The sequence below is a fragment of the Clostridium sp. AM29-11AC genome, from assembly GCF_003480545.1.
In the GTDB taxonomy this organism is placed as follows: domain Bacteria; phylum Bacillota; class Clostridia; order Lachnospirales; family Lachnospiraceae; genus Otoolea; species Otoolea saccharolyticum_A.
The window spans coordinates 1-57,671 of record NZ_QUJI01000012.1; the positions used below are offsets into that span (position 1 = coordinate 1).

General features: G+C 52.5%; 55 protein-coding genes and 2 pseudogenes (1 of these 57 running past the window's edge). 52 read left to right on the forward strand and 5 right to left on the reverse strand.

Going from position 1 to position 57,671, the window contains the following annotated elements; genetic code table 11:
• The 7 genes and pseudogenes from DW757_RS09895 to DW757_RS09925 form a co-directional block, all read left to right on the forward strand.
• On the forward strand, positions 1-708 hold a 708-nt coding region (locus DW757_RS09895; RefSeq protein WP_118751621.1), incomplete at its 5' end, for a recombinase zinc beta ribbon domain-containing protein.
• A 90-nt stretch (positions 709-798) separates the two neighbouring features.
• Positions 799-885: pseudogene (locus DW757_RS09900) on the forward strand (Maff2 family protein); the annotation flags it as partial.
• Between the two features lie 83 nt (positions 886-968).
• The gene (locus DW757_RS09905) at positions 969-1,838 is read left to right on the forward strand and encodes a VirB6/TrbL-like conjugal transfer protein, CD1112 family (RefSeq protein ID WP_002578790.1); all 870 of its coding nucleotides are present in this window, start codon (positions 969-971) and stop codon (positions 1,836-1,838) included.
• A gap of 20 nt (positions 1,839-1,858) precedes the next feature.
• Positions 1,859-2,281, forward strand: coding sequence for a PrgI family protein (locus tag DW757_RS09910; protein ID WP_002578789.1), 423 nt, complete (start codon positions 1,859-1,861; stop codon positions 2,279-2,281).
• A 10-nt stretch (positions 2,282-2,291) separates the two neighbouring features.
• Positions 2,292-4,673 (forward strand): VirB4-like conjugal transfer ATPase, CD1110 family, encoded by a 2,382-nt coding sequence (locus DW757_RS09915; RefSeq protein ID WP_002578788.1) that lies wholly within the window; start codon positions 2,292-2,294, stop codon positions 4,671-4,673.
• A 2-nt stretch (positions 4,674-4,675) separates the two neighbouring features.
• Positions 4,676-5,044 (forward strand): DUF3851 family protein, encoded by a 369-nt coding sequence (locus tag DW757_RS09920; RefSeq protein ID WP_002578787.1) that lies wholly within the window; start codon positions 4,676-4,678, stop codon positions 5,042-5,044.
• Positions 5,037-6,773 (forward strand): CD1108 family mobile element protein, encoded by a 1,737-nt coding sequence (locus DW757_RS09925; protein WP_002588927.1) that lies wholly within the window; start codon positions 5,037-5,039, stop codon positions 6,771-6,773. The genes DW757_RS09920 and DW757_RS09925 overlap by 8 nt, the downstream gene beginning before the upstream one ends.
• 145 nt (positions 6,774-6,918) lie before the next feature.
• On the opposite strand, the gene DW757_RS09930 is transcribed toward DW757_RS09925, so the two are convergent.
• The gene (locus DW757_RS09930; RefSeq protein ID WP_106788788.1) at positions 6,919-8,127 is read right to left on the reverse strand and encodes an IS110 family transposase; all 1,209 of its coding nucleotides are present in this window, start codon (positions 8,125-8,127) and stop codon (positions 6,919-6,921) included.
• A 286-nt stretch (positions 8,128-8,413) separates the two neighbouring features.
• Here DW757_RS09930 and DW757_RS09935 point away from each other — a divergent pair, with 286 nt between their 5' ends.
• Genes DW757_RS09935 through DW757_RS09965 form a run of 7 tightly spaced genes read left to right on the forward strand, consistent with a single transcriptional unit; the run spans position 8,414 to position 15,448 of the window.
• Complete coding sequence (locus DW757_RS09935) at positions 8,414-8,671, forward strand: DUF4315 family protein (protein WP_002588926.1); 258 nt, start codon at positions 8,414-8,416, stop codon at positions 8,669-8,671.
• Positions 8,661-9,434, forward strand: coding sequence for a DUF4366 domain-containing protein (locus tag DW757_RS09940; RefSeq protein ID WP_002588925.1), 774 nt, complete (start codon positions 8,661-8,663; stop codon positions 9,432-9,434). The genes DW757_RS09935 and DW757_RS09940 overlap by 11 nt, the downstream gene beginning before the upstream one ends.
• Positions 9,431-9,649 carry a hypothetical protein gene (locus tag DW757_RS09945; protein WP_038270835.1) on the forward strand — a complete coding sequence of 73 codons (219 nt, stop codon included), beginning with the start codon at positions 9,431-9,433 and terminating at the stop codon, positions 9,647-9,649. The genes DW757_RS09940 and DW757_RS09945 overlap by 4 nt, the downstream gene beginning before the upstream one ends.
• Complete coding sequence (locus DW757_RS09950) at positions 9,630-11,729, forward strand: type IA DNA topoisomerase (RefSeq protein WP_002588924.1); 2,100 nt, start codon at positions 9,630-9,632, stop codon at positions 11,727-11,729. Before DW757_RS09945 ends, DW757_RS09950 begins: the two co-directional genes overlap by 20 nt.
• The gene (locus tag DW757_RS09955; RefSeq protein WP_002588923.1) at positions 11,726-12,007 is read left to right on the forward strand and encodes a hypothetical protein; all 282 of its coding nucleotides are present in this window, start codon (positions 11,726-11,728) and stop codon (positions 12,005-12,007) included. Before DW757_RS09950 ends, DW757_RS09955 begins: the two co-directional genes overlap by 4 nt.
• A gap of 2 nt (positions 12,008-12,009) precedes the next feature.
• Positions 12,010-15,231 carry a YodL domain-containing protein gene (locus tag DW757_RS09960; protein WP_002588922.1) on the forward strand — a complete coding sequence of 1,074 codons (3,222 nt, stop codon included), beginning with the start codon at positions 12,010-12,012 and terminating at the stop codon, positions 15,229-15,231.
• 1 nt (position 15,232) lies between these two features.
• Positions 15,233-15,448, forward strand: coding sequence for a transposon-transfer assisting family protein (locus DW757_RS09965; protein WP_002588921.1), 216 nt, complete (start codon positions 15,233-15,235; stop codon positions 15,446-15,448).
• A 49-nt stretch (positions 15,449-15,497) separates the two neighbouring features.
• Here the strand turns inward: DW757_RS09965 and DW757_RS17675 are convergent, their stop codons facing one another.
• Complete coding sequence (locus tag DW757_RS17675; protein WP_072853160.1) at positions 15,498-16,301, reverse strand: hypothetical protein; 804 nt, start codon at positions 16,299-16,301, stop codon at positions 15,498-15,500.
• Between DW757_RS17675 and DW757_RS17680 the strand changes: the two genes are divergently transcribed.
• The 6 genes from DW757_RS17680 (at position 16,300) to DW757_RS09995 (ending at position 26,613) form a co-directional block, all read left to right on the forward strand.
• Positions 16,300-16,656 carry a TnpV protein gene (locus DW757_RS17680; RefSeq protein WP_072853158.1) on the forward strand — a complete coding sequence of 119 codons (357 nt, stop codon included), beginning with the start codon at positions 16,300-16,302 and terminating at the stop codon, positions 16,654-16,656. The two genes, DW757_RS17675 and DW757_RS17680, sit on opposite strands and share 2 nt — an antisense overlap.
• A gap of 53 nt (positions 16,657-16,709) precedes the next feature.
• Positions 16,710-24,698, forward strand: coding sequence for an SNF2-related protein (locus tag DW757_RS09970; RefSeq protein ID WP_226394856.1), 7,989 nt, complete (start codon positions 16,710-16,712; stop codon positions 24,696-24,698).
• A 1-nt stretch (position 24,699) separates the two neighbouring features.
• Complete coding sequence (locus tag DW757_RS09975; protein WP_002578490.1) at positions 24,700-25,506, forward strand: DUF3848 domain-containing protein; 807 nt, start codon at positions 24,700-24,702, stop codon at positions 25,504-25,506.
• Entirely contained in the window at positions 25,503-25,847 is a 345-nt protein-coding gene (mobC, locus tag DW757_RS09980; RefSeq protein ID WP_002578491.1) for a plasmid mobilization relaxosome protein MobC, read from the forward strand. Before DW757_RS09975 ends, mobC begins: the two co-directional genes overlap by 4 nt.
• Before the next feature lie 152 nt (positions 25,848-25,999).
• Positions 26,000-26,305: a hypothetical protein gene (locus tag DW757_RS09990; protein WP_002578492.1), complete on the forward strand. Its 306-nt coding sequence runs from the start codon at positions 26,000-26,002 to the stop codon at positions 26,303-26,305.
• Complete coding sequence (locus DW757_RS09995) at positions 26,302-26,613, forward strand: CD1845 family protein (protein WP_087416039.1); 312 nt, start codon at positions 26,302-26,304, stop codon at positions 26,611-26,613. The genes DW757_RS09990 and DW757_RS09995 overlap by 4 nt, the downstream gene beginning before the upstream one ends.
• 33 nt (positions 26,614-26,646) lie before the next feature.
• Here DW757_RS09995 and DW757_RS10000 read toward each other — a convergent pair whose 3' ends face one another.
• Positions 26,647-26,886, reverse strand: coding sequence for a helix-turn-helix transcriptional regulator (locus tag DW757_RS10000; RefSeq protein ID WP_002578494.1), 240 nt, complete (start codon positions 26,884-26,886; stop codon positions 26,647-26,649).
• Between the two features lie 120 nt (positions 26,887-27,006).
• Here DW757_RS10000 and DW757_RS10005 point away from each other — a divergent pair, with 120 nt between their 5' ends.
• From DW757_RS10005 to DW757_RS10035, 6 genes are all read left to right on the forward strand, one after another.
• Positions 27,007-27,444, forward strand: a complete 438-nt coding sequence (locus tag DW757_RS10005) for a hypothetical protein (protein ID WP_002578495.1) — start codon at positions 27,007-27,009, stop codon at positions 27,442-27,444.
• Positions 27,445-27,580: 136 nt separating this feature from the next.
• Complete coding sequence (locus DW757_RS10010) at positions 27,581-28,174, forward strand: type IV toxin-antitoxin system AbiEi family antitoxin domain-containing protein (RefSeq protein WP_002578496.1); 594 nt, start codon at positions 27,581-27,583, stop codon at positions 28,172-28,174.
• Positions 28,171-29,025 carry a nucleotidyl transferase AbiEii/AbiGii toxin family protein gene (locus DW757_RS10015; RefSeq protein WP_002578497.1) on the forward strand — a complete coding sequence of 285 codons (855 nt, stop codon included), beginning with the start codon at positions 28,171-28,173 and terminating at the stop codon, positions 29,023-29,025. The genes DW757_RS10010 and DW757_RS10015 overlap by 4 nt, the downstream gene beginning before the upstream one ends.
• Positions 29,022-29,354, forward strand: a complete 333-nt coding sequence (locus tag DW757_RS10020) for a hypothetical protein (RefSeq protein WP_002578498.1) — start codon at positions 29,022-29,024, stop codon at positions 29,352-29,354. Before DW757_RS10015 ends, DW757_RS10020 begins: the two co-directional genes overlap by 4 nt.
• Positions 29,355-29,409: 55 nt before the next feature.
• Positions 29,410-30,825: a relaxase/mobilization nuclease domain-containing protein gene (locus DW757_RS10025; RefSeq protein ID WP_002578499.1), complete on the forward strand. Its 1,416-nt coding sequence runs from the start codon at positions 29,410-29,412 to the stop codon at positions 30,823-30,825.
• A 284-nt stretch (positions 30,826-31,109) separates the two neighbouring features.
• The gene (locus tag DW757_RS10035; protein WP_002576327.1) at positions 31,110-31,406 is read left to right on the forward strand and encodes a hypothetical protein; all 297 of its coding nucleotides are present in this window, start codon (positions 31,110-31,112) and stop codon (positions 31,404-31,406) included.
• An 80-nt stretch (positions 31,407-31,486) separates the two neighbouring features.
• Here the strand turns inward: DW757_RS10035 and DW757_RS10040 are convergent, their stop codons facing one another.
• Entirely contained in the window at positions 31,487-31,840 is a 354-nt protein-coding gene (locus tag DW757_RS10040) for a helix-turn-helix domain-containing protein (RefSeq protein ID WP_002576326.1), read from the reverse strand.
• A gap of 165 nt (positions 31,841-32,005) precedes the next feature.
• On the opposite strand from DW757_RS10040, the gene DW757_RS18015 reads away from it, so the two are divergent.
• From DW757_RS18015 to DW757_RS10135, 18 genes and pseudogenes are all read left to right on the forward strand, one after another.
• Positions 32,006-32,203: a helix-turn-helix domain-containing protein gene (locus DW757_RS18015; protein WP_009246557.1), complete on the forward strand. Its 198-nt coding sequence runs from the start codon at positions 32,006-32,008 to the stop codon at positions 32,201-32,203.
• Positions 32,193-32,807, forward strand: coding sequence for a bacitracin resistance transcriptional activator BcrR (gene bcrR / locus DW757_RS10050; protein WP_072849625.1), 615 nt, complete (start codon positions 32,193-32,195; stop codon positions 32,805-32,807). Before DW757_RS18015 ends, bcrR begins: the two co-directional genes overlap by 11 nt.
• A gap of 180 nt (positions 32,808-32,987) precedes the next feature.
• Positions 32,988-33,905 carry a bacitracin ABC transporter ATP-binding protein BcrA gene (gene bcrA, locus DW757_RS10055; RefSeq protein WP_002576324.1) on the forward strand — a complete coding sequence of 306 codons (918 nt, stop codon included), beginning with the start codon at positions 32,988-32,990 and terminating at the stop codon, positions 33,903-33,905.
• Complete coding sequence (locus DW757_RS10060) at positions 33,898-34,647, forward strand: ABC transporter permease (RefSeq protein ID WP_002576323.1); 750 nt, start codon at positions 33,898-33,900, stop codon at positions 34,645-34,647. The genes bcrA and DW757_RS10060 overlap by 8 nt, the downstream gene beginning before the upstream one ends.
• Complete coding sequence (gene bcrD / locus DW757_RS10065; protein WP_002576322.1) at positions 34,647-35,474, forward strand: bacitracin resistance undecaprenyl-diphosphatase BcrD; 828 nt, start codon at positions 34,647-34,649, stop codon at positions 35,472-35,474. The genes DW757_RS10060 and bcrD overlap by 1 nt, the downstream gene beginning before the upstream one ends.
• Positions 35,475-35,641: 167 nt before the next feature.
• The gene (locus DW757_RS10070; protein WP_002576321.1) at positions 35,642-36,112 is read left to right on the forward strand and encodes an RNA polymerase subunit sigma-73; all 471 of its coding nucleotides are present in this window, start codon (positions 35,642-35,644) and stop codon (positions 36,110-36,112) included.
• A 476-nt stretch (positions 36,113-36,588) separates the two neighbouring features.
• Entirely contained in the window at positions 36,589-36,819 is a 231-nt protein-coding gene (locus tag DW757_RS10085; protein ID WP_002576320.1) for a hypothetical protein, read from the forward strand.
• A gap of 84 nt (positions 36,820-36,903) precedes the next feature.
• Complete coding sequence (locus DW757_RS10090; RefSeq protein WP_002576319.1) at positions 36,904-38,115, forward strand: site-specific integrase; 1,212 nt, start codon at positions 36,904-36,906, stop codon at positions 38,113-38,115.
• A 145-nt stretch (positions 38,116-38,260) separates the two neighbouring features.
• Positions 38,261-39,472 (forward strand): site-specific integrase, encoded by a 1,212-nt coding sequence (locus tag DW757_RS10095; protein ID WP_002576318.1) that lies wholly within the window; start codon positions 38,261-38,263, stop codon positions 39,470-39,472.
• Between the two features lie 420 nt (positions 39,473-39,892).
• Positions 39,893-40,816 carry a trypsin-like peptidase domain-containing protein gene (locus tag DW757_RS10100; RefSeq protein ID WP_118751622.1) on the forward strand — a complete coding sequence of 308 codons (924 nt, stop codon included), beginning with the start codon at positions 39,893-39,895 and terminating at the stop codon, positions 40,814-40,816.
• 23 nt (positions 40,817-40,839) lie between these two features.
• The gene (locus DW757_RS10105) at positions 40,840-41,571 is read left to right on the forward strand and encodes a polyphosphate polymerase domain-containing protein (protein ID WP_118751623.1); all 732 of its coding nucleotides are present in this window, start codon (positions 40,840-40,842) and stop codon (positions 41,569-41,571) included.
• A complete protein-coding gene (locus tag DW757_RS10110; protein ID WP_118751624.1) occupies positions 41,561-42,256 on the forward strand; it encodes a DUF4956 domain-containing protein in 696 nt (231 codons plus the stop codon). The genes DW757_RS10105 and DW757_RS10110 overlap by 11 nt, the downstream gene beginning before the upstream one ends.
• 13 nt (positions 42,257-42,269) lie before the next feature.
• The gene (locus tag DW757_RS10115; protein WP_118751625.1) at positions 42,270-43,880 is read left to right on the forward strand and encodes a carbohydrate-binding domain-containing protein; all 1,611 of its coding nucleotides are present in this window, start codon (positions 42,270-42,272) and stop codon (positions 43,878-43,880) included.
• 320 nt (positions 43,881-44,200) lie between these two features.
• Complete coding sequence (locus DW757_RS10120; RefSeq protein ID WP_118751626.1) at positions 44,201-45,022, forward strand: transporter substrate-binding domain-containing protein; 822 nt, start codon at positions 44,201-44,203, stop codon at positions 45,020-45,022.
• Positions 45,023-45,037: 15 nt separating this feature from the next.
• Positions 45,038-45,703, forward strand: a complete 666-nt coding sequence (locus DW757_RS10125; protein WP_021965501.1) for an amino acid ABC transporter permease — start codon at positions 45,038-45,040, stop codon at positions 45,701-45,703.
• A gap of 10 nt (positions 45,704-45,713) precedes the next feature.
• Positions 45,714-46,445, forward strand: a pseudogene (locus DW757_RS18020) (amino acid ABC transporter ATP-binding protein); the annotation flags it as partial.
• 48 nt (positions 46,446-46,493) lie between these two features.
• Positions 46,494-46,910, forward strand: coding sequence for a GNAT family N-acetyltransferase (locus tag DW757_RS18025; RefSeq protein WP_243033581.1), 417 nt, complete (start codon positions 46,494-46,496; stop codon positions 46,908-46,910).
• Entirely contained in the window at positions 46,888-48,054 is a 1,167-nt protein-coding gene (locus DW757_RS10135) for a MalY/PatB family protein (protein WP_118751628.1), read from the forward strand. The genes DW757_RS18025 and DW757_RS10135 overlap by 23 nt, the downstream gene beginning before the upstream one ends.
• A gap of 160 nt (positions 48,055-48,214) precedes the next feature.
• On the opposite strand, the gene DW757_RS10140 is transcribed toward DW757_RS10135, so the two are convergent.
• On the reverse strand, positions 48,215-49,579 hold the full coding sequence (locus tag DW757_RS10140; RefSeq protein WP_118751629.1) for an MATE family efflux transporter: 1,365 nt from the start codon (positions 49,577-49,579) through the stop codon (positions 48,215-48,217).
• Positions 49,580-49,727: 148 nt separating this feature from the next.
• On the opposite strand from DW757_RS10140, the gene DW757_RS10145 reads away from it, so the two are divergent.
• The 8 genes from DW757_RS10145 to DW757_RS10180 all read left to right on the forward strand — a co-directional run.
• Entirely contained in the window at positions 49,728-50,705 is a 978-nt protein-coding gene (locus DW757_RS10145; RefSeq protein ID WP_118751630.1) for a MurR/RpiR family transcriptional regulator, read from the forward strand.
• A 164-nt stretch (positions 50,706-50,869) separates the two neighbouring features.
• A complete protein-coding gene (locus tag DW757_RS10150) occupies positions 50,870-51,964 on the forward strand; it encodes a M42 family metallopeptidase (RefSeq protein ID WP_015574679.1) in 1,095 nt (364 codons plus the stop codon).
• Positions 51,965-51,970: 6 nt separating this feature from the next.
• Positions 51,971-52,681, forward strand: coding sequence for a nucleotidyltransferase family protein (locus DW757_RS10155; RefSeq protein WP_118751631.1), 711 nt, complete (start codon positions 51,971-51,973; stop codon positions 52,679-52,681).
• Positions 52,675-53,745 carry a GHMP kinase gene (locus DW757_RS10160; RefSeq protein ID WP_008396571.1) on the forward strand — a complete coding sequence of 357 codons (1,071 nt, stop codon included), beginning with the start codon at positions 52,675-52,677 and terminating at the stop codon, positions 53,743-53,745. The genes DW757_RS10155 and DW757_RS10160 overlap by 7 nt, the downstream gene beginning before the upstream one ends.
• 85 nt (positions 53,746-53,830) lie before the next feature.
• Positions 53,831-54,487, forward strand: a complete 657-nt coding sequence (locus DW757_RS10165) for an HAD family hydrolase (protein WP_008396572.1) — start codon at positions 53,831-53,833, stop codon at positions 54,485-54,487.
• A gap of 1 nt (position 54,488) precedes the next feature.
• On the forward strand, positions 54,489-56,846 hold the full coding sequence (locus tag DW757_RS10170; protein ID WP_118751632.1) for a glycosyltransferase family 39 protein: 2,358 nt from the start codon (positions 54,489-54,491) through the stop codon (positions 56,844-56,846).
• Between the two features lie 57 nt (positions 56,847-56,903).
• A complete protein-coding gene (locus DW757_RS10175; RefSeq protein ID WP_015574681.1) occupies positions 56,904-57,551 on the forward strand; it encodes an SIS domain-containing protein in 648 nt (215 codons plus the stop codon).
• 57 nt (positions 57,552-57,608) lie between these two features.
• Positions 57,609-57,671, forward strand: partial view of a hypothetical protein gene (locus DW757_RS10180; protein ID WP_118751633.1) — the 5' portion only. 1,347 nt of this gene lie beyond the right edge of the window; 63 of the gene's 1,410 nt are visible here — the first part of the coding sequence; it begins with the start codon at positions 57,609-57,611; its stop codon lies off the right edge, out of view.

Consider the following 57,671-nt stretch of genomic DNA (forward strand, 5'->3'; position numbering starts at 1 on the left):
CGCCAGCGTCCGGGGCAGACCAATGAAATCAGCCTGTTTGCCGGACTGATAAAATGCGGTGAGTGTGGGAAGTCACTGACGATACGCTACACAAACGCAAAACATCCCCAGCAGATTTACTCCTGCAAAACCTACAATGCCTTTGGAAAGAACCACTGCACCCAGCACCGGATTGATTATGACACCCTTTACAGCCATGTGCTGCGGAAAATCCGGGAATGTGCCAGAGCCGCCCTGATGGACGGGGAAGCGGTTGCCGACCGCTTGACCAATACCTGTGAAGCCGAGCAGCGGGAACAGCGGGAAGCAATGGAACGCTCCCTCACAAGGGACGAGGAACGGATTGAGGTTCTGGACAAAATGGTAATGCGGCTTTATGAGGATATGATTGCAGGGCGTATCAGTGAACAGAATTTCAACACCATGCTGGAAAAGACACAGACCGAGCAAGCGGAGCTTAAAGCAAAAGTGTCCGAGGGCAGAAAGCGGCTGTCCGATGAAGTCCAGCTTGCCAATGACGCAAAACAATGGGTGGAAGCCATTCAGGAATATGCCAACATCACAGAGTTGGACGCAGCCACCCTCAACCGCTTAATCAAAGAAATCGTCGTGCATGAGCGCATTGACGAAGATAAAACAAGACACATTTCTATCGAAATTCATTTTAATCTCAAACCCATCCCGGAGGTGGAACAGGTCACTGCCTGACCTGTCCCGCCGGGACGGTTCTCTTAAAAACACCATATAGATTTTTTGTACGCCGCCGCCCGCCATCGAGCAGAGTTTTACACCTAATTGGGTATAAAACAGCTCATGGCTGGCGCTGGCGTCGCCGTGGTCGGCATGGTCCTCGTACCCCTGCTCTCCAGCCTGTTCACCGTCTGATCGCTCCCGTCGTTAAGCTGTCATAAGAAATCCTTGCCGCCCCTGCCCCCAAGCGGGGGCGGCTGAAAGGAGGTTGACACCGTATGGATTTCTTACTCGATGCCCTTACTGACTGGCTCAAGGAAATGTTGGTAGGCGGCATTATGAGCAACTTATCGGGGATGTTCGATAGCGTGAACCAGCAGGTCGCAGACATTGCGACACAGGTGGGCCAGACCCCTCAGGGCTGGAACGGGAGTATTTTCAGCATGATCCAAAATCTCTCCAACTCCATCATGGTGCCGATTGCTGGCGTGATCCTGGCTATCGTGATGACGCTGGAGCTGATTCAGATGATTACCGACAAGAACAACCTGCATGATGTGGACACCTGGATGATCTTCAAATGGGTGTTCAAATCTGCCGCTGCCATCCTCATCGTCTCAAACACCTGGAACATCGTGATGGGCGTGTTTGACGCAGCTCAAAGTGTGGTGGCGCAGGCGGCGGGCATCATCGGTTCCGACGCTTCCATCGACATCTCCTCTGTCATGACCGATATGGAGTCCCGGCTGATGGATATGGACCTGGGGCCGCTGTTCGGCCTGTGGTTCCAGTCGCTCTTTATCGGCATTACCATGTGGGCGCTTTACATTTGTATCTTTATCGTGATTTATGGCCGTATGATTGAGATTTACCTTGTGACCTCGGTGGCTCCCATCCCTATGGCCACCATGATGGGCAAGGAATGGGGCGGTATGGGCCAGAACTATCTGCGCTCGTTGATCGCCCTGGGCTTCCAGGCATTTCTCATCATCGTCTGTGTGGCGATCTACGCCGTGCTGGTGCAGAGTATTGCCACCGAATCCGACATCATTATGGCCATCTGGAGCTGCGTGGGCTATACGGTCCTGTTGTGCTTTACGCTCTTTAAGACCGGCAGCCTCGCAAAATCCGTTTTCAATGCACATTAACCAGGAAGGAGGTAATCCCTTTGGCTTATGTACCCGTACCCAAGGATCTTACGAAAGTCAAAACCAAGGTCGCGTTCAACTTAACCAAGAGGCAGCTTGTCTGCTTCGGCGGCGGTGCGCTGATCGGCGTACCGCTTTTCTTCCTGCTCCGGGGGCCTGTGGGAAACAGCGTGGCTGCCATGTGTATGATGCTGGTCATGCTGCCCTTCTTCATGCTGGCAATGTATGAAAAACACGGTCAGCCCCTGGAAAAGATCGTGGGCAATATCATCAAGGTGGCCGTCATCCGGCCCAAGGAGCGCCCGTATCAGACCAACAACTTCTATGCCGTTTTGGAACGGCAGGAAAAACTCGACAAGGAGGTGTATGACATTGTTCACGGTAATCAAAAGCTGGCTGCACCGGCTGTTCGGAAAAGACGAAAAGACCGCGCAGCCGGTTAATCAGAAAAAGATGAAAAAGCTGTCCCGCGCCGACAGAAAGCAGATCGAGGCTGCCATTGCCCGTGCCAATCGCACAGACAAAAAGAAAAAATCGGCTCAGGACAGTATCCCCTATGAACGGATGTGGCCGGACGGCATCTGCCGTGTGGCAGGCAGCCGCTACACAAAGACCATCCAATTCCAGGACATCAACTATCAGCTCTCGCAGAACGAGGACAAGACAGCGATCTTCGAGGGCTGGTGCGATTTCCTCAACTACTTCGACAGCTCCATTCAGTTCCAGCTGTCCTTTTTGAACCTGGCAGCCTCTGAGGAGACCTTTGCCCGCGCCATCAACATTCCTCTCCAGGGGGATGATTTTGACAGCATCCGGGTGGAGTACACCACCATGCTGCAAAACCAGCTGGCAAGAGGCAACAACGGTCTTATCAAGACCAAGTACCTGACTTTCGGCATCGACGCCGACAGCCTCAAGGCCGCCAAGCCCCGTCTGGAGCGCATTGAGACCGACATTCTCAACAACTTCAAACGCCTGGGCGTGGCCGCCGAGACCCTGGACGGCAAGGCGCGGCTGGCACAGCTTCACGGCATTTTCCACATGGATGAACAGGTGCCGTTCCGCTTTGAATGGGACTGGCTGGCTCCGTCCGGTCTGTCCACCAAGGATTTCATCGCGCCGTCCGGCTTCGAGTTCCGCACCGGCAAACAGTTCCGTATGGGTAAAAAATACGGGGCTGTTTCTTTTTTGCAGATCCTCGCCCCGGAGCTGAATGACCGGATGCTGGCGGATTTTCTGGATATGGAAAGCTCTCTGATCGTCAGCCTGCATATCCAGTCCGTAGATCAGATCAAGGCCATCAAGACGGTCAAGCGGAAAATCACCGACCTGGATAAATCCAAAATTGAGGAACAGAAAAAAGCCGTCCGCGCCGGATATGACATGGACATCATTCCCTCCGACCTTGCCACCTACGGTGCCGAGGCCAAGAAGCTCTTGCAGGATTTGCAGAGCCGAAACGAGCGAATGTTCCTTGTGACCTTCCTGGTGCTGAACACGGCGGACAATCCCCGGCAGCTGGGCAACAATGTGTTCCAGGCCAGTTCCATCGCACAGAAGTACAACTGCCAGCTGACAAGGCTTGACTTCCAGCAGGAAGAAGGGCTGATGTCTGCGCTGCCCTTGGGCCTCAATCAGATCGAGATTCAGCGGGGGCTGACCACCAGTTCCACGGCTATCTTTGTTCCGTTCACCACCCAGGAGCTTTTCCAGAACGGCAAAGAGGCGCTGTACTACGGTATCAACGCCCTGTCCAACAACCTCATCATGGTGGACCGCAAGCTGCTGAAAAACCCCAATGGACTGATTCTCGGCACCCCTGGTTCCGGCAAGTCCTTCAGCGCCAAGCGCGAGATCGCCAACTGTTTCCTGCTCACCAATGATGACATCATTATCTGCGACCCGGAGGCCGAGTACGCGCCCTTGGTGGAGCGCCTGCATGGGCAGGTCATCAAGATTTCGCCCACCAGCAGCAATTACATTAACCCTATGGATTTGAACCTGGACTACTCGGACGATGAAAGTCCGCTGTCTCTCAAGTCCGACTTCATCCTGTCTCTGTGCGAGCTGATCGTAGGCGGCAAAGAGGGCTTGCAGCCGGTTCAGAAAACCATCATTGACCGCTGTGTGCGGCTGGTGTATCAGGACTATCTCAATGACCCCCGCCCGGAGAATATGCCCATCCTGGAGGACCTCTACAACCTGCTGCGGGCGCAGGACGAGAAAGAGGCGCAGTACATCGCCACGGCGCTGGAAATCTATGTGACCGGCTCCCTCAATGTGTTTAACCATCAGAGCAATGTGGACATCAACAACCGTATCGTCTGCTACGACATCAAGGAGCTGGGCAAGCAGCTGAAAAAGATCGGTATGCTGGTGGTCCAGGACCAAGTGTGGAACCGCGTTACCATCAACCGTGCTGCCCACAAATCCACCCGTTACTACATCGACGAGATGCACCTGCTGCTGAAAGAGGAACAGACCGCCGCCTACACGGTGGAGATTTGGAAGCGGTTCAGAAAATGGGGCGGCATCCCCACCGGCATCACGCAGAATGTCAAAGACTTGCTTTCTTCCCGCGAGGTGGAGAACATCTTTGAGAACTCCGACTTCGTGTATATGCTCAACCAGGCGGGCGGGGACCGGCAGATTCTCGCCAAGCAGCTGGGCATTTCCCCTCACCAGCTTTCCTATGTGACCCACTCCAGCGAGGGCGAGGGCCTGCTGTTCTATGGCTCCACGATCCTGCCTTTCGTGGACCATTTCCCCAAGAACACCGAGCTGTACCGCATTATGACCACCAAACCCCAGGAACTGAAAAAGGAGGATGAATGACCATGAAACCCAACACCGAACTGAATACCATGATGTTTTTTGACGATGCCCTGGAGGGTGAGCGCACCCAGCTGCTCACCGAGCTGGCCGATGCCGTCAGCGAGACCCGCACGGCGGCGGATCAGGCTGCGGAGCTGAACGAGGACGGCGAAGCGGGCCTGCTGCGCCTGACGGAAATCTGGTGCGCCATGAACGGCGTCCCGGCCATCGTCATCTTCGAGGGCGGGCAGTCCGAGCTGCTGGCCAATGTGGTGGCGCAGATCTACGCCCATCTGCTTCAGCACCCCTCCCGTGACCCTGTGGGGCTGGCCGTCTATGTGGAGCTGCGCTACATGACGGCCTCCCTCATGTTGGGGGAATGGTTTGAATAAGGAACCGCGCCTGCGCTTTACGGACGAGGAACGGGCTGACCCGGCTCTGGAGAAGCCCATCCGTAAGGCGGACAAGGCCGCCGCCAAAGCAGACAAGGCGCAGGCCAAAATCCCCAAAAAGCAGGTCCGGCAAAAGACGGTGGACCCGGAGACCGGCAAAGTGACCACCAAGCTGGTGCTGGAGGACAAGAAGAAGCCGCCCTCCAAATTGTCCCATGCGGTGCGGGATACCCCCGCCAATGCCGCTCTGGGGAAGCTCCACAAGGAAATCCGGGAGACCGAACAGGACAATGTGGGCGTGGAGAGCGCCCACAAGTCCGAGGAGGCTGCCGAGACCGGCGTTAGGCTTGCACGGGAAGGCTACCGCAGCCACAAGTTGAAGCCCTACCGCAAGGCGGCCCAGGCCGAGCAGAAGCTGGAGAAGGCCAATGTGAACGCCTTGTATCAGAAGTCCCTGCGGGAAAATCCCCAGCTTGCCAGCAACCCCATCTCCCGCTGGCAGCAGAAACAGGCCATCAAAAAGGAATACGCTGCCGCCAAGCGCGCCGGTCAAGCTGTCGGGAACACCGCCAAGACTGCGGAGGCCACCGGCATGGCGGCCAAGGCGGTCAAGGAGAAAGCCCAGCAAGCGGGCGCGTTTGTCATGCGCCACAAAAAGGGCTTTTTGATTGCGGGTGCGATCTTCCTGCTGGTCTGTATGCTGCTCAACACCATGTCCTCCTGCTCCATGATGGCGCAGAGTATCGGTTCCGTGGTGTCCGGCACCACCTACCCGTCGGATGATCCTGAGCTGGTGGCGGTGGAGGCCGACTACGCTGCCAAAGAAACGGCGCTGCAAGCCGAGATCGACAACATCGAAAGCAGCCATCCGGGGTATGACGAGTACCGCTATGACCTGGATATGATCGGGCATGACCCCCATGAGCTGGCAGCCTACCTGTCCGCCGTGCTGCAAGGCTATACCCGGCAGAGCGCCCAGGCCGAGCTGGAGCGCGTGTTCGACGCACAGTATGAACTGACGCTTACCGAGGAAGTGGAGATACGATACCGCACCGAAACTTCCACGGACCCCGTGACCGGCGAGACGACCACCGAGGAAGTCCCGTATGAGTATTACATTCTGAATGTGAAGCTCACCAGCAAGCCCATATCTTCCGTGGCTTCGGAGCTGCTAACCCCGGAACAGCTGGAAATGTACCAGGTGTACCGGCAGACGCTGGGCAACAAGCCGCTGATCTTCGGCGGCGGCTCCCCGGATACGAGCAACTCCGAGGACCTGACCGGCGTGGTATTCGTCAACGGCACCCGCCCCGGCAATCAGGCCGTGGTGGACATAGCCAAAAGTCAGGTGGGCAATGTGGGCGGTCAGCCCTACTGGAGCTGGTACGGCTTCAATTCCCGTGTGGAATGGTGCGCCTGCTTCGTGTCCTGGTGCTACGGCCAGATGGGGCTGTCCGAGCCGCGCTTTGCCGCCTGCCAGTCCCAGGGTATTCCGTGGTTCCAGTCTCACGGACAATGGGGCGGGCGTGATTACGCCAATATCGCCCCCGGCGACGCCATCTTCTTTGACTGGGACCTGGATGGCAGCGCCGACCATGTGGGCCTTGTGGTCGGCACAGACGGCAGCCGGGTCTACACCGTGGAGGGCAATTCTGGCGACGCCTGCAAGATCAAGAGTTATTCCCTGTCCTACGAGTGCATCAAGGGCTACGGCCTGATGAACTGGTAAGGCCGATTTATGAGAAAAGACCTGCTAATAAAAGTCAAGTAGAAATTTCAGATTTTTAGGGAAGCGAAAAAGGCAACACAAAATCAAGCCGCTGAGCATCTCAAAATTAAAACGGCGGCCAGCCAGATGGTATAGCGCAGGAAAATCAGTCGTGACCCAGGGAATCCAAGTAGGCTTTCACCGAAGCGTAGTAGATGCGCAGGAACTTATTTGCGGAGGCCATCATGTAGACACGGTAGGGCTTGCCTTCTGAGCGTTTCTTGTTCATGAACTGGTAGATCGGCTCATTCATTGGAGCACGTTGCAGGATGACACTCATCACTAGAAAGAGCGTCCTGCGCAGTGAGGAAGATCCCCGCTTGGAAATGCTGCGGCTACGGATATCCATTTGGCCGGATTGGTAGGGCGGAGCATCAATGCCCGCAAAGGCAACCAGCGCTTTTTTGGAATGAAAACGGCGTACATCGCCAATTTCAGCCATGAGTTGGGGGCCGAGGACAGGACCAACACCAAACATCCCCATCACCACCGGATACTCCGGCAGAGAAGCCGCCAAGGATTGCATCTCCTGCTTGAGAGCAGCTAATGTGGCAGAAGTTGCCCGGAGTTGGGAAATGGCCTGTTCTACCAAAAGTTTTGCTGTATCCGTTTTCGGCATGACACCAAAGTGTCCACAGGCGGAGGCATAAATGTCCAGCGCCTTATCTTCGCTGAAATTGTAGCCGTGCTTTCTGCACCATTTATGGTACTTGGCGGTAAAAGCCTTCTCAGACAGGCCACAGACGCACTCGCAATGCCAAAAAGCGGCTACAAAGTCCACCCACTTCTCGCTGCCATCGGCGCGGGGCGGACTGGTAAACAGGCGGTTTGCGTCCGGGAAAGCAATGTCCAGCAGGGAGATCAAGTTGTTCTTCAGCATGGTCTGTACTTTGGAATACTGCTGGTACTGCCGGTAGCAGGTCTTCAGCATGAGCCGGGTATCCTCATCAGGGACATATCTCGGCAGTGTGAGCCAGTGGTCAAGGCCGTAGTTGGCCAGCTTCACGGCATCCTTCTTGTCGGTCTTGGCCCGTCTTAAACTGTTGTTTCCGTAGTCATGCACCAGCATTGCATTGATTACCGAGACATAAAGCCCCGCGTCGTGGAGCAGCCAGGCCACCGGCGCGTGGTAATTACCTGTGGATTCCATCACCACACGGGTCTCGCCATCCAGGCTTTTGAGCAGCCCTGCCAGCTTGCTCAGTTCGCTGTCGGTGTGAAGTACCTCAAAGGGCGAGACTACCACCTCTCCAAAAGGGCGCATGACTGCAATCATGCTCTTACCCTTGGAAACATCGATGCCAACGCAGTTCATTCACATTCCTCCAATACAAAGAATCTGCAACCGGAATCCATCTTTTCTCGTTGCCGATTCAATCTATTGCGTGACGCGAACTCTCCGGCATTCGGTGGCTCAACCTGCTTAAATCGAACGCTGCAACAAGAGGATGGCTGACAGTCTTTTCTTCGGACATGGAAACCCAAGGAGTGATAGGTCAGCCAGTTGCTCCTCTCATTGTAGCTTAGGCACGAGATGGAAAGAAAGCCGGACTGGCTGCCCGGCTTTCCTGTCCAAATTTATTGTAATAGGAGTGATTGAAATGGCTAAGAACAAAATCCAGCGCATTGACCAGGAGATTGCCAAGGTCCGCGAGAAGATCGCGGAGTACCAGGACAAGCTGAAAACCCTGGAGGCGCAGAAAACCGAGGCGGAGAACCTGGAAATCGTTCAGATGGTGCGCGCCCTGCGGCTGACCCCGGAGCAGCTGAACGCCATGCTCTCCGGTGGTACGGTCCCTGGCATGGCCGCTGCCTCCGCCAACTACAACGAACAGGAGGATACCGACCATGAAGAATAAGAAAATTTTCAAAACCCTTTCGGCCCTCTGCGCCGCCCTGGTGCTGATGATGGGCCTTTCCGTGACTGCCTTTGCCCAGGGAACGGAAGAACTTCCGGCGGAGGATGCCACCAACGACAGCAATGTGGTCGTGGAGGAAACCGAGGACAGTCCGGCCCTGACCCCGGATGGCAACGCCGCCCTGGTGGATGATTTCGGCGACAACAAGCAGCTCATCACCGTCACCACCAAGGCAGGCAACTACTTCTACATCCTCATTGACCGGGCCAACGAGGACAAGGAAACCGCTGTCCACTTCTTAAACCAGGTGGACGAGGCGGACCTGATGGCGCTGATGGAGGACGGTCAGACCACCCAGGAGCAGCCCGCCACCTGTACCTGTACGGAGAAATGTGTGGCCGGTGCGGTGAATACGGCCTGCCCGGTGTGTGCCACCAATATGAGCGCCTGCACGGGTAAGGAGCCGGAACCGGAGACCCCGGAAGAAACCCCGGAACCGGAAGAACCGGCGCAGAAACCCGCAGGACTGAATCCGGCCATTCTTTTGGCGGTGCTGGCTCTGATGGGTGGCGGCGGCGCTTTTGCCTACTTTAAGCTGGTAAAAAGCAGACCCAAGACCAAGGGCAACGACAATTTGGACGATTATGACTACGGCGAGGATGATACCGATCAGGAGGACGAGGACTCCTGGGAGACCGAGGAATCTGACGAGCCGGACGCTGACGGGGGCGGCGACGAGGAAAGCGAGGACAAGACGGTTTGACCCGCTTCACCGACAGCCCCTATGAACGCATGATGACACGCAGGCCGGAGGGCGGGAAGGAAACTTCCCGTCCTCCTACTTTATCTCCCGGCCACCCCTGTTATGGCTGCGGAAATTACCGTGACGGTCAGCCCTGCGTGGGATTCTGCCACCGGCAGCTGACCGCATGGCTGCGGGAAAGGAGGATGAAAAACCATGAAGCTGGTGATCGCTGAGAAACCGTCCGTTGCCCAAAGTCTGGCCGCCGTGATTGGGGCCACCGCCCGCAAGGACGGCTATCTGGAGGGCGGCGGCTGGCGGGTCAGCTGGTGTGTGGGCCATCTGGCTGGTCTGGCCGACGCCGACGCTTATAACCCGGACTACGCCAAGTGGCGCTATGACGATCTGCCCATTCTGCCGGAACCCTGGCAGATGGTGGTGAGCAAGGACAAGAAGAAACAGTTTGATGTGCTGAAGCAGCTGATGAACGCCCCGGATGTGACCGAAGTGGTAAACGCCTGCGACGCCGGACGCGAGGGGGAGCTGATCTTCCGCAGCGTCTATGAGCTGGCGGGCTGCCAGAAGCCCATGAAGCGGCTCTGGATTTCCTCAATGGAGGATTCCGCCATCCGGGAGGGCTTTGCAAACCTGCGCCCCGGTGCAGACTATGACGGCCTGCGGGATGCGGCCCTCTGCCGCGCCAAAGCGGACTGGCTGGTGGGTATCAATGCCACCCGGCTGTTTTCCGTGCTGTACCACCGGACCCTCAACATCGGACGTGTCATGTCCCCGACGCTGGCCCTCATTGTCCAGCGAGAAGCCGAGATCGACACCTTCAAGCCGGTGCCATTCTACACGGTCACACTGGAGCTGCCCGGTTTCACCGTTTCCGGGGAGCGCATGGCAGACAAGGCTGCCGCCCAACAGCTGAAAACGGCCTGCCAAGGTGCGGCTGCCACAGTGAAAAAAGTGGGGCGCAAAAACAAATCCGAGAAGCCGCCCGCCCTCTATGACCTGACCACCCTCCAACGGGACGCCAACCGGCTGCTGGGGTTCACCGCCCAGCAAACCCTGGACTACCTGCAAAATTTGTATGAAAAGAAGCTCTGTACCTACCCTCGGACGGACAGCCGCTATCTGACTTCGGATATGGCGGCGAGTCTACCGGAGCTGGTCCAGCTCACTGCCGGGGCGATGCCCTTTTCCAATGGCATGGAGATTGCCTGCAATGCCGCCCAGATTGTCAACGACAAGAAAGTGACCGACCATCATGCAGTGATCCCTACCCGCAACCTCCAGGGCGCGGACCTGTCCGGCCTGCCGGTGGGCGAAAAGGCGGTGCTGGAGTTGGTGGCTCTGCGCCTGCTGTGCGCCGTGGCCCAGCCCTATACCTTTGCGGAAACCGCCGTTGTTGTCGAGTGCGCCGGAGCGGAGTTTACTGCCAAAGGCCGCACAGTGAAAAATTACGGCTGGCGGGCGCTGGACGCTGCCTATCGCGCAGGGCTGAAGAATGTGGAGCAGGACAAAGAACCCGAGGACAAGGCTCTGCCTGAGCTGTCTGAAGGTCAGACGCTGCCCCTTTCTGGTGCTACCGTCAAGGAGGGCAAGACCACCCCGCCCAAGCACTTCACCGAAGATACGCTACTCTCCGCAATGGAGACTGCCGGGAAGGACGATATGCCGGAGGATGCCGAGCGCAAGGGCCTGGGGACCCCGGCCACCCGCGCCGGGATTCTGGAAAAGCTGGTTTCCACCGGCTTTTTGGAGCGCAAAAAGAGCAAGAAAACCGTGCAGCTCATGCCATCCCATGACGCGGTATCCCTTATCACCGTGTTGCCGGAGCAGCTGCAATCGCCCCTTCTGACTGCTGAGTGGGAGTACCGGCTGGGTGAGATCGAGCGTGGCGAGCTGGCCCCGGAGGATTTCATGGCTGGGATTAGTGCCATGCTCAAAGAACTTGTGGGAACCTATCAAGCTATCAAGGGAACGGAGTATTTGTTCAGCCCTTCCCACGAAGTGGTGGGCAAATGCCCCCGCTGTGGCGGAGAGGTTGCAGAAATGCAAAAAGGCTTCTTCTGTCAGACAGAATCTTGCAAATTTGCAATTTGGAAAAACAACAAGTGGTGGGAGATGAAGCACAAGCAACCTACCAAAGCCATCGTAACGGCACTGCTCAAAGATGGCCGCGCTCATGTGAGGGGCTTGTACTCCGAGAAAACCGGCAAGACCTACGATGCCACTGTGGTGTTGGCGGATGATGGGCAGTACGCCAACTTCAAGCTGGAGTTTGACCAGCAGAAAGGTGGCAAACGATGAAGCTCTCACGCTATGAACAGGAAACCATCATCCTCTACAACCAGGCCGAAGCCACCGCCGAGGTCTATACCCATGACCCCCGGCTGCTGGAGAAGCTGCGGCGACTGGCAGAGAAATACCCGGACCAGATTGTGAAAAAGGACCGCCAGACCTTTCTCGTTCCCAAACGCTGTGTGTCCGTCCGGGAACCTTACAGCGCCGAGCGCCGTAAGGCAGCCAGTGAACTGGCCAAGGCTGCCGGATACAGGCCGCCCACCCCCAAGAAAGGCAATGAGTAAGCATGGCTGAAAGTGTCTTTGAGGCTGTCAAGCAGTCCATCACCGTCCGAGAAGCAGCGCAGATGTACGGAATCGAGGTCAACCGGAGCGGCATGGCCTGTTGTCCCTTCCACGATGACAAAAATCCCAGCATGAAGCTGAACGAGGAATATTTTTATTGCTTTGGCTGCGGAGCCACCGGCGATGTGATTGACTTCACAGCGAGGCTCTACAATCTGTCCCCCAAAGAGGCCGCCGAGAAGCTGGCCCAGGATTTTGGCCTGGCTTATGACAGTCAGGCCCCTCCCCGGCGACGCCATGTCCGCCAGAAATCCGAGGCGCAGAAATTCAAGGAGGACCGAGACCATGCCTTTCGTGTCCTGGCCGACTACTTTCATTTGCTCCGCAAGTGGGAAACGGACTACACACCCAAAACACCGGAGGAAAATCCACATCCCCGATTCATGGAGGCAATCCAGAAAAAGGACTATGTGGGCTATCTGCTGGATTTTTTTCTGGAGAACAGCCCGGAGGAGCAAAAGCTGTGGATTGCCGAACATCAATCAGAAATAGCCAAATTGGAAAGGAGAGTGAAATTCATGGCTGATAAGACCACCAATCGAGAACGGTTACAAGAGATCACAGCGGGCATTGAACAGGGTATCAAGGAACTGTTTGAGAGCGAGAAGTATATGCGCTATCTGTCCGTCATGTCCAAGTTCCACCGCTACTCCGTCAACAACACCATGCTCATCTATATGCAGCGCCCGGACGCCACCCTGGTGGCCGGGTTCAACAAGTGGAAAAATCAGTTTGAGCGCCATGTGAAAAAGGGTGAGCATGGTATCACCATCATTGCCCCCACGCCCTACAAAAAGAAGATCGAGGAAATGAAGCGCGACCCGGATACTCATGCACCCATCCTGGACGCGGATGGCAAGGCGGTCATGGAGGAAAAAGAAATTGAAATCCCCATGTTCCGTCCGGTGAAGGTGTTCGATGTGAGCCAGACGGACGGAAAGCCCCTGCCAGAGCTGGCCTCCAGCCTGTCCGGGACGGTGCCGCACTATGAGGCTTTCATGGAAGCTCTGCGCCGCTCGGCTCCGGTTCCCATCGAGTTTGAGCCGATGGCCGAGAACATGGACGGCTATTTCTCCTCTGACCAGCAGCGGATCGCCATCCGGGAAGGCATGAGCGAGGTGCAGACTGTTTCCGCCGCTGTCCATGAGACCGCGCACAGTAAGCTCCACGACCCCAAAAAGTACGAAGCGGAGCCGACCTGGAAGATCGTGATGGTGAGCGAGGGCGGCACCAAGCATGACTTCCGTCTGGACTTCGCCACCGAAGCAGAGGCGGAACAGGCCGCCGCCGAGGAAGGCTGGCGCTATGTGGACGAGAATCGGTTTGAGTGGCGGTTGGAAGTGGAGGAAGATCTGACGGCGGTGAAACAGGCCGCCAAGAACCGCAACACCGAGGAAGTGGAGGCCGAGAGCATTTCTTATGCGGTTTGCCAGTATTTCGGCATCCAGACCGGCGAGAACAGTTTTGGCTACATCGCTTCCTGGTCGAAGGACAAGGAGCTGAAGGAGCTGCGGGCCAGTCTGGAGACCATCAACAAGACTTCCTGCGAGCTGATTAACGACATCGAGCGCAACTACAAGGAAATCTGCAAGGAGCGCGGCATTGACCTGACTGCCGCCACGGAACCGCAGCAGGACTCTATCGAGCAGCTGGCAGCAGACATCGACCAGTTCACTTTCGATTATGACCCTTATGAGTATCGGAACAATGCAGATAGCCGTGAGGACGCACTGCACGAACTGACTGCCACACTCCGAAGCGGAGATGCCAGCGGTGTACGCGAATGGCTCCAGAATATCGTGAACGAGGATGAACCGGATGAAACCACCCAAAAAGCTGCCGAGCTTATGGGACGCTTGGATCAGCTGGTGCCGATGACTGAACCGGAACAGCTGACCGAGCCGGAAAATACCGAAAGTGTCCAGCCCAGCGCCGAGTACCGGGAGGCCCTGTTGGTGCTGGATGATACCAGCTACCTTCATGTTCAGCCCTGCGACACCGGCTGGGACTACACGCTCTACGATGTGGCAACCATGAAGCAGATGGACGGCGGCCAGTTGGACGGGCCGGATATGGGCCGTTCCACAGCGGTTAGCCATATCTGCGAGGACCTGGGGATGGGCGGCAAGTCCATCAAGTATGCGCCGCTGTCCATGATCGAGACTTTGCAGGAGGCGGCTTACCACCAGATGCAGGAACAGGTCAGCCAGCAGACCACAGAAGCTGCCGCCACCCAGCTGCCGGATGCCCAGGAGCAGGCGTTGGACGAGTATCCCATGCCGGACCCGGCACTGACTCAGGATGATCTGGAGAAATGCGGCTACCTGGACGGTGACCTTCTGCCCCTCTCCAAAGAGCGAGCCTATGAGCTGATGGAGCGAGACCTGACCGTTTATATCGTCCAGGAGGGTGAAAACCCGGAAATGGCCTTTGACACTGCCGACCTGGACGCCCATGACGGTATCTTTGCTGTGTCCCGCGAGGAATGGGAGCAAAGCCCGGACTTTCACGAAAAAGTTTTGGAACGACAGGATCGGCAGTTGGAACGGGAACAGGCGTTTCTTTCCCATGAGGGAAATTGTTTTGCTATTTATCAGGTGAGCAAGGATGACCCGCAGAATGTGCGTTTTATGAATCTGGATTGGCTGCAATCGCACAATCTGTCCGTAGAGCGGAGTAACTATGACCTTATCTATACCGCCCCTCTGGACGGTTCCGGCAGCACTATGGAGCAGCTGGAAAGGCTGTATGAGCAGTTCAATCTGCAAAAGCCGGTGGATTTTCACAGCCCGTCTATGAGCGTCAGTGACATCGTTGCCATCAAGCAGAATGGTCAGGTATCCTGTCATTACTGCGACAGTGTTGGTTTCACCCAGGTGCAAGGTTTCTTGCCGGAAAATTCGCTGAGAAATGCGGAAATGACGGTGGAAGATGATTACGGCATGATCGACGGTATCATCAATAACGGCCCAAAGGAGCCGACAGTGGCCCAGCTGGAACAACAGGCCCGCAGTGGTCAGCCCATTTCTCTTATGGACTTGGCAGCAGCCGTCCATCGAGAGGAACGGGAAAAGAAAAAGTCCGTAATGGAGCAGCTGAAAAGCCAGCCCAAGACGGAACACAAAAAGACAGCGCAAAAAAAGAGCGCGGAAAGGGAGCTTTGATATGAACAACTTCACCTTTGAGGAAACGAACCTTCTTTGCATCTACAACACCGGCAGCCGCACCGGGCTGATCGACGCTCTGACGGAGATGCGCGGTGAGCTTTCGCCGGAGGAAGCCGAGCTGCGGGAACTGACGGACAGCGCCCTGGGTAAACTCCAAGCTATGAACGACACCGAGTTTGCCGAACTGGAGCTGTACCCAGATTTCGACGAGTAAAAAACACACATAAAGACCTGATGGGACGGCCTGATATGCCGTCCCATTTCTATTCAACATGAAGGGAGGACAGAAAACCATGCCATCCAAAGCTGAATTTTACCGGCAGATGGCCGAACAGGTATCGACCCAGCTTGTAGGCAGCTGGAAGGAGTGGACGGCTTTTCTCACCACCGCCGCCCGCCTTTATAAATACCCATTCCACGAGCAAATGATGATTTACGCCCAGCGCCCGGATGCCACCGCCTGCGCCGAGTATGACCTGTGGAATGAAAAAATGGGACGGTATGTGCGCCGTGGCTCCAAGGGTATTGCCCTGGTGGACGATTCCGGCGACAAGCTTCGCCTGCGCTATGTGTTCGATATTTCCGATACCGGCACCCGTGAACATTCCCGTACACCCTGGTTGTGGCAGCTGGAAGAACAGCACATTGGGCCTGTGTCGGCCATGCTGGAGCAAAACTACGGCGTTGCCGGTGACAATCTCGCCCAGCAGCTCACGGATGTAGCCGGAAAGCTGGCGAGTGAGTATTGGGACGATCATCAGAGAGATTTCCGCTATATCGTTGACGGTTCGTTCCTGGCGGAGTACGATGATTACAACATCGAAGTCCAATTTAAGTCCGCCGCCACCGTCAGTATCGCCTATGCCCTGATGTCTCGCTGTGGGCTGGATACGGAACAATATTTCCAGCATGAGGACTTCATGCCGATTTTCGATTTCAATACCCCGGCCACGGTTGGGGCGTTGGGCGCGGCGGTCAGCCAGATTAACCAGCAGGTTTTGCGGCAGATCGGCGTCACCATCCAGATCTATGAGCGCGAGCAACTCGCGGAAAGGAGCGTTACACATGGAGAACAGCCTGACTTACACGATGAACGGAGATTATCAGATTCCCGACCTGAAGCTGACCGAACAGCCGGAGAAGCCCCTGGGCAAGTACGGCAGGATGCGGAAAGCGTACCTGAAGGAACACCGGCCCCTGATTTACAATCAGCTGCTGCTGACCGAGAAGCTGTACCCGCACCTCATCGAGATCGACGAGACAGCGCAGAGCCGTCTGGAGCAGATGATGCCCCAGCTGGCGAAAGACGCGGGCGCGACGGAGCAGCTGAAAGCCAGCGACCCGATGCGCTGGGTGGGCCTGATGAACACCTGCAAAGCACAGGCCGAGGAGATTCTGATGGCGGAGCTTATTCACAGCTGAGTTTCTTCCTCTCCGAAGCAGAACAAATCAGAATCATAGATGAAGCAGAGAATGTGAAAACATCCTCTGCTTTTTCTTTTGCCCAGGCTGACATCGACCATGTGCTGCGGCTGGGCGGCAACACCTATCGCCAGAGAGAGCGCATTGTCGCGGCCTTTGAGGAGCAGAAGTCCACCACCGAGATCGCAGACACCCTGAAAACCCTGTACCATGGCGGCAACGGGATTGGCAGCATCACTGCATGGTATGCCGAGGATGGAATCCATCTTTCCCACGGCAAAACTGCCCGTTACGATAAGTCCGCCCAGGTCATTTCCTGGGAGAGTGCCGCTGAGCGTATCGGCCAGCTTTTGCAGGACGGCCAGTTTGCCACCAATGTGGAGCTGGCTGAGGCTGCGGGCTATGAACGCTCCCTCCTCGCGGAAAAGTTCTGGAATCTGTACCACGATTTCAGCGAGGAAGCCAGAGAAGCTGGGTATCTGCCCATCCTTTCCAACAATCCGGGGCGCGGTTTCCCGGAGGAATCTGCATGGCTCACCGAACAGCTGAAAAGCCCGGAGTTTCGCCAGAACCTTGCGGAAGAATATGCTGCCTTCTGGACGGCCTACCAGCAGGATCGGGATTTGCTGCGCTTCCACTACCATAAACCCAAAGAAATTTGGGAGAACCTGCAAGATCTGTCCTTGCCTCGCACCACCTTTACCTCTCAGTTGACGGAAGTACCTTCGGTCAAGCAGTTTATCTCTGAGGACGAGATCGACGCCGCCATGACCAGAGGCAGCGGATTTGAGGGCGGTAAGGGCCGAGTTTTCACCTTTTTCCAGGAACCCCATACGGATAAGGAAAAGGTGGATTTTCTCAAACATAAGTATGGTATTGGCGGTCACTCCCATGCCCTGTCCGGTGCAATGAAAAGCGATGAAAGCCACGACGGAAAAGGTCTGCACTACAAAAAAGACGGCTGCCCGGATGTGCATTTCACCTGGGAGAAAGTCGCCAAACGGATTACCGACCTGATCCAGAAGGGACGCTATCTCACAGAACAGGAACAGGCGGAGTATGACAAAATCCAGGCAGAAAAGGCCCTGGCGGAAGAAGATGCCCTGCAAGCCCAGCAGCCGGACCCGGCTGTGTGGGAATACAACGGCGTCAAGGAGCGCCACCCGGATGATATAATCCTCTACCAAATGGGGGATTTTTTTGAGCTGTACGGTGAGGACGCCAAAACTGCTGCTGCGGAACTGGACCTCAATCTCACGACCCGCGCTATCCCCGGCGGTGGCCGTGTGGAAATGTGCGGCTTTCCGGCAAACCGGCTGGAGCAGGTTGTGGAACAGCTGCGGGATAAGCATGATGTGACCATTTCCGCTGTCCCGAAGGGCGGCAGGGAGCGGCAGGAGTATTCCATGCCCTCTATCGACCATGAGGCGGAACAGCACATCAATGCCCAGGAAGCGGAGTTTGGCGCAGACGGGACCAGAGTATTTCAGGAGACCGAAGCAGCCGCAGCCCCTACGATTCGAGAACTGCATGAGCAATACAAGCCCATTGTACTTGCCGCTGTTATGGAAGATGTGCCATATCGCAATGCCTGCGGTCACAGTGACCATGAGAACGCCGTGATCGAGGGCAATGCCGCTATTCGCCGTGCTGTCCTGGGATCTGGCAACATGGAGCTGCTCCGCCTCTATTCCGACACACCGGAGTTCCGCCAGCGCCTTCATCGAGAAATCATCGACGAGACCTATCCCAAGCTCCATGAGCTGCTGCACCCTCTCACGGACAATGACATCGACAAGGCTATCCAGGACTGGAACGGCAAAATCGAAAGTAAACACGCCGTTGTCCGTTACATGGAGAAACATGGGCGGGAAAAAGATACCGCTGCATGGCTGGCCCATGAGTTTGACGGCGGCGATGGCAAAACCCCGTTTTCGGTTCGCCCGGAAAGCCCCGAAGGAACGGTGCTGCCCTGGCCCAAGGTACAGCGCCGGATCGCTCAGCTTATCAAGGAGGACCGGTTCTACACCGAAGCGGAACAGGACCGGTTCGACAACATCGACCCCATCGCCATTCGGGAGGCTTTGGCCGAGCGCGGCATTGTGAATGGTGAACTGGTGGATGAGGAAAAACTGGATAATGACCCATTCATCCAGCGTGTTATGGCGGATGTGGAGGCCATATCCAGAGAGAGCGTCCCGGCAGATGAGCCGGAACAGCCTTCTCCCCATAATTTGCGTGTTCTGGTTTCAGATGAGGAATACGCTGCGGCTCGTGGCACACTCCGGGAGCGAACCTCCTACGATCCAGCGGTTCCTCCTTACAATGTGGGTGATATTGTCTATCTGGATGACCGGCCCCATCAGATCACAGAGCTGCGGGATGACACGGTGCAGCTGCTGCCCACCGGCATGAGCTATCCCATCTACCGGGCTGAGAGCCGGGAACGGTTTGAGCAGCTTTTGCGGGAGGATAACCGCAACGACTTCTATACCGAATTCCTGCCTGCAAATCTGGATACGGTGGACCAGGACCTTCGGGATGTGCTGGCCCATGGCCTGATTGGTGAGGCGGACAAGGCGGAGCTTTCCGAGCTTCTTCGCAACGGCAAGAGTAACCAGGAGGTAGCCTTGTGGCTGAGCCGGGCCTATCCCAACATCGTGGAAACGATGGAGCTGGAGACCGGCGAGACCGCCGATTACCGCACGATGCCGGAAGGTATCGAGCTGGAAGTGCTGGATGCAGATGAAAAGCGTCTGGCCATGCTGTTCTTCCAGTGGAGCGAGGTTGCGCCTTTGCTGCGCGGGATGTATGCCCGTCAGTTGGACGGTTTTGAGCAGGAACGCCCCGAACCGGCTGCCGAAACCCCGGCCTTCCAAGCCGAGACTGTGGCTGTCTATCCGGGCGATAAGAACAATCTGCCCTATGATGTGGTTGTTCAGACCCTGCGAACCAATGAGCCGGAGCCGCCCACGCCTGCTGTCGAGCCGGAAAAGACTCTGGATGAGGTACTGGACGAACACCCCGTTTCCATTCAGGTAAACGGCGAGTGGCAGACCTTCCCCAATGTCAAAGCTGCCGAGGAAGCCTCTTATGAGGAATACAAGGCCAATCTGCGTCGCACCGCCGAGAATTTCCGTATCACTGACGATCACCTGGGCGAAGGCGGCCCCAAGGCTAAGTTCCAGGCCAATGTCGAGGCAATCAAGCTGCTGAAATACCTGGAGGAAACCACCGAGCAGGCAACGCCGGAACAGCAGAAAATCCTTTCTCGGTATGTGGGCTGGGGCGGCCTTGCCGATGCCTTTGACCCCGACAAGGAAAGCTGGAGCAAGGAATATGCCCAGCTGAAGGAACTGCTGACCCCGGAGGAATACGCTGCTGCCAGAGGTTCCACCCTCAACGCGCACTACACCAGCCCTACGGTCATCAAAGCGATTTACGAGGCTGTGGGCCGCATGGGATTTGAGACCGGCAACATCCTGGAGCCGTCCTGTGGTGTAGGCAATTTCTTCGGTATGCTGCCGGAGGAAATGCGAAACAGCCGTCTTTACGGCGTGGAGCTGGATTCCATCAGCGGGCGTATTGCCCAGCAGCTCTACCCCAAGGCCGACATCACCGTGGCAGGGTTTGAGACCACCGACAGGCGGGATTTCTACGATCTGGCGGTGGGTAATGTACCGTTTGGCCAGTATCAGGTTCGGGATAAAGCCTATGACAAGCTGAATTTCAGCATTCACAACTACTTTTTCGCCAAGGCTCTGGATCAGGTTCGTCCCGGTGGCGTGGTGGCCTTTGTCACCAGCCGCTACACGATGGACGCCAAGGATTCCACCGTGCGCCGGTATCTTGCTCAGCGCGCCGAACTGCTGGGGGCCATCCGTCTGCCCAATGACGCTTTCAAAAAGAACGCAGGTGCCGAGGTCGTTTCGGACATCATCTTCCTGCAAAAGCGTGACCGTCCGTTGGACATCGTGCCGGAGTGGACGCAGACCGGGCAGACCGAGGACGGCTTTGCCATCAACCGCTATTTCCTGGACCACCCGGAAATGGTGCTGGGCCGACAGGAACCGGAAAGCACCGCCCACGGCATGGACTACACCGTGAACCCCATCGAGGGGCTGGAGCTTGCCGATCAGCTGCATGATGCCGTGAAGTACATTCGCGGCACCTACCAGGAGGCCGAGCTGCCGGAGCTGGGCGAGGGCGAAGCCATCGACACTTCTATCCCTGCTGACCCCAATGTGAAAAATTACTCCTACACCGTTGTGGACGGCGATGTGTATTACCGTGAAAACAGCTGTATGGTACGGCCTGACCTGAATGCCACCGCCGAAGCCCGTGTGAAAGGACTGGTGGGTCTGCGAGAATGTGTCCAGCAGCTCATTGATCTGCAAATGGACGCCGCCACACCGGACAGCGCCATCCAGGACAAACAGGCCGAACTGAACCGGCTCTATGACAGCTTCTCTGCAAAATATGGTCTTATCAATGACCGGGCGAACCGGCTGGCCTTTGCTGATGATTCCAGCTACTATCTGCTCTGCGCGCTGGAAGTCATTGACGAGGACGGCAAGCTGGAGCGCAAGGCGGATATGTTCACCAAGCGCACCATCAAGCCCCACAAGGCGGTGGACACTGTGGATACCGCAAGTGAAGCTCTGGCCGTATCAATTTCCGAAAAAGCCTTTGTCGATATGGCGTATATGGCGGAGTTGACCGGCAAGACCGGCGACGAACTGGCCGCCGAGCTAAAAGGCGTGATCTTCCGTGTACCTGGGCAGTTGGAGAAAGACGGCACTCCCCATTATGTAACAGCCGACGAATACCTGTCCGGCAATGTGCGGCGCAAGCTGCGTCAGGCACAGCGGGCCGCACAGCAGGACCCTTCCTTTGCAGTCAATGTGGAGGCCCTTACCGCTGCCCAGCCCAAAGACCTGGATGCGTCGGAGATTGAGGTGCGCCTGGGCGCTACCTGGATCGACAAAGAGTACATCCAGCAGTTTATGTATGAGACCTTCGACACGCCGTTTTATCTCCAGCGCAATATCGAGGTCAACTATTCTTCTTTCACCGCTGAGTGGCAGATCACCGGCAAAAGCTCTGTAAGCCAGAACAATGTGGCAGCCTATACCACCTACGGAACCAGCCGTGCCAATGCCTACAAGATTCTGGAGGACAGCCTGAACCTGCGGGATGTCCGTATCTACGACACCATAGAGGATGCAGACGGCAAAGAGCGCCGGGTGTTGAATGCCAAAGAGACCACCCTGGCCGCCCAAAAGCAGCAAGCGATCCGGGACGCTTTCAAAGACTGGATTTGGAAAGACCCGGACCGCCGCCAAGCTCTGGTCCGCCAGTACAATGAGGAAATGAACTCCACCCGTCCCCGTGAATACGACGGCGGACACATTACTTTCGGTGGTATGAACCCGGCCATCACCTTGCGGGAACACCAGAAAAACGCTATCGCTCATGTGCTGTACGGCGGCAATACGCTGCTGGCACACGAGGTAGGCGCTGGCAAAACCTTTGAAATGGTGGCTGCCGCCATGGAGAGTAAGCGCCTGGGCTTGTGTCAGAAATCCCTCTTTGTGGTGCCGAACCATCTGACCGAACAATGGGCGTCGGAGTTTCTGCGGCTCTATCCTTCCGCCAACATTCTTGTCACCACCAAAAAGGACTTTGAGACCCACAACCGCAAGAAGTTCTGCGCCCGCATTGCCACCGGCGATTATGACGCCATCATCATGGGACACAGCCAGTTTGAGAAAATCCCCATCAGCCGAGAGCGTCAGGAACGGCTCCTTCAGGAGCAGATCGACGAGATCACCGAGGGCATTGCCGAGGTGAAGTACAGCGGCGGTGAGCGTTTCACGGTCAAGCAGTTGGAACGCACCAAGAAGTCCCTGGAAGCCCGGCTGGAGAAATTGCAGGCCGAGAGCCGCAAGGACGATGTGGTAACATTCGAGCAGTTGGGTGTGGACCGCCTGTTCGTCGATGAGGCGCATAACTATAAAAACCTGTTTTTATACACCAAGATGCGGAATGTGGCAGGTCTCTCCACAAGCGATGCCCAAAAGTCCAGCGATATGTTTGCAAAGTGTCGCTATATGGATGAACTGACCGGAAACCGTGGTGTGATTTTCGCCACTGGCACCCCCGTATCGAACAGCATGACCGAACTTTACACCATGCAGCGGTATCTCCAGTATGACCGCCTGCAAGAGCTGAACATGACCCACTTCGACTGCTGGGCCAGCCGCTTCGGAGAAACCGTCACGGCGCTGGAGCTGGCACCGGAAGGCACCGGCTACCGGGCAAGAACGAGATTCAGCAAGTTTTTCAACCTCCCGGAGCTGATGAACTTGTTCCGTGAAGTTGCCGACATCAAAACCGCCGATCAGCTGAACTTGCCCACCCCGGAGGTGGAATACCACAACATCGTGGCCCAGCCTACTGAACACCAAAAAGAGATGGTGCAGGTTCTCTCCGAGCGCGCCTCCAGGGTACACAGCGGCAGCGTTGACCCCTCAGAGGACAATATGCTCAAGATTACCGGCGATGGCCGCAAGCTGGGTCTGGACCAGCGTATCATCAACCAGCTGCTGCCGGATGAACCCGGCACCAAGGTCAATCAGTGTGTGGGTAATATCATGCAGATCTGGCGGGACGGCGAGGCTGACAAGCTGACCCAGCTGGTATTCTGCGACATTTCCACGCCCCAGGCAGCCCCCTCCAAAAAGGCAGCCAAACAGCTGGATAATCCCACACTTCATGCGCTGGAACAGGCTGTGCCGTTGGATGAGCCTGAGCCTGCCTTTACCATCTATGAGGACATCCGCCAGAAGCTCATCGCCCAGGGAATGCCCGCCGAGCAGATTGCTTTTATCCACGAAGCCAAGACCGAGGTGCAGAAGAAAGAACTGTTTTCCAAGGTTCGCACTGGGCAGGTGCGCGTCCTGCTGGGCAGCACCTCCAAAATGGGCGCTGGCACCAATGTGCAGGACCGGCTTGTGGCGCTCCATGACCTGGATTGTCCGTGGCGTCCGGGAGACCTTGCCCAGCGCAAGGGCCGTATCGAGCGCCAGGGCAACCAGAATCCGCTGGTCCATGTGTACCGCTATGTTACCGAGGGAACTTTCGATGCCTACCTGTGGCAGACGGTGGAGAACAAACAGAAATTCATTTCGCAAATCATGACCAGCAAAAGCCCGGTCCGCTCCTGCGATGATGTGGACGAAACGGCGCTGTCCTTTGCCGAGATCAAGGCCCTGTGCGCCGGAGACCCCCGTATCAAGGAGCGCATGGATTTGGATGTGGAGGTTGCGCGTCTGAAGCTGATGAAAGCTGACCATCAGAGCAAGCAGTACCGCCTGGAGGATCAGTTGCTCAAATACTTCCCCCAGGAAATCGAAACTAACAAGGGGTTTATTAAAGGCTTTGAAGCGGATCTGGAGACCCTGGCCGCCCATCCTCACCCGGAGGATGGCTTTGCTGGAATGGAGATCCGGGGCGATGTGCTGACTGACAAAGAAAACGCCGGTGCAGCCTTGCTAGACGCCTGTAAGGAGGTCAAAGGCTCCGAACCGGTGCAGATCGGCAGCTATCGGGGCTTTACTATGTCCGTGGAGTTTTCCGCTTGGAAACAGGAATATACGCTCCTGTTGAAAGGCCAGATGACCCACCGGGCAAGCCTCGGCACAGACCCGCGCGGAAACCTCACCCGTATCGACAATGCACTGGCTCAAATGCCTCAGCGTTTGGAAGCCGTGAAAAACCAGCTGGACAACCTTTACCAACAGCAGGCCGCAGCCAAAGAGGAAATCGGAAAGCCGTTTCCCTTTGAGGATGATCTGCGAGTCAAGTCCGCCCGTCTGGTGGAACTGGACACGCTGCTGAACATTGACGGCAAGGGCCATGCCCAGCCGGAAACTGTGGTTGCCAAGAGCGCACGGCCTTCGGTGCTGGACAGCTTGAAGCGCCCGGTGCCACCCCGTAGCCCTGAAAAGAAACCGAAACAACATGAGGAGGTGCGATAACATGAATACCAACGATCTGAATACGGCCCTTTATGAGAAGATGGCCGCTGAACAGGACAAATACCGGGACTGGCTGAAAAGCCAGCCCCCGGAGGAAATCCTGCACCATACCTATGAGTACACCGTCCGGGAGGACATTGTGATGGCGATGGAGGACTTGGAGCTGACCGATGCCCAGGCCCAGGCGCTTTTGGATTCGCCTACACCGCTGGCCGATGTGTACCGTCACTTTGAGAAGCTGGAGACCGGCTACATGGATGTGATCCGGGACAGCATTGAAAACCGAGCGGATGATGTGTGTAAGGTTTTGGAAGAACAGCGGTCCATCCCTCTCTATCTCCATTCTGCCGCCTATGCGTCCCAGCATGGGGAGATGGCACAATATAACCGCTCTTATCAGGCAAACTTTGACTGTAAAGAGGCCATTGAACACGCCATCAGCGCCCACTATGCGGATAACCGACTGGATACGGAGTCTGCGGTTAAGGCGGTGCTGGAAAAGTTCGGGTCGGAACGAGTACAGTTCATCCTTGCCAACACCATCCAGCATAAGGACAGCGACGGTCGCGTTTCCCGTGACAACAAAGCCTGGGCAAAGACCATTCCCATGCCGGAGGACAGCGGCACTTCGCGCCACTGTGCTTATCTGGTTGTGGATGAGGTCAATCTTGGTCTGACCGATCTGTTTACACGGCAGGCACGAAAAACGCTTCAGGAACCGGAGAAAGGCTCTGTCTTGCAAAAGCTCAAACAGGAGCCTACCACCCACAAGCCTGCTTTATCGAAGAAACAGGAGCCGGAACGATGAGCGCCAAAAAGCGTAAACGGGATGTGCCGGTCCTGTTTTGGGTTTCCGATGCGGAGATGGAAGCGATCCAGCAGAAAATGGCACAGTTCGGAACAAAAAACCTGAGCGCCTATCTGCGGAAGATGGCTGTGGACGGCTATGTGGTACAGCTGGACTTGCCGGAGCTGAAGGAACTGGTATCCCTGTTGCGCCGAAGCAGCAATAACCTGAACCAGCTCACCCGACGGGTACATGAAACGGGGCGGATTTATGATGCTGACCTGGAGGATATAGCCCAACGGCAGGAGCAGTTATGGGAGGGCGTGAAAGAAATCCTAACCCAGCTTTCCAGGCTTTCGTAACAGGGATATATGCCCCAACTGCGGAGGGAGGAACGGCGTTCTTTTCGCCGCGCCTTCCTCCGTTTTTTCTTTTGCCCATATCCTTGTCTTTTTGAAATGTTGGAAGGATAATATGGGTAGAAAACAGATTGCCGCAAAGGAGTTGAGAATAGATGAAAACCTTTGAGAAGGTGTTGGAGATTTTTCGTGAGTATTTGGACTGTGATCTAGAGGAAGAAGTCCTCCCTTGTCGAGAAGGTTATCTCCGCGTCACATGGAATGGAGATTCCCGCTACTGTGTGGATGGACTTCTCAGCCGGACACCGGACGAACTATTCGAGGTGCTGTTATCTGATTATCGCAGCTATGAGGAACTGCGGCTAACCAAAGGATGCCGAGAAGTGACGGAAGAAGATGAAAGACAGGCAGAAATTCTCTGTCAGAGCTTTCGGGAACGATGGAAGGAGGAAGAAAAATGAGGGCGATCTGGTTCATTCTGAAACTGCCGTTGAAGATTTTAATGGCTCCGGTGATTCTGTCGCTGACCCTGTTCGTCTGGATTTGTGTGGGGATTGTCTATGTCTCCGGTTTGGTGCTGGGGCTTATCAGCATGGTGGTTGCCCTGCTGGGTGTGGCAGTTCTGATTACTTACTCCTTGCAAAACGGCATTATCCTGCTGGTGATAGCATTTCTCATTAGTTCCTATGGTTTGCCAATGGCTGCAATCTGGCTACTGGGCAAGGTACAGGACTTGAAGTTTATCATTCAAGATTTGGTTTATGGATAATATGAAAACCTCCGACGAATTTCGTCGGAGGTTTTATGGTTCTAGGTTATCTTCTTGAAAAAGCGGCGATGCAAAAAAGGTATCTATCCCAATCCCCATTCCTTGGCACATCTCATGAATGATCCGTAGCTTAACCGAATCATACGAGCAGTTGATGACATTTCCAATCGTAGACTTGGGAACACCGCTTTTCATATACAGTTGATATTGTGTCATTTTTCTTTCATCTAGTAATTCTAACAGACGTTTGCTTACCGCCTCGTTTAGCTTCATTCTATACACCGCCCCTGTGACTGTACTATATTTAGTATATGGGCAGTTTTGCTAAAATTGGTCCCTGTACCTGTACTAATAGAGCTATTTGCAGTATGATGGTAATAGGGGTGCCATCGTATGAACGTAACTTTTTGTGGCCATTCGCAAATCACAAAGGCAGACAATATTGCGAATTGGCTTCGCAATGTAACACAAGACCTAATTGAGCAAGGAGCAACAACTTTTTATCTTGGAGGATATGGAGAGTTCGACAGTTTAGCAGCGTCTATTTTACGGGAACAAAAGAAAAAGTATCCGCAAATCGAGCTGGTTCTTGTATTGGCATATTTGAACACTGGCCGGGATGTTTCTGGCTATGACAGTACCGTGTATCCACCGCTGGAAAACGTACCGCGCCGTTTTTCGATTTCTCATAGAAATCGCTGGATGGTAGAGTCCGCCGATGTAGTGGTGGCCTATGTTCTCCATGATTGGGGCGGAGCAGCCACAACGTTACGGTGTGCCAAACAGAAAAAGAAGCAGATTATTTCATATCGTGATGAAATGGGCAGCTGAGGTTGTCTATTTTGCTGCCACTTCATATTTCCAAAACTGTTGAACGTTAAGCTGTCGGTAAAATTATGCCGAATTTTCATCACTTTACTTTTGAACTAATATTGCTTATAATATTAGTGTGAAAGGAAGTGGTACGGTGGGACAATTTGAACAGCTGGATCAGCTGCTGGAAACACAGGATGGGATGCTGCGAACAGCTCAAGTAGTATCTGCTGGTATTTCTAAGCCTGTTTTTTATGATTATGTGCACTCACGGGAATTGGAGCGGGTCGCGCATGGAATTTATCTTTCCAAGGATGCCTGGGTCGATGCCATGTACTTACTTCATCTGCGGGTCGAACAGGCAGTGTTTTCCCATGAGACAGCTTTATTTTTTCACGATCTGACAGACCGCGAGCCGCTGGAATATACGGTCACAGTCAAGACCGGATATAATCCCTCCAAGCTGAAAGCAGAGGGCGTACAGGTATTCACCATTAAGGCGGAACTGCATGGGGTGGGCCTGACAACGGCTCAGACACCATTTGGGCATACAGTTCCTGTCTATGACCTGGAGCGCACCATCTGCGACCTGCTCCGCAGCAGGAACAACATGGAGATGCAGACTTTTCAAGGGGCATTAAAGATGTATGCCAGAAGAAAAGACAAAGACCTGCGGACATTGATGCGGTATGCCGGTATGTTCCGGGTAGAAAAAATTCTGCGGCAGTATTTGGAGGTGCTTTTATGATAAAAACAGCAAGGCAGTTGAAGGATCTGATCCGCAATCTTTCCAGAAAAAAATCTGCGGACGCCCAGCTCTTGATGCGGAACTACATGATGGAGCGTTTTCTGGAGCGTATCTCCCTTTCTGAATATCGTGACAAATTTATTCTGAAAGGCGGTATGCTGGTAGCGGCTATGGTTGGTCTGGATGCCCGTTCCACGATGGATTTGGACGCTACTGTAAAAGGAGCCAATGTCAATGTGGAGGACATAGAGAATTTGATTTCCGCTATTGTGAGTGTCCCGCTTGATGATGGCGTCAAATTCCAGCTGAAAAGTATTTCGGAGATTATGGATGAGGCGGAATATCCGGGGATTCGCGTAAATATGACTACAACCTTTGACGGTGTGGTGACGCCTTTGAAGATTGACATTTCCACAGGGGATGCCATTACCCCCAGGGAGATCCGCTACTCTTTCAAGCTGATGCTGGAAGATCGCTCCATTGATATTTGGGCGTACAATCTGGAAACGGTTCTGGCCGAAAAGCTGGAAACGATCATTACCAGAACTACCACCAACACCCGCATGAGAGATTTCTATGACATTTATATTCTGGAACAGCTGCATGGGAATACATTGGACCCTCAGATTCTCCATGATGCGCTGCGGGCCACTGCTCACAAACGCGGGACAGAACGACATCTTGCAGAAGCTGCCGAAGTTTTTGAGGAAGTGGAGAACAGCTCGGTTATGCAGAAACTTTGGGAATCGTACCGCAAAAAATTTTCCTATGCGGCAGATCTGGAGTGGAACATCATCATGGGGGCGGTGCGCAGTTTATACGCTCTCAGTGAAAAGGAATCGAGCCTATGAAGAAGCACGGCCATTATTGTAAAGTCTGCGGAGAATATAAGGCTAATGAAAAATTTTCCGGCAAAGGTCATGCGGCGCACGTCTGTAAATCCTGTGCTTCTTTGCCGCCGGAGAAGCAAGCGGAGCAAATGACAATAAACCGCTTGCTGAATCTCCCATGGAGATTATCAAAGGAGCAGATTTCCTGGCTGAAGAACCGAATGAAAGATAAGCGCCGGGAAGTTCGTGCGCTGGCAAAAGAACAATACGAGATGAGGTTTCCTCCGAAGCGGTTAGAGGACATCGAGGACAATTTTGATTTTCTCGATGAGGACGATTTAATAGAATAACAAAAGCGGTCTGCACCATGCAGGCCGTTTCTTTTTTGGAAAGGAGGTCTCCCTTATGGCAACCACACGCATCATGCCGCTGCATATCGGCAAGGGTCGGACTGAGAGCCGTGCCATCAGCGATATTATTGACTATGTGGCAAATCCCCAAAAGACCGACAACGGAAAATTGATTACCAGCTATGGATGTGACAGCCGCACTGCTGATGCAGAGTTTCTGTTGGCAAAGCGGCAGTATATTGCCGCCACCGGACGAGTGCGCGGTACAGATGATGTGATCGCCTACCATGTGCGCCAGTCGTTCAGGCCCGGAGAGATCACACCGGAGGAAGCCAACCGGCTGGGCATAGAATTTGCCAGGCGGTTCACCAAAGGCAATCATTCCTTTGTGGTCTGCACCCACATCGACAAATCGCATATTCATAATCACATCATCTGGTCGGCGGTCAATATGGATTGTGACCGGAAGTTCCGTAACTTTTGGGGAAGCACCAGAGCTGTTCGACGTTTAAGTGACACCATTTGTATCGAGAACGGACTATCCATTGTGGAGAACCCCAAGCCCCACGGAAAAAGCTACAACAAGTGGCTGGGCGAACAAGCCAAGCCCTCCCATCGGGAACAGCTACGGGTGATGATTGACCGGGCGCTGGAGCAAAAGCCAGCAGACTTTGACACACTTCTGCAACTGCTTTCCGAGATGGGCTGCGAGGTATCTCGGCGCGGGAAAGCAATCCGCCTTAAAGCTCCCGGCTGGAAGAATGTAGCCCGTATGGATGACAAGCTGGGAGCCGGGTACAGCGAAACAGAAATCCGTGCGGTGCTGGCTGGAGAAAAGCAGCACACGCCCCGCAAGAAATCCACCGTGCAGCCGGAGCCACCCAAGGTCAATTTGCTGGTGGATATTCAGGCAAAATTGCAGGCCGGGAAAGGTGCTGGATATGCACGCTGGGCCAAGGTTTTTAACTTAAAACAGATGGCGCAGACCGTGAATTTTCTTACCGAACATCACCTACTGGACTATACAGAGCTGGAAGAAAAAGCGGTGGCGGCTACCGCCCATCACAATGAGCTGTCAGCGCAGATTAAGGCGACGGAGAAACGCATGGCAGAGATCGCCGTCCTGCGTACCCATATCGTTAATTATGCCAAGACCCGCGAGACCTATGTTGCCTATCGCAAGGCCGGTTATTCCCGAAAATTTCGGGAGGAACATGAGCAAGAAATTCTGCTCCATCAGGCGGCAAAAAATGCCTTTGATGAGATGGGAGTGAAGAAGCTGCCCAAGGTCAAAGACCTGCAATCTGAGTATGCCAAACTGCTGGAGGAAAAGAAGAAAACCTACGCCGAGTACCGGCGTTCCCGTGAGGAAATGCGGGAACTTTTGACGGCAAAGGCCAATGTGGATCGGCTGCTGAAAATGGATGAGGAACAGAAAAAAGAACAAGAAAAAGACCACGGCCAGCGGTAAGCCGGTCATGGTCATAAGCGTCCATCGGACGCGTAGCCGCAGAATGAAATTCTGCGTTCAAAGGGGCTTGGGGGCGCTGCCCTCAACAAGCAAAGCAGAGGGGGAAATCACGTCAGGATTTTTCCCTCTGTGGGCCGAGTGTATTAACACCGGCATTGCTTGCCACTTTTGTTCGCAAACAATATCCGTATCCTTTACACGATGATTTACTTTTATTATCATAGTCGTAATAAGTATATAAACTACTTACATATAAGCACCTAAAATATGAAAGGGCTGATAAAATGATGACCTTTGAAAAGGTTTTAGAAGTATTCAACGATTACCTAAATAAAGATAGTGTTTTGGAGGTGGTGAACACTAAGCGAGGATACACCGTTATGATTTGGGATGAAAAAGATGAGCAATGGTTTGGTGTGGAACATTGCAAAGCCCCCGAGCTTTTACGGGATGCCTTACTTGATGGCTATCGTGATTTTTTAGAGCAACAACTTACTCATAACCGCAGGAGTTTAACCGAAACAGAAATCTTAGATATTCAAAACCGATGTGAACAGCTTTATGATTTGTGTGGAGAATAAAAAAATAACCTAAAAAGTGCGATAGCCTGTGTAGGTGTCGCACTTTTTTCAGTTGGCTTGGCTTACGAAAACAGCGTTAATTATTCCGCAGTTTCTCTTGCCTTTTTCAAGCCTTGAGCCGTAGCTTCCATCACGATAAGCTCCTTTTCTTCCATATCATTCAACAGTACATCAACTTGTTTGCGGCGATTGTTGTCGCCATCTTCATTGCATGGAAAAAAGAACTGGTCTACAGAGATGTCAAGCAAGGTAGTAATGAGATAAAATTTGTTAAGCCTTGGGTGCTGCCCCCTGTTCTCTATATACATAATAGAGCGTGGCGTAAGGTCTACCAGTTGGGCAAGATATTCCTGTGTCCACCCTTTTGCTTCCCGAGCTTTTTTTATCGCTATACCTAACGGCTTAAAATCAAGTTTTCTTTCATCTTGGTACATTTTAATATCATCCTATATCATTGTACATTTCGGGTGATGATATTTGAACGAAGTATGATTTTATGTTTAGTAGTGTATAATTTCGTATTAGTGGAGAGAAACTTGCTATTATTCGTCATTCCGTATATAATAATTATATACTCTTTGCGAAAGGAAGTTGATATTATGAATTACATTTCTGTGAAAGCCGCTTCTGAAAAATGGGGCATATCGGAAAGACGGATACAAAAATTATGTGAGGAAAATCGCATTGACGGAACTGAAAAATTTGGTCGTGCATGGATGATACCAAAAGATGCAGAAAAACCCGTTGATGGACGTATGAAAACAAGGAACAAACAGGAGGAGAATCATGGAATTTAATGAAAAGCTACAACAGCTTAGGACTGGAAAGAACTTAACGCAGGAACAACTTGCGGAGCAATTATATGTATCAAGAACAGCCATTTCAAAATGGGAAAGCGGCAAGGGTTACCCTAACATTGAGTCGCTCAAGTGTATTTCTAAATTCTTTTCTGTGACCATAGATGAACTGCTATCGGGCGAAGAACTGATTACACTTGCCGAAACTGAAAATCGTTCCAACTTGAAAAAAATTTACAGTTTCATTTATGGAATATTAGATATGATGGCGGTTACTTTTATACTTTTGCCGTTGTATGGTAACCTTGTTGACGGATATATTTATTCTGTCAATCTACTTTCATTTACAGACACTACCCCAATATATCTTGCAATCTATTGGATTGTTTTTATTGTTTTGATTGCACTTGGGATAGCGAAACTGATGTGTGTTTGTTTTGAAAAGGAATCATGGAGCAACATAATCACAAAATGCTCTCTCGTGCTGAGTACGCTTTTTATCTGCTTCTTAGCTGCGGCAAGACAACCCTATGTAACCGCCCTTATGTTTCTGCTATTTGTTGCTAAAATATTTGTCTGGATAAAGCAAACCCAAACAAAGTAAAATGCCATAAACCCTTTAAAATAGGCTCTGACACGATAAGTGTCGGAGCTTTTTTCGTGCTGACATCTATTGTGTCGGCATTGTGACGGTAGATTTCTTGGCTTCTATGCAATACTCGTGGATAATAAGATTGTGGTCAGCGAAAACAAGAACAGCAACCCACGGAAAGGAGAATCAAATATGGATTATATCATTGAAACAGAAAATCTTACGAAGCGATACGGAACAGCCACCGTTGTCGATAAGGTAAATCTTCATGTGCCAAAGGGCAAAATTTATGGTTTGCTCGGCAGAAACGGAGCAGGCAAAACCACAGCAATGAAAATGATGTTGCAGCTTGCTTTCCCAACGGAGGGAACGGTACGCTTGTTTGGCACAAACTATAAGGAAAATATCCATACCCTTTATAGCAAAGTAGGCTCTATTATCGAAACACCGGGATTTTACAGTAATTTAACAGGGTATGAGAATTTGCAAATTCTCGCTAAACTGCGAGGGGGAGTATCTAAAAGTGGAGTAGAAAAAGCTCTTGAAGTTGTGGGGCTGCATAAGGAGAAAAGAAAAGTCTTTTCCGATTATTCCCTCGGAATGAAGCAACGGCTTGGTATTGCCGCCGCCATTATGCACGAGCCGGAGCTTTTAATACTTGACGAACCGATTAACGGACTTGACCCCATTGGAATAGTTGAAATACGCTCATTTTTATCTGAACTTAGTCACAATCATGGCATTACCATTTTTATCTCAAGCCATGTTTTAAGCGAGATTGAACAGATAGCAGATATTATCGGCGTTATGCACGAGGGGCATTTAGTAGAGGAAGTGAATATATCCGAGCTTCACAAAAGGAATCGAAAATACATTCAATTTGATTTATCTGACAGTGAGATAGCCGGAAAGATTTTAGAAAACCACTACCACATGACGGATTTTACAGTGCAGGACGGTACGGTGAGAATTTATGACTTTAGCCAAAGTGTTGGAGAAATCAATCGAGAATTTGCACGAAATGGACTGCTCGTGACAAGGATAAATGATAGTGAGGAAAACTTAGAGGACTACTTTTCTAAACTGATTGGAGGTGGCGGTATTGCTTAATCTTATTTCTTGTGAATTATTAAAACTAAAGCGTTCAAAAATGGTGCTAATTAGTGTGGCAGGGGTATTATCTACCCCACTTTTGATGTTAATAGAAGCCTTGCAAACACATTTTGATAAGCCGGAGATTATCTTTACCTTGTCTGACATATACAGCGACAGTGTACTGTATATCATGCTGCTGGTAAACATTATGATATATGTGGCAATTGCAGCTTACTTGTTTAGCAGAGAGTACACAGAAAGCACCCTCAAAACCATATTGCCCATACCCATTTCAAGGACAAAACTATTAATTGGAAAATTTTGCACCCTGCTTCTTTGGATTGTTATGCTAACCCTTGTAACATGGGCAGGTATATTTATCGTTTGTGGGCTATATGACGCTGTCTTTACATTGGAGGGATATAGCTTACTAGTGGCAATAGTATGGCTCCCCAAGTTTTTGTTTGGCAGTATCCTGATGTTTTTAACAGTTTCTCCTTTTGTGTTTGTTGCTATGAAAACAAAAGGATTTGTCGCCCCGATGATTGGCTCTGCCGTGATTGTCATGGGAAGTGCCGCACTTTCAAATCAAGAATGGGGAGCGTTGTATCCGTGGACAGCCACCTATTTCTTGGTGCAGGGTAAACTTCAGAGTACCGGCTATCCTACACTGCTGTCTGTATCTATTATTATTCTTGTATCAGCAGTTGGTTTTCTTATGACCTTTCATCATTTTAAAAAGGAGGATTTGAAATAATGGTACTTGATTTTATAGAAATTTTAAAAGTTATTTTTCTTGGAATTGTTGAGGGTATTACTGAGTGGCTACCTATCAGCAGCACAGGACATATGATTCTTGTGGACGAATTTATCACACTTAATATGAGCGAAGCATTTAAAGAAATGTTTTTTGTTGTTATTCAACTTGGAGCTATACTCGCAGTGGTTGTAATGTTTTGGAACAAGATGTTTCCCTTTCAATTTAAGAACAAAGCACAGTCAATTGTTAAAAAGGATACTTTCTCGTTGTGGTTCAAGGTTGCGGTAGCTTGTGTACCGTCAGCTATTATGGGGATTCTATTTGATGATTATTTGGATGCTTACCTCCAAACCCCCATTGTGATTTCAATCATGTTAATCTTTTATGGTTTGTTATTCATTCTCATAGAAAATTGGAATAAAAAGCGTACTCCTACTACTATGGCACTTTCTGACATCAGCTATAAAACAGCAATCTTGATAGGGGCATTTCAAGTGTTATCACTTATACCCGGCACATCACGGTCGGGAGCAACGATTATAGGTGCTTTACTCATAGGAGTTTCACGAGTGGCAGCAGCAGAGTTTACTTTTTTCCTCGCAGTACCTACTATGCTTGGAGCAAGTGCTTTTAAGCTGTTAAAATTCGGGTTTGAATTTACAAGTGCAGAACTGCTCGCTCTTGTTCTCGGTATGGCTGTGGCATTTGCGGTATCTGTCTTAGTAATTAAATTCCTAATGAACTTTATCAAAAAACATGATTTTAAGGTGTTTGGTTGGTATCGAATTGTGCTTGGTATACTTGTTGTACTTATAAAATCTTAATAATGCGTTTTCTTTGTGCGCGAATAAAAATGCCAGTTGGTCCTTAAGATCAGCTGGCATTTTTGTTTCTGGGGATGGAAAACAACCCAGAGATTCTCGTTGTCGATCTCCTCCTGATTTTAGTTTGCATGGTGAATTTTGCAAATTGAATCTACAGGAGGTTAATAATGGGATTTAATTATGGATATGAGAAAAAGAAGTTTGATAGTAGATGGAAGCGTTTAGAAGTTGAGTATTGTGATGCAGGGATGAGCGAAGAACAGATTGCTGCCATGAAAGAATATGACTGGGCATGGTTTTGCAGTCAAAGGGTTTTTCAAAACCATACGCAACCAATACCTTGTGAACAATATGATGAAGTATGTGGTCAATCACAGCTGTTCCGAAAGTTTGCATCGTTATCTTATCAATGGGATGTTGATAAGATTGATCAAACGCGATATGGATGGTTGGCTTCGGTGGAAAACGAACAACTACTGTTGAGATTGAAGAAGCTGTCGAAGAAAGATTTGGAGCTATTGACATTACTTTTTGTGGATGGTTATCGTCAAATTGATGTAGCACGTCTTTGGCATTGTTCCAGAAGTGCTGTTGCACAAAGATTTAAAAAAATAAAAAAATTTTTGAATAACACTTAACAAATGAAGCGTATCAGTGCCTACCCATTGAGGGAAGAACATTCTCCCAATGTGGAGCTTGACAATTTCATAGACGGCATTTCCGGTACATAACCTATGTACGAGCGAATCAGGCACGCCGCGAAGATGGACAGCCCCAGGAGGTGATGAATAGGACTGTTCCGAGCGATCCACGTCAGCCTGATACCCGAAAGTGGCATTTCAGGGCGCGATGACTGCATAGGGGTTAAAGATACTTCCTCACGGCCTCCTAAAGACTTGGGGGGAACTCTGCGGCGCACGAGTAAAACGACGCTGTGGAGTTATGACAGCCGCGCCAGCGGAGACCGGAATGTCCCCATCGCCAGGGGTGCGTGGCAAATGTGGCGAGTAAATTTTTCAAAGTCAGATACCATGCGCTGGCAGCTTCGGTTGCCAGCGCATTCATGTGATTTTGAAAGCAACAACCACATCTTTGACAGAAAGGGGGACCACCTATGGAAAAATTGATTTCGCGGAAAGAGGCTGCCAAATTACTGGGGATTAGCATTGCCACTTTGGATGCAGCTCGAAACAGTGGGCTAATTTCCTATGTTCAGTATGTGCAAAATGGTTGCGTGTACTTTACAGATGCTGGCCTTCAGGAGTATATCGCAAAATGCACCCATCGTGCAAAGCCAGTGGAAAAAAGCGCTACATACCGCAAGCTGCGAAGTGTCCGAGCTTGAGCTGTTCCGTATCCTTGCTGGAACCTAATATGTCTGATAAAACAAAGGTACAGCGCTGGACATTATTCTTAGGAGGTGACGGAATTGGCAAAAAGAAAAAGGGCAATTCCTCAATATGGTACGGTCGTGCTTAACGGCATTGAATATTATAGAACCAGAGTCGAAGATTCGGATGGAAACAGAGTGGCGCTTTATGCAAAGACGCCCGAAAAGCTTTATGACAAGGAACTGGAGGCGTTAGAGCAGATTGACAGTACTACGTTTCGTCGAAGATCGCCTACGGTTGCTGAGTACTGTGAGAAGTGGCTGCTGATGCAGTCCGTCCATGTTCGGGCCACCACCTTGACAGATTATACCTCTAAGGTGCGGCGGCACATTATTGGAGGGCTGGGAGACAAGAGAATGGCTGATGTATCCCTGGATGACATCCAACTTGCCCTCGTACCTGTTTCCAAGAAGTCGGCTTCGGTTTATAAGTCTGTGGTGATTCTCTGCAAGTCCATTTTCCGGGCGGCCAAGGAGAGCCATGTGATTGACGAGGACCCGACCATATACCTGGATGCAAAGGGAGGAGTTCCCCAGGAAGAAAGACAGGCATTGACGGATGAACAGGTTGAGCGGCTTTTGGACACGATCCGGGATTTGCCGCCCTATGTATTTGTGATGATCGGTTTATATGCCGGTCTGCGCCGGGAAGAAATCCTGGCGCTGCAATGGGATTCTGTGTATCTGGATGCAGAGGCTCCGTACTTAACGGTACGGCGGGCATGGCACACAGAACATAACAGGCCGGTCATTCTTACCGAGCTAAAGACCAAAGCGGCACAAAGAAACATTCCTCTCCCGGTCTGTCTGGTTGAATGTCTGAAAGATGCAAAGAAAAAATCCACTTCGGATTATGTGATTGCCAATCGGGACGGTGATCCGCTATCCTATACACAGTTTAAGCGGCTGTGGCAGTATATTGTGACGCGGACTGCAAAGCCGAGAATGGCCAGAAAACTTGTGGACGGAAAGTATGTAAAATATATGCTTTACCCGAAACTTGGAGAAAAAGCCAGGAATAACGGCCATGTGGTATATAGCCTGGATTTTGAAGTGACACCGCATCAGCTGCGGCACACCTACATCACCAATCTGATTCATTCTTCGGTGGACCCCAAAACGGTACAATATTTGGCGGGCCATGAAAGCAGCAAAATCACGATGGACATTTACGCAAAGGTCAAATACAACAGGCCGGATGATCTTGTCAAAGCAATGGGCTGTGCCTTTGACTTATGGGACGCTGTGTAAGTTCCGAACAATTCAGAAAATGAAGTAAGAGCGAGACAAGGATGTCTCGCTCTTAGTTTTTCCTTGGCCGTATCTTTGATTCAATTTGAAATCTCTGATAAAAAGGAGGTGTAGATACATCACCACGCGAGAAAGGAAATTAATTATGGCAAAGAAGAAAAAAAACATACCTCAATATGGAACCGTCACACGAAAGGGTGTCCTGTATTACAGAACCCGGATTCTGGACGCAGACGGCAAGCAGGTGAGCTTGTATGGGACTACCTGCGAGGAACTGTACGATAAAGAGCAGGAGGCGAGACGCCAGGTAGCGGAGATCATCTTCCACCGGGAGCATCCTACTGTGGCCGAGTATTGTGAGAAGTGGCTGTTGATGCAATCCGCAAAAGTGTCGCCGGCTACACTGAAGGGCTACGCCTCCAATATGAAGAACTACATTATCAAGCCTTTGGGAGATATGTATATGGAGGAAGTAACAGCGGATGATATTCGTCTGGCGCTGATCCCATTGTCCAATAAGTCCGAGAGCCTGCACAATACGGTGAATATGCTCCTCAAGTGCATTTTTTACTCGGCAGAGCGGAGCCAGTTGCTGGAATACAATCCGTGTGAGGGGATTTCGGCAAAAGGAGGGAAACCGACCCAAAAGAAAGATTCGCTGACAGACCAGCAGGTGGAAGTGCTGCTGGAAACCGTCAAAGGACTTCCGCCGTATCTGTTTACCATGATCGGCTTATATGCCGGTCTGCGCCGAGAAGAAGCTCTCGCCTTGCAATGGGATTGTGTGTTCCTCGATGCACCCACTCCATATATCTCTGTGCGGCGCGCATGGCGATCAGAGCATAACAGACCGGTTATCTCTACAACGCTTAAGACGAAAGCAGCAAGAAGGGATATTCCCATTCCCAAATGCCTTGTGAATTGTCTGCGGGAAGCCAAGGCTGCCTCCAAATCGGAATATGTGATTGCCGATAGTGAGGGACAGCCCTTGTCATATTCGCAGTTCAAACGTGTCTGGCAGTACATCGTTGTTCGGTCTACCAAGGAGCGTACCTATTATAAGTATGTGAACGGACAGAGCATCAAGTACACTGTTCAGCCGAGTCTGGGAGGACATCAGAAAAACAATCCCAACATTGTGTATAGCCTGGACTTCGATGTGACACCGCACCTGCTGCGGCATACCTACATCACCAATCTTCTGTATGCAGGTGTTGACCCCAAGACGGTCCAGTACCTTGCCGGACATGAGAACAGCAAGACAACTATGGACATCTATGCAAGAGTAAAGTATAATAAACCAGAACAGCTATTCGATGTAGTAAATTCTGCATTTCATCAAGCTGTCCCCTCGTAAAAGTGGCCTGTTTTTTGGTTAAGGAATAGGACAACCGAGGGGCCGAGGCTCAAAAAAGCCCGGAATATCAAGGAAAATCATCGCTCAGACGATTGAAATACGGCCTCAAGGCTGCACGTCGTGCACCACAGTTCTCCAAGAGATAATTACGTTCAGAATATTTCAAAAACCCCGGAAAGCTTCGGTTTTCCGGGGTTTTTTATGTGGCAGGGCTGCCCGGTGCCTCCTCTTACCCTCTTCTCTGTTTCAGGAATCATATCAGTTATTCAAAAAAATCATTTCTCAAAATCTCAAAATGAATTTTAAGTTCAGTTAAGTTTCCGTTTTAACTTTGGCTAAGGAAGAAAAGCTATACTTTAACCGTGGAAAGAAAACACAAAATAATGAAAATCGGGTTACGTTTCGAAAGGAGCAGGCTTTATGTACAACGAACTAGACTATGATTCCATGACCCGTGCAGCGAACCCTGATCATCCTGTACATCCGGCCAGCAGAAAAAGGAAGCACAGGAAAAACAGATTTATCAGGAGAGCTGCTGCGTTTACATTGAGCGCAGTGCTCTTCGGCGTAATTGTCCAGGGGACATGCTATGGTGTAAGCACTCTGCTGCGATATGCAGGAGAGCTGGACTCCGTATCTCACACATCCAGAGCCTCGGGCCAGTCTCTTGATGTAACTGAAATCGCAGCCAGGGGCCTCCCCTCTGTTGTATCTGTGACGAATATTTCGGTACAGGAGGTGCAGCGCTATTTCGGACAGTTTGGACCTAATGGAAGGGGGCCGGTGCAGCTGCAGGAAACCACAAGCTGCGGTTCGGGAGTAATTATCAGTGCCAGCGATTCCGCTCTCTATATAGTCACCAATTACCATGTGGCAGAGGGCGCCACAACCCTTTCTGTGACATTTGCAGATGACCAAACATATGAAGCGCAGCTGTGCGGCTTTGACAGAACAATGGACATCGCTCTGCTGAAGGTTTCTGCCGATATCCTGTCTTCGGACACCCTTTCGCAAATTTCTGTTGTGGAGATCGGCAATTCGGATGAATTGGCTGTGGGCGAACAGGTCGTTGCCATTGGAAACGCTCTTGGATACGGCCAATCTGTGACCACAGGCATTGTCAGCGCTCTGGACCGCACAGTCAGCACGGACACAGGGGTATCCACATATATTCAGACGGACGCAGCAATCAACCCGGGCAACAGCGGAGGAGCCCTGCTCAATATGAATGGGGAATTAATAGGAATCAATACGGCTAAGGTTTCCTCTACGGAGGTGGAGGGGATAGGATATGCGATTCCTGTCTCCCAGATTCTGGAACTGATTGAGTCTTACATGAATTAAAGAAGAGCCAAGGAGGTAATACAGTGTCATATCAGGCAACTTTTAAACGCTATGAGATCAAATACCTGCTGACGGAGCAGGAAAAGAGAGGGGTTCTGCAGGCAATGGAACCCTACATGAAGCTGGACGGATACGGCCGCACCACAATACGGAACATCTATTACGATACGGACACCTACCGGCTGATCCGGCGTTCGTTAGAAAAGCCGGCATACAAAGAAAAACTGCTCATCCGCAGTTACCGGCCTGCGGCTTTGGAGGACCCGGTCTTTGTAGAGCTGAAGAAGAAATACAAGTCAGTGGTGTACAAGCGCAGACTCACCCTCCCGGAAGGTGAGGCCATGAACTGTTTTCAGAACGGGGAGCCGCTTCCGGTCCGCTCCCAGATTGCAGAGGAAATTGAGTATTTCCGCTCCTACTATGGAGAGCTGCGCCCGACCGTTTTTCTCTCCTATGAGCGGGAGGCATTCTATGCTCTGGACGGCGGAGATTTTCGCGTTACCTTTGACGAGAATATCCTGTACCGGGAACATGATTATTCTCTGGGAAGTGAAGTCTATGGTACTCCTCTTCTGCAGGAGGGACAGACGCTGATGGAGATTAAAACTGCCGGCGGCCAGCCGCTGTGGATGAGCCACGCGCTGAGCCGGCTCCGGTTATACCGCACATCCTTTTCAAAGTACGGCTCAGCCTATCAGCATATGATGGCAAAATCCATGAACGATTCACAGAGGAGGGTGCGGTATGCTGGATAATTTATTTCGCGGGCTGTTTGATACCCAGCTGACAAGTGTGATACCAGTGTCTGATTTTCTGCTCTGCGTTGTGAGCGCACTGGCAATAGGGCTGATTCTTGCCGGCTTCTATATGTACCGAACCAGATACACCAAAAGCTTTGCAGCAACCCTTGCGATGCTTCCGGCGGTTGCTTGTGTGGTCATCATGATGGTCAATGGGAATGTGGGAACCGGCGTTGCGGTGGCCGGGGCTTTCAGCCTGGTGCGCTTCCGCTCTGTACCGGGCTCTGCAAAGGAGATTGGCGCTATTTTTCTTGCCATGGGCACCGGTCTGATCGTGGGAATGGGGTATCTGGGATACGCATTTCTCTGCGCTTTCATCTTCGGTCTGGTGAGCGCTGTCTACAGCCGGCTGGACTTTGGTTCCAGAAGAAGGGCAGCCGTATATAAAACCCTCCACATCACGATTCCGGAGGATCTGGACTATACAGATGTTTTTGATCCTATTCTTAAAAAATACGCGTCGGAATGTGAGCTTGTGCAGGTTAAAACCACCAATATGGGAAGCCTGTTTCGCCTCACCTACAATCTGACTCTGAGGTACGAGGGAAAAGAGAAGGAGCTGATTGATAAGCTGCGCTGCCGGAACGGAAATCTGGAGATTACAGTTTCCAGACAGGAGACAGTGATCGGCGAATTGTAAAAGGAGGTAAAACATGAAAAAAAGAGAGATACTGTCACTGGTGCTTGTCACTGCTCTCGTCTTCTCCGGATGCAGCCCGGCAGGGGCCGGTGTATCTGAAAGTCCGGCCTCAGAGGCGGACGCAGCAGACGGCGAACAGTCACCATCATCGGCCGGCACACCGGTCAGCACATCGGACATGTTTACGGACCGGGACATGGAGATCGGGTATGACGAAGAAACCAGCGTCCGCATTGCCTTATCGGGAGACAGCGCTTCCTGCGGCTTCGATGCGGTGGAGATCTCCGGCAGCACAGTCACCGTAACGGAGGAAGGTACCTATATTCTCTCGGGAACCCTGAACGACGGGATGATTGTTGTCAATGCCGGGGACACGGACAAGATTCAGCTGGTGTTGGATCAGGCAGAGATCACAAATGGCACATCTGCGGCCATCTATGTTCTGGAGGCAGACAAAGTCTTTATCACTACCGCCTCCGGCACCACCAATACCCTCAGCAACGGCGATGAGTACGCGGCAGTCGATGACAATAATATCGATGCCGTGATCTTTTCCAAATCAGATCTGACCTTAAACGGCGAGGGAACCCTGACCGTTTCCGCTTCGGCAGGTCACGGTATTGTCTCCAAGGATGACCTGGTTTTCACAGGCGGAACCTATGACATCACTGCTGCAGACCATGGAATCTCCGGAAAGGACAGCGTGCGCATAGCAAAGGGAACCTACACGATTTCCAGCGGCAAAGACGGCATACATGCAGAAAATAAGGATGACAGCAGTTCGGGGTTTTTATATATTGCTGACGGAAGCTTTACTATTGCCGCAGGCGGCGACGGAATCAGCGCAGCCAGTTACCTGCTGATTGAAAACGGAACGGTTTCCGTTACTGCGGGAGAAGGCAGCGCCAGTGCCGTCATGGCCAGCGACGGCAGGGGTTTTGGACGGCAGGGAGAAATCGAGACGCAGGCCGCGGCCGCCCAGGAGGAAGACACTGTCAGCCAGAAGGGAATCAAGGCTGACGGGACTGTCACGATTGCTTCGGGAGCCTTTGTCATGGATACGGCAGACGATTCCATCCATGCAGGAGGCGATATTCTCATCTCGGACGGTGAATTTGAGCTGAAAAGCGGAGACGACGCCGTCCACTCAGATGCCGCAGTCACCATTCAGGGGGGATCCTTCAGCATTGAATACTGCTATGAGGGCATTGAAGGCCTCTCTGTCACTGTGGACGACGGCAGCTTTGGGATAACATCCCAGGATGACGGGATCAATTCCGCCGGCGGCGCGGACAGCTCTGGCTTTGGCGGCGGACGTCCCAGACAGGATTCATTTTCCGAAGGCTCTGACAGTTTCATTATAATCAACGGCGGTGACTTTACCATCACTTCTGCGGGAGACTGCATTGATTCCAATGGGGACTTGGCCATCAACGGCGGAACGCTTCAGCTTACCTGCAGCGGAAACGGAAACACGGCTTTAGACTGCGATGGAAGCTACGCTGTCAACGGCGGTGACGTCACCACCAACGACGGCTCCGAGAACAATCCGGGCCAGATGGGAGGCGGCATGGGAGGCAGAGGAGGTATGGGACCAAAGCGCCCGAATGGTGAGGAAGAGTGATGCGTTTCAAACTTCCTCCAGGAAGAATCCCCGCGTCATCCTCCTGACTGTATTGTGGAAGCGATGGATGCAGACAGAAAGAACAGAAAAACTTTTTCCTGCTTGAATTACAGGTTTTTATGTAAAAGCATTCAAGCGTGCAGGAACTTCGAAGAGAATAAATCTATAGAAAAAATCTATAGAATTACCCAATATATGATATTAAACGATTAGAACTGCCTCTGCAGATGGAATATACTTGAGGAGAACTATAAGAACGGCCTGCTGTTTTGTAAAAACGGCAGGCGCAGGTATATTTGAAAGACAGAGGAGGAAAAAGGATGAACGGAAAATGGAAGAGAGCAGCAGTGTATACCGCAGCGGCACTGCTGCTGACAGCATGTGCAGGAGGCGGACGGGATACGGAAAGCAGCGCAGCCGCTGAAGAGAAAGTAATCCGCATCGGATGTGAGGCGACTACACCAGGGTGGATTCAGACGGATGAAAATGGAAATCTGACAGGCTACGACTATGATGTATGGATGGAGATTGGGAAAAGGACAGGCTACAAGATAGAATACCAGATTATGGAGTGGGACGGCATGTGGGCCATGCTGAATGACCAGCGTCTGGATACCGTCGGGGAGCAGATATCGGCTACGGACGAGCGCAGGCAAGCCTACTGCCTGTCAGAGCCCTACGCCTACAATATCTATTCTCTTCTGTCGCGGGCAGACAACGAAGAGCTTCAGTCCATGGATGATCTGAAGGACGGAATGACCATCTCCTGTGAGACAAACACCAGTGATGAGCTGATTGTAGAGGCAATCGAGAAGGAGTACGGAGTAAAGCTGGAGCCGGTCTACTATGACGGAATGTCTGTTCAGGAAGTGGCTCTTGGAAGGTGCGATCTGTGGCCCAGGGCAAAGACTTCCTGCATTACCACGCTGGAGGAGGTAGACAACCTGAAAATTCTGGGAGATACGAATGTACTGGAGACAAATGTATACCCATTTTCTAAGACGGAAAGAGGAGAGGAACTGTGCTCTGTCGTTTCAGAGGCTATAAAAGAAATGCACGAGGACGGAACACTGAAAAAGCTGTCAGAAAAATGGTTTGACATGGATATTTCCGTGCAGCCGGAAGGCGCCGAGGAATTATAAAAGGAGCGGCTAGATATGGATTGGGAATTTTCAGTCAGTGTCCTCCGCTCGATGTTTGCCGCCCTTCCCACTACCCTGAGCCTGGCAGCAGTGTCTTTTGTGCTGTCCCTGCTGCTGGCTGTGGTGATTGCAGGGATTGATTATTTTAAGGTGCCTGTCCTGAGACAGGTGTGTGCAGTCTATGTGTCATTTTTCAGAGGAACGCCGCTGATTCCTCAGCTGTTTCTCCTCTATTTCGGAATTCCTACCTTTATCCCCGAGCTGAGAGATATTCCGGCTTTTGCCGTGTGCATTGTGGGGCTGACATTAAACTCAGCGGCCTATATGAAAGAGGCGGTGAGAGGAGCGCTTCTGTCTGTGCCTGCGGGACAGAGGGAGGCGGCTCTGGCCCATGGGATGACTCCCCTGCAGGCAATGGCCCACATTGTTTTTCCGCAGGCGGTCAGAGTGGCGATTCCGTCCCTGTTTAACAACCTGGTGGATATTGTGAAGGGAACCTCCATGGCTTTCACGATTGGCGTTATCGAGATTACGGCTGCCGCAAACCTGAGAGCTTCCGTGACCTTTCGTTACTTTGAGGCGTATATGCTCCTGATGCTTCTTTACTGGGTGATTATCCTGGTGCTGGAACGGGCGGAGGCGCTGCTGGAGAGAAAATTTTCAGCAGGGTATGTAAGATAGGGGGAGGAAAGTGGTAAGGATTGAAAATCTTCACAAAAGTTTCGGAAATCAGGAGGTTTTAAAGGGACTCAGCCTGGAAATAAAGAAGGGAGAGGTGGCGGCGGTAATCGGTTCTTCAGGGACCGGAAAATCCACACTGCTTCGATGCCTGAATTATCTGGAAACGCCGGATCAGGGCAGCATTACCATCGGCGGAGTAACGGTGGACGCCGCAAGCCACACGAAAAAGGAGATTCACTCCCTGAGAAAGCAGTCGGCTATGATTTTCCAGAACTACAACCTGTTTCTGAACAAAAATGTTCTCCACAATGTCATGGATCCTCTGATCTTTGCCAAGAAAATGAACCGGCAGGAGGCCAGAAAAAAGGCTGAATACTATCTGGAAAAGGTGGGAATGGGAGACAGAGCACAGCAGTATCCTGCCACTCTTTCAGGGGGGCAGCAGCAGCGGGTGGCCATTGCCCGTTCTCTGGCTGTAGAGCCGGATGTGCTGCTCTTCGATGAACCCACGTCTGCCCTGGATCCAGAGTGGGTTCAGGAGGTGCTGGAGGTCATTGAGAAGCTGGCAGAGCAGCATTTTACCATGATTATTGTGACACATGAGATGAAGTTTGCAGAAAAGGTGGCAGATCGGGTGATTTTTATGGAAAATGGAAGAATTGTGGAAGAGGGAACAGCAGAGGAAATCTTCAGAAACCCGAAAAATAAACGTACCAGGGCGTTCCTGAAGCTGGAGGAGAAACAGGAATATCAGGTGCTCCTCTCTGACAGCTACAAAGAAATGATTCCCATGTTTATTGAGGAAGGGCTTGAGATAGAACCTGACTCAGAGGTACCGGAGGGACTTCTGACCTGTCTGGAGGTGAAGGACACAGAGACAGGACAGAGACTGGGAGGAGCGTCTTTGGTTTACGACAAGGATGTATTCATCCTGAAAACAGTGGCAGTAAAAAAGGAGTTTCAGGGAAGGGGCCTGGGAAGGCTTCTGGTGCAGCGGGCAGAGGCAGAGGCCCGGAAAAGAGGGGCGCAGTGCCTGTATCTGAATGCCAAGGTGCCGGAATTTTATAAAAAGCTTGGCTTTGAGATCATCCGGAGGGATGATGCCCCGGATATTTCTGACTGCCAGAACTGTCACAGGTATCACAATGGATGTGAGTCTGAGATCATGAAGAAGGAATGGACAAATGCAGGAGACAGTGAAGTATAGGGACAGAAAAAACACAGACTGCGAGAAATGGGACGGTCTTAAGGAGCAGTTCGGCAAAGCAGAGCTTCTGCCGGCCTGGGTGGCAGACATGGATTTCGAGGCTCCCGCCTGTGTGCAGGAAGCTCTCAGAAAGTATGTGGACTTTAATGTATACGGCTATTATAAGGTGCCGGAGGACTACTGGCAGTCGTTTATCAGCTGGGAGAGAAAGTACCATTCCTATCAGGTGAAAAAAGAGTGGATACGCTTTGTGCCGGGAGTAGTGCCGGCCATTTACTGGCTGATTCAGATGCTGACCGGGGAGGGGGACTCCGTTCTCGTGATGCCTCCGGTCTATTATCCGTTTTTTCATGCGGCAGAGGAAACAGGGCGAAGGCTGATTCGCTGCCCTCTGCGCTGCAGGAACGGTGTCTACGAGATGGATACAGAACTGTTTAAGAGGAAAATCAAAGAGGAAAAGGTCAGACTGTTTATTCTCTGTTCCCCCCATAACCCGGTGGGGCGCGTATGGACGCGGAAAGAACTGAAGACGATTCTGGACCTGTGCCTGGAAAACCATGTTTTTGTAATTGCTGATGAGATTCACCAGGATCTGATTACAGGGGAGCGGGAGCAGACGGCGGCGGCAGCTGTGGGAAGTTACGACAGCATTCTGATAACCCTGACATCTGCGGCCAAAACCTTCAATCTTTCAGGCTGCCAGAACGGCTTTCTGATTATCCCCGATTCCGGTCTCCGGCAAAGATATGACGAGACGGCCAGGAGGCTCCATCTGACAGAAGGGGGAGCCTTTGGCTACATAGCCGTGCAGGCTGCTTATCAGGGAGGCAGGCAGTGGCTGGAGAAAGCACTCTGCCTAGTCAGGGATAATTATGTCTGCCTGAAGGAAGCGCTGAGCCAGAGCCTTCCGGATGCAGTCATCTCACCTCTGGAGGGAACCTATCTTGCGTGGGTTGATTTATCGGGGGCAGTGAAAAAAGAAAGAGTGAAGGAACTGGTTCAGAACCGGTGCGGACTCGCAGTGGATTTTGGGGAGTGGTTTGGAGGCAGGGAGTATGAGGGATATATCCGGATTAACCTGGCCACCAGCAGGGAGAATGTGAAGGAAATCGCAGACAGGCTCAGCCTTTTAATAGAAGGATAGCCTTTCCCGCATCAGAATCATACCGCTGCAGAGTCAGAGCGGTTCGTTCAGAAACAAGCAGATGGGCCCGTCTGCTGCAAAACAGCTCTCTGAGAAAATAGTGCATAAAATCGGCACCTGAGGAAGCAAAAACGGCTTTCAAGGGCGCCGATTTTTCTTTTCAGCCGGCCTCCCCTCCTTTTCGCTCCCACACAAGTCCTCTCTCGTCAAATCTTCCCCATCTGTGGTAACAGAATACCTCAAACAGGGCCATGCAGATCCATCCGATGATGGTTCCTGCTGCCACAGCCTCAACACCCATGGCGTCTAAAAGCAGGTAGGTCAGGGCCACACGGATGGGAATCTGCAGAAGGGTGGCCCAGAGGGTGATTTTCAGGTTTCCGATCCCTCTGAAATATCCCTGGAAGGTATTGGTAATCCCGGACAGAAGGTATCCAAAGGACATGGGAATCAGGTAGGAGATCCCCGCTGCGATCGCCGCAGTTTCCTCCGGCTTCAGGAAAAAGCCCAAAAGCAGCCGGCACTGGCTGAACACGAGGACTGCCACCAGGGCCACGTAAATCTCCGCAATACAGAGCATGGTTTTCAGCCCCTTCGAGATCCGGCCGAAGGTTCCGGCCCCTTTATTCTGGGCCGCAAAGGTAGTCATGGAGGAGGCCAGGCTGTCGCCGGGGGCCAGCACGTAGCTGTCCACGATGGAGACTGCATTGAAGGCTGCGACGGCGTCCACGCCCAGCATGTTGACTCCGGACTGGACGAGAAGCCGGCCCAGGTACAGCATGGTCTGCTGGAGGGCGGAGACAGAGCTGAAATCAATGGTCTTTTTCAGAAAATCCCTGTCTATGCGGAGCTCTCTGACGGGAACCCAGAGGATTTTTGCCCGGACAGCGATGTAGGCAAAGAGAAGAAGGGAGGAAACTGCCTGGGCGATCACAGTGGCCACAGCAGCTCCATAGACGCTCATGTGAAAGGTTCCCACAAGAAGGATGTCCAGAACTACATTGACAACAGTTGTGATTATCAGCACATACAGAGGGGCCTTGGAATCTCCGATGGCCCGAAGTCCCGCAGACAGGATATTGTAAAAAAAGGTGAAGATCAGTCCTGCGGTGACGATTCTCAGATAGTCGGATGCCAGAGGGGCGATCTCCTCAGGTGTCTGCGTCAGGCGGATGAAAAGCCCGCTTCCCGCCACAGCCAGCACAGTGATAATGACGGTGAGGATCAGACCGGACACGATGGAGGTGGCCATCTCCTTTTTCAGCGCCGGAAAGTCACCGGCCCCGAAGTACTCTGCCATGATGATAGATGCGCCCATGGAAAGACCTACGATCAGAAAAATCAGAATATTCATAATCGGACCGGCCGCGCCGATGGCTGCCAGCGCCTCTTTTCCGTTAAACTGCCCCACCACGACGGAATCCACGGTGTGGTAGAGCTGCTGGAACAGGTTTCCGAATACCAGCGGAACCGCATATACAAGCAGGTGGCCGGTGATACTTCCCTGCGTCATGTTTCTGGCCATAGATTGTCCTCCTTCTGCTGTCCTGACAAATAAAATGATTTAAAAAAATCAAAACTATTGTATAATAATTATAAAAAATCATTCATACCACAATTATAAGACTATTTCAGGGATTGTCAACAAAAGAAAGAGAAAAGAGAGGGTTCATATGGAAGAGAGGAAGAAAACAGAGAAAGCTGATGAGAGCATAAGAGAGAGAGGGGGGAGAGAGATGGCAGAAGAAGGTGAAGCGAAAAAGCAGAGAGAAAAAGGAGGGACGGCCGTCAGTGAAAAAGAAACGCTGGAGGCGCGCATCGCGGCCGCAAGGCTGACGCCCAGAGATCGGGCCGTTCTGGACTATATCGTGAAAAATAAGAAGGAGGCCTGTTTTGAGACGGCGGCGCAGATTGCGAAGAAGGCGGGCGTCAGCGCCTCCGCGGCGGTGCGCGTGTCAGGACGGCTGGGATTTGAGAGCTTTGCCCAGTTTAAACGGGCTCTTCAGGCTGAGCTGAAGAGAGAGCTGGAAGGCGGCATGAAAGTCCGTCCCATTCCCTACGAGAAGATCAAAAGCTACGACGGGCTGACAGACGAGGAGCTGATAGGTGCAATCCGTCAGAACGCCCTCAGAAACATTGAGAGGGATCAGAACCCCGGCGATTACGGCAGCTGCAGCCGGGCGGCTGACATCCTGTCCGAGGCGGAGCGTGTCTTTTTAGTGGGCTTTCGCGCCTGCGCCGGATTTGCGGCCTCCTTCGGAGTTATGCTCTCCTGTGTGCGGCCGGGGGTACATGTGGTCAACGGCTCCTGCCCGACGGTGGATACCCTGGTGGATCTGACCGGGAGGGATGCAGTGGCAGTTATTTCCTATGACCGCTATTCCAGCGAGGCAGTCTTTGCGGCGTCCATGGCAAGGAAGGCCGGCAGCCGTATCATCGCAGTGACAGACAGGCCATCCTCCCCTGTCTGCGCCGGGGCGGAGGCAATTCTATTAAACAGTACAGAAAACCTCTCCTTCTATAACTCCTATGTAAGCCTCGTCATGACCATGGAGGTTCTGACCGGGCTGGTGAGCAGCAGGGGCAGAGAGCAGAATGAGGAGCGTTTAAAGAAAATGGAAGAGTTTCTTACAGAAACGGGACAATACTAGAAAATACAGGGGATATGTGATAGAATGTTTACAGTTCGTGCCTTGCCAAAGATGCCCATATGGCAGCGACGGTTGCGGCAGACCGTCCGGTTTTGTCCTCTGTCTGTCCTGCCATGCCTGCTCAGGGCATATACGGCAAATAAGTGTACAAAAGGAGAAAAAAGATGGAATATATGAAATATATTTTAGACACACTGGAAAAGATTGTGAACACCCCAAGCCCTTCCGGCTGCACCGGAAAGGTCATGGAGATCGTCCGCAGGGAGGCGGAGGGCTTTGGCTTTCAGACGGAGTACAACCGCAAGGGCGGCCTGATTATCACAGTTCCCGGACAGACAGAAACGGTTGTGGCTTTTTCCGGCCATGTGGATACTCTGGGGGCCATGGTGCGCTCCGTGCGGGCCGGCGGCACGCTTGCCTTCACCCAGGTGGGAGGCATGATGATGGAGGCGATTGAGGGCAGCTACTGCAAAATCCTCACCAGAGACGGCAGAGAGTTTACGGGAACCATCCAGACCACTCAGCCGTCCGTACACGTGTGGGACGGATGCCGGGAGCTGAAGAGGACGGAGGAAAATATGGAGATCCGTCTGGACGAGATTGTGCGCACGGCAGAGGATGTGGAAAAGCTGGGAATCGGAGCCGGCGACTTCGTGAGCTTTGATCCGAAGTTTGTGGTGACGGAGAGAGGGTTTGTCAAATCCAGGCATATGGATGACAAGGCTTCCGTCGCTGTCATCCTGGGTGTGTTAAAGTATATTCACGACACGGGGAAGAAGCCGGTGCAGACTCTGAAAATGCTGATCAGCAATTACGAGGAGGTCGGCCATGGGTGCAGCTATATCCCGGAGAATGTGGAGGAGCTGATCTCAGTGGACATGGGATGCGTGGGAGACGACTTAAACGGAGATGAGTACCGTGTTTCCATCTGTGCCAAGGACTCCAGCGGACCTTATGATTTCGATATGACCAACCGGCTCATTTCCCTGGCAAAGGAGTACGGGATCGGCTATACAGTTGACATATTTCCCCACTACGGTTCGGATGTGTCAGCAGCCTTAAAGGGAGGAAACAATATCCGGGGAGCCCTCATCGGCCAGGGAGTCAGCGCCTCCCACGGCCAGGAGAGAACCCATGTGAGGGGACTTATGGAAACCTTCCGGCTCATCGCGGCCTATGCAGGGCTTATGGAGAAGGAAGAATCCTCCAGACTCTTTGAGGAGCTCCTCCTTTGCGAAGGCTCTGGAAGCGGGAGGTAGGGAAACATGCAGGCAATTTTACTGGCAGGAGGACTCGGGACAAGACTTCGCAGCGTGGTAAGCGACAGGCCCAAGCCCATGGCCCTGATCGAGGGAAGGCCGTTTATGGAGTACGTGGTGAGGGGGCTTGCCCGCCACGGGATTACGGACATTATCTTTGCCGTGGGATATAAGGGCAGTATGGTGGAAGAGCACTTCAGGGACGGAAGCAACCTTGGGATCCGTGCGTCCTACGCATATGAGGAGGAGCTTCTCGGCACAGCCGGGGCCATAAAGAATGCGGGAAGATTTGTGACAGAGGAGCGCTTCTTTGTCCTCAATGCAGATACCTATTACAGTCTGGACTACAGCCGCCTGGCGAAGCTGCAGGCAGAAAAGAGCCTTGATATGGCTCTGGTGCTTCGGGAGGTGGATGATATTTCCCGGTACGGAGCGGCAACGCTCACAGACGGCATGCTCACCGGCTTCAATGAAAAGCTGGAGGGAGAGAAGCGCCCGGGCACCATCAACGGAGGCGTTTACCTGATGGACCGCAGACTGCTGGAGGAGATACCGGAGGGGAAGGTCTCCCTGGAGCAGGAGATGATCCCCCGCTGGATGAAGGAGGGAAAACGCCTGGGAGGATTTGTCAATGAGGGATATTTTATCGACATCGGAATCCCGGAGGATTATTTCAGGTTCCAGGAGGACGTAAAGAAAGGAGTCGTTTCATGGTAATTCGCGCGAAAGCGCCCCTTCGCGTCAGCTTCGGAGGAGGCGGAACGGATGTAGAGCCCTTCTGCGTAGAGCAGGGGGGAGCCATTATCGGGAGCACCATCAATAAATACGCATACTGCTCCATCATTCCCAGAGAGGATGACCAGATCGTGGTCCACTCCCTGGACTTTGACATGACGGTGAAATATAATACAAAGGAAAATTATGTCTATGACGGAAAGCTGGATCTGGTGACAGCAGCCCTGAAGGCCATGGACATCAAGAAGGGCTGCGAGGTCTATCTGCAGTGCGATGCGCCTCCCGGCTCAGGCCTGGGAACATCCTCCACCGTGATGGTGGCTCTTCTCTCGGCCATGGCCAAGTGGAAGGGAATCGAGCTGGACGGCTACGCCATGGCCGACCTGGCCTACGGCGTGGAGAGACTTGACCTGGGAATCGCCGGAGGCTATCAGGATCAGTATGCATCCACCTTTGGAGGATTTAACTTTATCGAGTTTCACGGCAGGAACAATGTGATTGTAAACCCGCTGCGGATTAAGAAGGATATTATCCATGAGCTTCAGTACAACCTGCTTCTGTGCTATACGGGAAATATCCATGTTTCCGCAAATATTATCAAGGATCAGGTGAGCAACTACAAGAAACAGGATGCCTTTGACGCCATGTGCGAGGTGAAGGCTCTGGCCTACGCCATGAAGGACGAGCTTCTGAGAGGAAATCTCCACAGCTTCGGAAAGCTCCTGGACTATGGCTGGCAGAGCAAAAAGCGCATGAGCAGCAAGATAACCAACCCACAGATCGATGAGCTCTACGATGAGGCCAAGAAGGCCGGGGCTCTGGGAGGAAAGCTCCTGGGAGCAGGCGGCGGCGGCTTCCTTCTCATGTACTGCCCCTACAATGTCAAGCACAAGGTGGCGGCCCGCATGGAGCAGGTGGGCGGACAGCTCATGGACTGGAACTTTGAACTGCGGGGTGTCCAGAGCTGGTGCTGTGACAGTGAGAGGTGGAAGTACGGGGAGGTCAGTGTCCGGATGCCTGACAGGAATTACACCTTTAAGCTGTGATTGGAATGGGAAGCAGGCAGCAGGAAAGCAGGGCAGGGAAACAGGAACCTGCCCTGAAAATGGTACATGCAGGGAGGACGACGGAGTGAAGCCGGATACCGGAAACAGAGAGAAAATAAAGACGAAAACCGTGTTCCTGGATCGGGACGGAACTCTGAATGTGGAGGTCAATTACCTCTACCGGCCAGAGGATCTGAAGCTGATACCGGGGGTGCCGGAGGCCATCAGGCAGCTGAATGAGGCGGGCTTTCGCGTGGTGGTGGTGACCAACCAGGCGGGAGTGGCCAGAGGGTATTATACGGAGGCGGATGTGGACAGGCTTCACAGCTACCTGAATGAAGTTCTGGCCAGGGACCGCGCCCATGTGGACGCGTTTTATTACTGCCCCCATCACCCGGAGCACGGGATCGGAATCTACAAGACAGAATGCAGGTGCAGAAAGCCGAAAACGGGGATGTTTGAGGCTGCGGACAGGGACTGCCCCGTGGACAGAGAGCGGTCTTTTATGGTGGGGGACAAGCTCATTGACACGGCCGCAGGACATAATTTTGGCATCAGGAGCATCCTGGTGGGAACAGGCTACGGCGCCGAGCAGAGAGAGCAGGAGCTTAGTAAGAGACAGAAGGGCTCCTCTTCGGGACAGGAATTTTCCGGCGGCGAAAGCGCGGAGTATGACTGGTATGCAGAAGATCTGAGAGAGGCTGTACGGCTCATCTGCCGTATGGACAGAGAGGCGGTTTAGTATGGAACGAAAGCAGACAGGCCAGAGGATTCTGGCTTTTCTTCTTCTTGTTTTGGGGGCAGTCTGTGTGGCTGTCCCGTTTGTGACACTTTTTACCGGAGACGGGACATATTCCTGGCAGTTTAAAACCCCGGAGACAGCCAAGATGATGGCGGAGATCGCGCTTATCTTCGTGCTGATTGGGGGCGGCCTTCTCCTGATACGCAGGCCGCTGTTTCGGTGGAGCTTCACAGCCCTGGTCTTTGTCCTGTTTAACTGGGCCCATGTGGTATTTCTTCCTATGGCGGTTTCCGCCCTGTATCTGGGCTATCTGTTTTTGACGGGCTATTTTCTGAGAGTCGTTCTGTTTAAACAGAGAGAACTCCGGGACGGTTGGATGGCTGACTTCATCCTGGGCACATCTGCAGTTATTGCCGCCTTCTGTCTGCTGTCCGCCTTCCATGCAGGGGCAGTGAGGCAGCTGAGGTGGTTTTCTCTGCTGTCAGGTGCCGCCCTTCTGCTCTGGCTGGGAGTCCGGGTGGCAGGGGAGAGGAGGCCTGGCACAGAAGCGGGAAAGCCTGGACGGCGATGTCCGGAGGATAGTCAGAACAGGCTGGATGGAAGATGGCGGACGGTTTTTTATCTCCTCATCACCTTTCTTATTGTGATGGTGCTTATCCAGGCAGGCAGAATGAATATTGCCCTGGACTTTGACACTCTCTGGTACGGTGTCCGCTCCGAGTATGTCCTGGACAATGGATCCGGGATCTATGAAAATCCCGGAATGGTGGGGATGGCCTATGTCTATGCCAAGGGGCTTGAAACGCTTACCCTCCCCCTGTGCGATTTGGCCAGCCACAGCTATCTTCTGTATTTTAACCTGTGGCTTGCAGCATTAGGACTTTTTGCCCTGTACCGCCTCTCCTGCCTTTATATGGACAGGCGTTTTGCGCTGTTAGCCTCAGCTCTGGTAAGCTGCGTGCCGGGAATTATGAATATGTCCATCACCGCCAAGCCGGATGTGATCACCTGGCTGATTCAGATCTTCATGGTCTACTATATGTCCTTATACATTAAGGAGGCGGGAGAGACGGGAGAAAGAAGATTTCCCCTGCTGGTCTTAAGCGCAGGAGCATACCTGCTCTCCCTGACCATGAAGTCCACATCCCTGGTATTTTCAACGGCCATTTTCGGCATGAGCGGGCTCTATCTGATATTCAGAAGGCTTCTGAAGCTCAGGGCGCCGATCCGCCAGTGGCTTCTTATGCTGTTTCCGGCTGCAGCCCTGACGGGAATCTGGGCCAGGACCATGCTTATTACAGGAATGCCGGTGACCTCTGTCTTTACCTCTATCTTGGAGAAGCTGGGATTTCAGATGAAATATCCCTTTGCCTCCAGTGCCCTCCCCCAGAACTGGGAGGAGGCAAGCAATGGGGCGGTGCTGGCCAGACGTCTGTTTCACATGCTGCTCATGCCTGCCGGGGACGACATGGGCCATGTGGTGTTTGCATGGGGAAGCCCTCTGATCCTGTTTCTGACGGGAGCCTGTCTTGCGGCCTGCCTTCTTCTGGCAGCGGAGGCGCAAAAAAGAGAAACCGGGAAGCGGGGACAGAGGCTGTTAAGCGCCTACGCCCACACAGCCTTCTGGCCGTTTCTGGCTGTCAATCTGGTGAGCCTTGTGATGCTTTACCAGATTGACGGAAACTATTTTATGCTTCTGTATACAGGGATTATCGTCGGGGCAGTCAGCCTTCTGGCGTCTCTTTCGCGAAAGGGCTTTCGGAGATTTTCAGGAGCAGCCTGCCTTCTCCTGCTTCCGATTATGGCTTTTAATGTGCTTCTGACCGCTGAGTCCAACTGGGCGTGGAGCCTGGGCTTTTCCGAGATCCAGTGGGTGAATAAGGGAAGGGTCAACCATGAAGCCCTCCAGCACGAAAAAATGGTGCAGACAGGAAATGAACAGATCTGGAATATTCTGTCCCAGGACTCTGCCACGAGAGTTATCGCCTTCGGTGACCATCCGGGCTGTCTTCAGTTCCCGTGCATAGTCCAGTCCTACAAGGATATTACCTCCCCCTGGGGAAATGTGGAGCTGGTGAATACGGTAGAGGCTTTTGAGGAGTATATGGCTTATGCCAAGGCCGATTATGCCTATGTGGAGGCAGGCTTTATCGGGGAGGGAAGCTGGGAGTGGAGCTATGGCCTGGTGCGCCAGATGATCAGCCGCGGAACTCTCACGGATTTGAAATTTGAACATGGAAACGTGCTGGCCCGTGTAGAGCTGGACGGCAGGCCTGACAGCCAGTCGGGAGAGAATCTGAGGCTGTTTGATGAAAACTACCTCACTTACGAGATGAAGCAGGCAGGAGAAACCCGCTGATCCGCGCAGGCGGCCGTGAAAACTGGAAGCTATGAAGTACGAAAGGAAGGGAAAAACATGAATGAGTACAGATACCTGGATGAACTGATGGAGAGATACCCGAAGCTCACTCCGGTGAGGGGAGAAATTGAGAAGGCCTATGAGATTCTGAGGGACTGCTATGCAGCCGGAGGGAAGCTGCTGGCCGCAGGAAACGGCGGAAGCTGCGCCGACTGTGAGCACATTGTCGGGGAGCTTATGAAGGGCTTTGTAAAGAGAAGAGAGTTAGATGAGGGACTAAAAGAGGCCCTGAAAAATGCCGACCAGGAGAGGGGAGAAGCCCTGGCCGGAAAACTTCAGCAGGGGCTTCCCGCCATTGCCCTGACAGGGCACAATGGCCTGACCACAGCCTTTTTAAACGATGTGGACCCTGGTATGGCCTTCGCCCAGCAGGTGATCGGCTACGGAAGAGAGGGAGATGTGTTCCTGGGGATCACCACCTCCGGAAATTCTGAAAATGTGGTTCTGGCCGCTGTGGCTGCCCGCGCAAAGGGAATGAAAGTGATCGGACTGGCCGGCCGTGACGGAGGAAAGATGAAGGGAAAGTCCGATGTGTGCATCGTCGCTCCTGAGCAGGAAACCTACAAGATCCAGGAGCTTCACCTGCCCATTTACCACGCCCTGTGCCTGATGTTAGAAGAGCATTTTTTCCCTTCAGCCAGATAGGCTTTTGGGAAGCTGTAATGATGAGCGGATAGATAGACACAGGAAAGGATAAGGAGTATGAATCAGAAACTGGGAAAAAGGCTGTTTTATCTGGGGCTCCCTGCCCTGGGAGTGGTGTTC

Bases quoted from the DNA above. Each gene is read 5' to 3' on its own strand.
- DW757_RS09905 (WP_002578790.1), top strand. From the start codon at position 969: ATGGATTTCTTACTCGATGCCCTTACTGACTGGCTCAAGGAAATGTTG.
- DW757_RS09915 (WP_002578788.1), top strand. From the start codon at position 2,292: ATGAAAAAGCTGTCCCGCGCCGACAGAAAGCAGATCGAGGCTGCCATT.
- DW757_RS09920 (WP_002578787.1), top strand. From the start codon at position 4,676: ATGAAACCCAACACCGAACTGAATACCATGATGTTTTTTGACGATGCC.
- DW757_RS09930 (WP_106788788.1), bottom strand. From the start codon at position 8,127: ATGAACTGCGTTGGCATCGATGTTTCCAAGGGTAAGAGCATGATTGCA.
- DW757_RS09935 (WP_002588926.1), top strand. From the start codon at position 8,414: ATGGCTAAGAACAAAATCCAGCGCATTGACCAGGAGATTGCCAAGGTC.
- DW757_RS09940 (WP_002588925.1), top strand. From the start codon at position 8,661: ATGAAGAATAAGAAAATTTTCAAAACCCTTTCGGCCCTCTGCGCCGCC.
- DW757_RS09950 (WP_002588924.1), top strand. From the start codon at position 9,630: ATGAAGCTGGTGATCGCTGAGAAACCGTCCGTTGCCCAAAGTCTGGCC.
- DW757_RS09955 (WP_002588923.1), top strand. From the start codon at position 11,726: ATGAAGCTCTCACGCTATGAACAGGAAACCATCATCCTCTACAACCAG.
- DW757_RS09960 (WP_002588922.1), top strand. From the start codon at position 12,010: ATGGCTGAAAGTGTCTTTGAGGCTGTCAAGCAGTCCATCACCGTCCGA.
- DW757_RS09965 (WP_002588921.1), top strand. From the start codon at position 15,233: ATGAACAACTTCACCTTTGAGGAAACGAACCTTCTTTGCATCTACAAC.
- DW757_RS17680 (WP_072853158.1), top strand. From the start codon at position 16,300: ATGGAGAACAGCCTGACTTACACGATGAACGGAGATTATCAGATTCCC.
- DW757_RS17675 (WP_072853160.1), bottom strand. From the start codon at position 16,301: ATGTGTAACGCTCCTTTCCGCGAGTTGCTCGCGCTCATAGATCTGGAT.
- DW757_RS09975 (WP_002578490.1), top strand. From the start codon at position 24,700: ATGAATACCAACGATCTGAATACGGCCCTTTATGAGAAGATGGCCGCT.
- mobC (WP_002578491.1), top strand. From the start codon at position 25,503: ATGAGCGCCAAAAAGCGTAAACGGGATGTGCCGGTCCTGTTTTGGGTT.
- DW757_RS09990 (WP_002578492.1), top strand. From the start codon at position 26,000: ATGAAAACCTTTGAGAAGGTGTTGGAGATTTTTCGTGAGTATTTGGAC.
- DW757_RS09995 (WP_087416039.1), top strand. From the start codon at position 26,302: ATGAGGGCGATCTGGTTCATTCTGAAACTGCCGTTGAAGATTTTAATG.
- DW757_RS10000 (WP_002578494.1), bottom strand. From the start codon at position 26,886: ATGAAGCTAAACGAGGCGGTAAGCAAACGTCTGTTAGAATTACTAGAT.
- DW757_RS10005 (WP_002578495.1), top strand. From the start codon at position 27,007: ATGAACGTAACTTTTTGTGGCCATTCGCAAATCACAAAGGCAGACAAT.
- DW757_RS10015 (WP_002578497.1), top strand. From the start codon at position 28,171: ATGATAAAAACAGCAAGGCAGTTGAAGGATCTGATCCGCAATCTTTCC.
- DW757_RS10020 (WP_002578498.1), top strand. From the start codon at position 29,022: ATGAAGAAGCACGGCCATTATTGTAAAGTCTGCGGAGAATATAAGGCT.
- DW757_RS10025 (WP_002578499.1), top strand. From the start codon at position 29,410: ATGGCAACCACACGCATCATGCCGCTGCATATCGGCAAGGGTCGGACT.
- DW757_RS10035 (WP_002576327.1), top strand. From the start codon at position 31,110: ATGATGACCTTTGAAAAGGTTTTAGAAGTATTCAACGATTACCTAAAT.
- DW757_RS10040 (WP_002576326.1), bottom strand. From the start codon at position 31,840: ATGTACCAAGATGAAAGAAAACTTGATTTTAAGCCGTTAGGTATAGCG.
- DW757_RS18015 (WP_009246557.1), top strand. From the start codon at position 32,006: ATGAATTACATTTCTGTGAAAGCCGCTTCTGAAAAATGGGGCATATCG.
- bcrR (WP_072849625.1), top strand. From the start codon at position 32,193: ATGGAATTTAATGAAAAGCTACAACAGCTTAGGACTGGAAAGAACTTA.
- bcrA (WP_002576324.1), top strand. From the start codon at position 32,988: ATGGATTATATCATTGAAACAGAAAATCTTACGAAGCGATACGGAACA.
- bcrD (WP_002576322.1), top strand. From the start codon at position 34,647: ATGGTACTTGATTTTATAGAAATTTTAAAAGTTATTTTTCTTGGAATT.
- DW757_RS10070 (WP_002576321.1), top strand. From the start codon at position 35,642: ATGGGATTTAATTATGGATATGAGAAAAAGAAGTTTGATAGTAGATGG.
- DW757_RS10085 (WP_002576320.1), top strand. From the start codon at position 36,589: ATGGAAAAATTGATTTCGCGGAAAGAGGCTGCCAAATTACTGGGGATT.
- DW757_RS10095 (WP_002576318.1), top strand. From the start codon at position 38,261: ATGGCAAAGAAGAAAAAAAACATACCTCAATATGGAACCGTCACACGA.
- DW757_RS10100 (WP_118751622.1), top strand. From the start codon at position 39,893: ATGTACAACGAACTAGACTATGATTCCATGACCCGTGCAGCGAACCCT.
- DW757_RS10110 (WP_118751624.1), top strand. From the start codon at position 41,561: ATGCTGGATAATTTATTTCGCGGGCTGTTTGATACCCAGCTGACAAGT.
- DW757_RS10115 (WP_118751625.1), top strand. From the start codon at position 42,270: ATGAAAAAAAGAGAGATACTGTCACTGGTGCTTGTCACTGCTCTCGTC.
- DW757_RS10120 (WP_118751626.1), top strand. From the start codon at position 44,201: ATGAACGGAAAATGGAAGAGAGCAGCAGTGTATACCGCAGCGGCACTG.
- DW757_RS10125 (WP_021965501.1), top strand. From the start codon at position 45,038: ATGGATTGGGAATTTTCAGTCAGTGTCCTCCGCTCGATGTTTGCCGCC.
- DW757_RS18025 (WP_243033581.1), top strand. From the start codon at position 46,494: ATGTTTATTGAGGAAGGGCTTGAGATAGAACCTGACTCAGAGGTACCG.
- DW757_RS10135 (WP_118751628.1), top strand. From the start codon at position 46,888: ATGCAGGAGACAGTGAAGTATAGGGACAGAAAAAACACAGACTGCGAG.
- DW757_RS10140 (WP_118751629.1), bottom strand. From the start codon at position 49,579: ATGGCCAGAAACATGACGCAGGGAAGTATCACCGGCCACCTGCTTGTA.
- DW757_RS10145 (WP_118751630.1), top strand. From the start codon at position 49,728: ATGGAAGAGAGGAAGAAAACAGAGAAAGCTGATGAGAGCATAAGAGAG.
- DW757_RS10150 (WP_015574679.1), top strand. From the start codon at position 50,870: ATGGAATATATGAAATATATTTTAGACACACTGGAAAAGATTGTGAAC.
- DW757_RS10155 (WP_118751631.1), top strand. From the start codon at position 51,971: ATGCAGGCAATTTTACTGGCAGGAGGACTCGGGACAAGACTTCGCAGC.
- DW757_RS10160 (WP_008396571.1), top strand. From the start codon at position 52,675: ATGGTAATTCGCGCGAAAGCGCCCCTTCGCGTCAGCTTCGGAGGAGGC.
- DW757_RS10170 (WP_118751632.1), top strand. From the start codon at position 54,489: ATGGAACGAAAGCAGACAGGCCAGAGGATTCTGGCTTTTCTTCTTCTT.
- DW757_RS10175 (WP_015574681.1), top strand. From the start codon at position 56,904: ATGAATGAGTACAGATACCTGGATGAACTGATGGAGAGATACCCGAAG.